Origin of the sequence: Sphingomonas sanxanigenens DSM 19645 = NX02, assembly GCF_000512205.2 — a bacterium.
Taxonomy (GTDB): domain Bacteria; phylum Pseudomonadota; class Alphaproteobacteria; order Sphingomonadales; family Sphingomonadaceae; genus Sphingomonas_D; species Sphingomonas_D sanxanigenens.
On the sequence record NZ_CP006644.1, the window covers coordinates 6,103,638 to 6,155,968 of the forward strand.

Sequence of the window (52,331 nt, forward strand, 5' to 3'; positions counted from 1 at the left end):
AGCTGCGCCAACGCCTCATGGTAGGGGCGATGGACGGTGCGGATGCGCGCGGCGACTGCGTCCACGGACAGTTTGTGGCACCAGATGTCGCCATGGGGGTGCAACCGTCGGGGCACGAGGCCAAGCCCGCCGCGCACCTTCGCCGACGCGATCAGCGCGGTGCCGCGCAGCGGCGGATCCGTCATTTCGGGGTCGATTTCCTGCTCGGCGCGGTTGAGGTCGATCCACAGCCGCGGCACGCGCGCTACCAACCCCGCGACGCCGCCCGATGCGGCGGCCTGCCGCGCGAGGAGGTCGGCATGCCGGTCTTCCAGCGATTCGGCCGCCTGCATCGGGATTCGCAGCATCGCCGCCAGATCCGCGGGATAGTCGCGGCCGGCATGCGGCACCGAGAGCACGACCGGCGAGGTCAGCAGGACGGGGCCGATGCGGCTGAATGGCTGGGGCTCGGCCATCGCGTCATGCTAGGCGGAGGTGGCCGATGGGGCAACGCAGGTGTGGAAAATCATGGCCATGCTCCCCATAATTGCTCCGCGTCCGTTGGACGTTGCCGCAAGCGGCGCATCGCCCGGTGCGCGTTGGGGGTTGGATGATCCGGATTCTGCTCGCCGAGGATGATGCGGCGATGCGTCACTATCTCTCCCGCGCGCTCGAGACGTCCGGCTATCAGGTCACTGCGGTGGAATCCGGCACCGACGCGCTGCCGCTGCTCGACGCGCACGATTATGATCTGCTGCTGACCGACATCGTCATGCCCGAGATCGATGGCATCGAACTCGCCCGCCGCGCGACCGAGCGGATGCCGGCGTTGCAGGTGATGTTCATCACCGGTTTCGCCGCGGTCACGCTGGATGCGGGGCAGGCGATGCCGCAGGCGCGGTTGCTCTCCAAGCCGTTCCACCTGCGCGATCTGGTGATGCAGATCGACCGCCTTTTCGGGATCGGCACGACCCGCGATCCGCAATGACGATTCATGCTTGCACAGCACCGGAGGCGAGGCTAATAGCGCGCCTCCCCCGTGGGCGTGTAGCTCAGTGGTAGAGCACTGTGTTGACATCGCAGGGGTCGCAAGTTCAATCCTTGCCACGCCCACCATGAAAAGCCTCGCTAGGCCAAGTGCTTAGCGAGGCTTTTTTATGCCCGCAGCACCGTGACGTTTCCGTGCGCTTGGGTGAGCTTTGGGTGAATCGCCGGGCCGGCCTTCCGGGTGAGGTCGGCGACCACATCCTCAATGCCGGCGCGGATCGACGCCAGATAGTCCGGATCGAAGATGGCATAGCGCCCGGTCGTCTTGCTGAGCGGCCGGTGTCCAAGCGCTATTTCCAGTTCGACCAAGTCCACACGGCGGGCGGCGAGGATAGTCGCCATGGAATGGCGGATCAGCTTTGGTCCCCAGCCGTCGGGGATGCCGAGCGCCTCGCGGGCGGTATCCCATGCGGATCGCACGGACGCGACACGCAGTTGCTCGACGACATCGATTCGCTGATTCGGGTCGAACGATTTGCGCTCCTTGCAGACGAGCCATTCGGTCGTCTCGGTGAGCCATGCGTGAAGCAGGTCGACGACGGGCACGATCGGACGCACCTTCTTCGTCTGGAGGCGGCCCGCCGGGTTCAGGGCGAGGCGGCGCTCATCCTTCATCCACTGCTCGCGGCGGGGTTCGACGCTGATGTCGAGGATCGCATCGGGGCGCGCGAGCGTGCAGACCGCCCCGATCAGGTACCGGCGCAGGGGGATGAGCCGGTCGGCGTGACCGCCGTAGTTGCCAGACCCCCGCATCGTGAAGTCCAGCAGCTCGGCGATGCCGTCCACCGACAGGCGATAGCTTCGCTGCGCCGTCACCTGGTCGCGCGTCTTGTGCTTCAGCGGCGGCACGTAGCGCGTGCGGCGCGCATTGAAGGCATGGCTTAGCGCCGCCTTCAACTGGATGACGCTTTCCTCAACGGTCGATGCCGATCGCGGCCGGCTGGTGCCGTCGATCCAGTTGCCACTGTCGTCCTTCTTCCGTGCGACGATCGGGTCGGCAATCGCCCAACTCCGAAAACGCTCGAGGAAGCGGTCGTCGAGATGCTCGGGCAGGAACGGGTCAACTAGGCGCCCGGCCTCGGCCTCGCGGTCCATGAACCGGGTCATGAGCTTGAGGCGCGCGCGGATCGCGTCCGCGCTGGCCTGCGCCGATCCATGCTCAACCCAATAGTCCGTCATCGCCTCGGCAACGCTGTAGAGGCTTTGCTCGGCCGCGGTCGGCCGGTGCGTAGCAAGGTAATGGGCGTCGAGCGCGTCGCAGGCTAGCCGAACATCTTCCGTGCCCGTGCTCTTGCGGCGCTGGCGTCCTGCGGCGGCGTCGTACCACCAGATGTACCATTTGCTGCTGGCGGGTCGGCCGCCGGCGCCTCGGGCGAGGTCGAGCCAGAACCCTCCCCGCTGATAGACCCCGCCCTTATCTGTCGACACCGAGCTTGCTCCTTCAGAATTGTAGCCTTCGCGTCCGCCAGCCGCTCAATGAGCCCGATGCTGGCCAGCGCGTCCAGTTGATCTGCGCGCAGGCTGATGCCGCGGCCCATGGCCATCGCGCGGGAGACCTTGCGATCAAGGTCGATGATTGCCTCTGCGGTTGTGGTCATTGCGGCGTCTCGTGGGGCGGTAGATGCACCAGCCGCGGCGCCGGGCCGGGTTCCTCCACGATCGGCAGCCCCAGCTTGTTCGCGAGCTGTTGCGCGCGGGCCCTGGCATCCTCGATCGTCCCCGCAATGTCAGCCCCGCGGTAATCATCGCATGTGCCATCGCCGCGCACGATGCCGATCGAATAATCGACCCCGGTGATGATCTGACCTTTGTCGTCGCGGCACGTCGCATGCGCGATTCGGATAGTCCCCTCAGCCGGGTGCCAACCACTTTGCTTTGGCTGCGGGTTCGGAAGTGGCGCCCAGAGCGTCGGGTGAACCGCATAGCCGTCGCCATCATGCCATCCGTCATCGCAGCGGGTTGCAATCACCCAAGGCGCCGCCGCGAGGAACTCGTCGTCGGGCGCGTGGGCGAGGATCCAACGACCATCCACCGGCGCGGTATCGATCGGCTGCGGAAGAAAGCGCGATTCCAACTGGTCGATGTGCGCCAGCAATACACGCACAGCCTCGGTCTCGATCTCGACGCGCGCCACAATGCCCTGCGAACACAACTGGTCGCGCACATAGTTTCTCACAGCATCGGCCCAGGCCGTCACTTGCTCAGCGGTGTTGGATAGCGCTCCGGGTGAGGCAAGCCGGATCGTGCGGATGATAGCAAGATCGCCGTTCTCGAAGGCCTCCAACTCCGTTGGAATGGGGAACTCGGTCATGGTCGATCGTCTCCGTTTGCGGTGAGGGGGTGCACCCGGCAGGCGGGGGCTTTGCCCGCCGGGTGCGCACGCGCGGCCGGGGAGCCTCGCGCGTGATCTGAAGCATGCTCGCGGGGGCGCGAGGCGAAGCGGCTGGCCGCGTGGACCACTGTTCGCTCCGCCTGGGGCGCGCGCTCGCCGCCGTCTGGACCGGCCTCGTATCCCGTCCAGTCGCCACACACCCGGTCCTCGTGCGTCCGCGGCCAGCACCCAACGACTTCGCCGCCGATGTGGGTCAACTCCGGGGGATTGGCAGTGCATGCACCGAGGCAGGGGTCGTTCTTTCCAACGGGCATGGCCGTGGCAACCGCGATGGCAGGCATCTGACGCTGCCAGAAAAAGCAGTTACCGCATCGCTCTTGAGGTTGATCAGTCATCCTGTGCGTCCTCTCCGGGGACGGGGGTCTTGACCGCGGCGTTCCGGGCCTCGTTGAGCGCACGGCGTCGTACCGCGTCTTCCTGGAAGTGAGCGATCATTGCGCGCGCGTCGTCGAATTCAACGGGATCGGTTTCGCCGACGCCGGCAATCCGACCGCAAGGGAACTCGACGAAGATGTCGTTCCCGGCCGCCCTGCCGTCGTTGACGCCCGCCGCGGTGAGCGGTCGAACTTGGCCGTCAAGGCACAGAGCCCAGCCGGTCATAATCGACCGCCAAGGCACCGCCTTGGGCTCGCCGTCGTGATCTTCCACGTAGCAAACGATCGTCTTGAGCCCGCTCTCGCAAGGCATGATCTGAACCGGCCGGAGAAACAGGTCCGGCACCTCGCCGATGAGGCGAATGGGGGCGCCCTCACGGAGGTGCAGCATGCGAACGATCGCGCCATGACGGTTGACGCTGGACTCGCCTACCCGTTCGATGTCGTCGAGCCGAATAGCGCCGCCAGCGAGATAGTGATCAAAGAGTCCGAGCATCATGCATTCCCTGCGATGCCGACGAACGTCGCGCCGGCGTGTTGAAAGGTAATATCGTGGTGCAGCTCGTGGCGGAGATGATCGGCGCAGCGGTGGATCACGCGGCAGCGGACATCCCCGCAGGGCGCGCCACCCGCGAAGCATCGCGCGCCGTGGCAATCGAGCCGCCGTCCGCCGTCCTCAGCCAGGATGCGGCGCAGAGCGCTTTCTGCATCAACGCCGTTGCCGCTCATGCTACGCAGCTCCGCTGGCCGACGATGATATCGTCGAGACGGTCGAAGGCATCGAGAGCAGCCGGATCCGGTATCATCGCAACCCAACTGGTCTCACTGTCATCGGTCAGCGCTTCGTCGAGGCTGCGCGGGCCGAATTTGTTTTCGTAGGTTCGGAAGCCAGCGTTTACGAACCGCTTGATGTTCTTCGCCGCCTCCGCCTCGGAGATGGTGCCGGCGAGGATCGCGACATAGATTTCGCTGATGATGTCCTTGCGGGTCTGCTCGCTCGTCCAGTGCGGCACCATGGCCGAGATACGGGAATAGAGGGGGTCAGCCTCCGGCCGGATCGGAACGAACGGCACGGCGAGCGGCCTTGGCTTTCTGCTTGCCCTGAGGCTCGATCCTGCGCCCTTCGTCTTGGCCTGAATGCCGGCCTGGTCTCGCAGTCTCGCAATCTCTGTTCGCCCGCCGCCGAACGCGCGTTGCACCTCCATCACTGTCGCCCCGCTCCGCAGCATTTCCAGCCGGGGCGCTTGCCAGTCCTCCCTTTTTGTTGCGGCGCATCCCCCCGGATGGAATTTGAGCTTCCCGCAGGCGCAGAGCGGGGCGATGCCCTCCGCTTCCATCTCGCCCAGCATCTTGCGGATCACTGGCCCAACGCTGTTTCTGGACCTTCCCAGCTTCGCCACGATCGCATCGAAGTTCTCTTCGCTGGCGATCAGCGCTCGCAGTTCCTCCGGCTGGCACAGCCTCTTTAGCCGGCGTTCGAGTTCGCCGCCGTCCAGCCGGCGCACCCTTCCGCTCGTTCCGAGCTTCGTGCGCGTCACCATCGAGAAGGTGCAGCCGCCGTTGTGAAACTTGGGCTGTCCGCAGGGGCACGGCGGCAGGCTTTCGCCTGCGGCGTCCATTGCCTGCTGGATCTTCCGAACCTTCGGTGCGATCGTCCTGTGCGAGCGGCTGAGTTGGCGGCAGATTGCGGCGATGCTGGGCTCGCTGATCATCAAGGTGCGGATTTCCGCGTATCTGATCAACACGGGTGTCGGGCTCATCGCGCCAACGCCTTCGTCTCAAGGCTGTAGCGCCCGCCGCCGAGATCGGCACCGTTCAAAATCAGCCATGCCTTCATCTCTTCAGCGAACAGGGCGAGCCGCATCGAGTTGGTCCAGCGATGGACAAGGCTGCGCCTGGGGAAGCCGTCGTCGATCTCCCGGCCCAAAGTGGCCGCATCCGTCAGGACGGACATTTCGACATCGCCGTCGTTGATGATGAAAAGCCGACCGTCGAGCGCCAACACGGCGTCCGCAGCTTCGCTCGGGCTGCCAAAGCGTCTGCGATCCAAGAACATCCCGCGTGACAGCATGTAGTTAACCAGCGCTTCACCACGCTGAGGGGCGCCGCGCATATGCTCGATGATCGCGTCAAGCCGGGGCTTCCGGTGATGTTCCTGCCCGTCGAAGGGGATGCCGTACCAAGCGGCTGGCCCTGCATCGTCAATAAAGAGATCGACCGTGATGCCCGACGCCTTCGCCGCCTGCAGGATGCAGTAGGCATAAGTGTCGGGATCATTGCGGGTCAGATGGGTCTCGCACCCAGCGAGGACATCGCTGATCGGCGGCGCCTGCGTGAGATCAGGCTGCTCGTGACGTTCGGTCACTGGCGAACCTCCAAAGCATGAGTTGGGCGGTAGAGGCCGACGACGCGGCCAATGATCTTGTCGGTCAGGTGCCAGTCGTGGAATGGGCCATCGCCGCACTGGATCACTCCGCGCACGCGCGGACTGAGCGGGCGGATCCACCAGCGGCTCGGGTCTGACCGAGAGCGCTCGACGCGATAGATCCGCCTACGCACGTCCAGATACTGACATTCAAGCCGCCGATAGGTCTCCCACGACATGCCTGCGCGGGGCCGCTGCCACTCGATGACATAGAGCGCACCATTGACGATCTCGCCGCAGCAGCTTTCCGACGTGTCGAAAACGGCCACCTCGCCCGGCGCGAGCAGCGGACACTCGTCTCGCTCCTGCACCGTTATGACTTCGTACCCGTGCGGTACGGCATCGAAGATGCGTAGGTCGTCACTGAGTTCGCGGGGAGCCTCGATCACGGGCATGCCAGCCGGCGCGAACCGATGTGGATTAGATGCCATTGCGCATCTCCCGCACGTCGATCGGCACAGACGGGCCGAACTGGATGTGAAGGTGGAGGCCGAGCCATTCGAGGGTGAAGAAGCGGACGCCCTCCACCTCGCGGGTTCCGTCGAGGGACTCGACGAACATGACGCGTCCCCAATGATGCCAGGGCACGAGCGCGGCGCAGAGGCGGGCGATCAGCATGGTGCACCGCCAGTCTCATGGTTGAGAAACTTCTGCGCCTCGGCGAACAGCGCAGGGCCATCCGTGCGCGTATGCGCGCCAACGAAGCCACGCTTGGTCAAGCCGGATGCAATCAGCAGCTTGCGAATGACCTGTCGCGCGGAGGTCGCGGGCATCTCAATCAACTTGTCTTCGAGCGAGCATATCAAGTCGCTCGAAGCGTCAAAGTCTGCGGCGCCGCTGTCGAGAGCAGAGGTGGCGGCATCGAGCCGCAGCGCGAGTGTGTCGAATGCTTTCGCTTCCGCACTGATCGCCGCCGCTCTTTCCGGGTAGAGGAAATCGTCGCACAGCCGCGCAAAGCGCAGGGCATCGCGCATCAGTGCCGTCAAATCCTCGTCGGGAATGGCGCAGCAATCGCGATAGCGCTTCGTGAGAAGGTCGAACTTCAATTCCATCGCTTCGGCGTTCGGCGCCTCGGCCTGGATCAGCTCGTCCATGCGGGCGCACTTCGCTTTGTTCAGCACATCGCCGGCAGGATCTTGGAGCGGGTTATCATCCTCCGCATCACGCGCGATCTGGAAGGCTGAGCGAAGGCGGCGCCACTCAGACCAGCGCCACGCCTGACCCTGCGCAGCATCGGCTACGAACCGTTCGAGGGCGTGCTCCGGGGGCCATGCCTTCATGGCTGGAAGCGCGGCGCTCACGACCGCGGCCTCGACGTTTCGCGGTCGGCATTCTTCAGGTCGTCCTGTGCGATTGCGTAGGCGCAGAGGTCGATCGCGCCCTCAAGGATCAGCGATCCGCGGTCGGTCTGGTCGTGCTCGAAAGCCGCCCACAAGACTGCATGGATGGTGCGAAGCGCGGCCTTCAGGTTGCCCTGCTGCGTGATCATGTCCGTGTGGAAGCGCCGCTTGAACTCGGCGTCCTCGTCCGCATCGGCACCGGCGTTATCGACGGCGGCGGTTTTGCCATCGATCCAGCCGCGCGCCTCTCGGTGCAGAGCCCGGGTATCCAGACCTCGTCTCACGCCCTCATCGCCTTCACACGTCATGAGGCCGGTCAGAAGCTTCTGGATCATCTGCTCGGGCGTCTCGGCTGGGATAGCCAAGAGGGCATCCTCAGCGGCGCATTCAGCCTCCGAATAGGCGGTGGCGACCTCGTCCGTCTTCGCCGAATTGCAGGCGCTCCGTGCCGCGTCGATCGCGGCTATCGTGGCGTTCCACTGCAGATGGTTGGCGGGGCTGATGCGATGCGTGGCGGCGGCGAGGTTGTCATAGGCGCGGATGCGTGGCGCGCCCTTGTTGATCGTGTCGATGGCCATATCAGTTCTCCCCAGCGATGGAGCAGGGAGGCCAACGGAGGCTCGCCCCCGGCATCGCGGGGCTGACAGCGCGTCATTCTTCCTGCTTGCCGGGCCGACCAATTGTGCCGCTGTGCGAACACGTCAGTGCGACCCGGTGAAGGAAAGTTAGCCGCATAGGCTAAAAGCCGTCAACTCGTAAAATTAGCCTATCGGGCTAGGCGTCACATTTTTGTCGCTTGGAACACCACCCGGCCGATCACCGTGAAAGGCTCCCGACCGAACATAATTGGCTGATGCTCGGGGTTTGTGGACCGTGGAACTAGCCGCGGAGGGTCGGCGCGATATTGCTTGAGGGTCGTCTCGCCAGCGCCATTCATGACGGCAAAGATCTTGCCGTCGAGAAGGTCGGGTTGGGTGGGATCGATGACGACATATGCGTCATCGGCGAAAATCTCATTCATGCTGTCGCCCTCCGGCCGCAGGGCGAAACACGCTTCTCCGACGCCTGGCACCGGCATCATCTCGTCAGTATGGGCCACCGCCTCGCGCCAGTTGCCTGCGGCGATCTTTCCGACCACCGGCACCATGCGGACTGCTGGACGCCCTGGTTCCTCCAGTAGGTCGCCAATCGACACACCCAAGGCCTTCGACAGCTTCACCAGCCACTCAACCGATATCGCCCGCTGCGACCGCTCTAGCTTGGCGATCGTCGTGAAATGCGTCGTCGGTTCGATCATCGAAGCCAACTGCTCCATTGATAAACCCCGCGCGCGGCGCAGCTCGCGAATGCGGGCACCAACTGGGAGAGTGTCACTCATGTTGTTTCGGCTCCGTCTGTTCGCGGCCCCTTAGCCAAAATGGCCAAGTCATGCTAGACGGTAATTTGGCACAACCTCTTGCGGCTATTAGCCAGAGTGGCTAGTCTCGTCCCTATGACGACATGCGAGATTGCGGATCCGGCAAGCCGGACGGGCGCTGAAAAGCTTTCGGCATATCTGAAGCGCGAGAGCCTTAGCTATTCAGAGTTTGCTCGGCGGGCGGGAACGCCGCACGCGCGAACGATCGAGCGGATCGCCAAAGGGCAGCGCGAACCCGGCCGCAAAATGCTTCAAGGCATCTTCGCTGCCAGTAATGGCGAACTCACCGCGAATGACTGGCTAATCCCGTTGGTCTCGTACGCCGTGCCTGACGGTCAGGCGCTTTAGAATGCAGCGGGGGCGAAAAGCAGAAGACGACGACGCGTTCCGGCGTCGGGTCGATGCGGCGCGCGGACGCGTCGCGTTATCGGATGTAGTCGGTCGCTATACCAAGTTGTTGCGGGCCGGACGGGAGCTGGTCGGGCTCTGTCCATTCCACAAAGAGAAGTCACCGTCGTTTCGCGTCAACGACGCGAAGGCGACCTATTATTGCTTCGGCTGTGGGGCGTTTGGCGATGTCATCAAGTTCCTCGTCAAGAAAGCAGGGCTGTCGTTCATGGACGCGCTCCGCGACATCGAGGGCGGCACGTATCCCGAGGTCGACCCGGTGGAGCGGGCGCGCCGCGCGGAAGAGGACGCGGCCGAACGCGAGGCGGCCATTGCGGAGGCGCGCCGGATCTGGGACGGTGCGTCGCCGGCGGCTGGGTCGCCCGCCGAGGTCTACGCGCGCAGCCGCGGCATTATCATGCCGCTGCCGCCGTCGATCCGCTTCACACGGGTCTATGCCTGGATCGATCGGGAGAACGGCGAAGTCGGTCCAGATCTGCCGGCGCTGATCGGTGCCGTGACGGACGGCGCCGGCGAGGTCATCGGCCTGCAGCGCATCTTTCTTGCGAAGGGTGGGCGCGCGAAGGCCGGCATGAAGAAGCCCAAGAAGTCGCTGGGCCGCATACGCGGCGGGGCGCTGCGGCTCGATGCGACTCTTGTGGCGAACAGTGACCTCATTCTTGACGAGGTCATCATCACGGAAGGCCCCGAGGACGGCTTGTCGCTGGCGCAGGAGATGCCTGACCGTCGTGTCTGGGTCGCGCTCGGCACCGCCATGATGCCGGAGGTGCAGTTCCCGCCTGAGGTCCGCTCGATTGTCATTGCCGGTCAGAATGACAAGGCCGGGCACGATGCGGTGAAGAAGGCTGGCGAGGCCCTTGTAGAGCGCGGGTTCGCCGTGCGCACCATGTTCCCGGCGCCCGAGTTCAAGGACTGGAACGACCAGCTTCGGGGCATCCGCAAATGAGCGGAGCCTTTGATGAAGAGATGGGGGGCGCCCTGCCGATCGAGCCGCTGGCAACGTCGGCTATTCGCGCGCTGTGCAACCCCGAGGCCGAGCTCTACCTGATCGAGGAACTGATTGCCGACAACAAGCTGATCGAACAGGCGGCAGACGAGGTAAGAGCGGTGGACTTCTCAGCCGCGCTTCACGCCCGGATCTTCACGCGAATGATTGCGGAACATGCCTCCGGCCGCCGGGTCGAAGCGATCACGCTCGAACCCTTCTTTCGTGAGGATGAGGATTGGATCAGCGGCAAGATGTTCGGCCGGCTGTCTGGCGCCGATATCAACGCATCGCGGGATCGATCCCGGATCCGTGGCTATGTCGACCACCTCGTCGAACTGTCGAAGCGTCGGCGGCTGGTCGCTGGCCTCCAAGATGCCATCGCATCTGCGCGCACGATCGAAGTGCCGCTGCTCGAACTGGCGACCCACATCGACGAAGCAGTTGCCGTCATCACCGAGGCGGAGCAAACCGAGGAGCATGGCACGCTCGGCGAGTATGCCGCCCAGGTCATCGCTGATTGGGGTAAACCGATCCACGGCGTGCGCAGCGGCCTGATCAAGTCGCTCGACGATGTCACTGGAACACTGGAGACCAGCGACACTGTAGTCGTGGCCGGCGGGACCGGCATGGGCAAGACGGCGTTCGCCAGCAGCTACGCGATCGGCGTCGCGCAGGTCGGCCAAGGCGTGCTCATGATCAGTCAGGAGATGACCGGCGTGCAGCTCGCCCGGCGTGCCATCGCTGACGCCTCTACCCTGATCGGCCAGGCGGTCGATCATCGCGGGATCCGCAACCAGTCGCTCGATGGCGAGCACATGATGCGCATGACGCGCACCGCGGAGAAGCTGAGCGAACTGCCGATCGAGGTCGTTCCCGCCGCGGGTATGACCGTGGACAAGCTGCGCCGCGTGATCCGCCGGCAACGCCGCCGGTTCCAAGCGAAGGGCACAGAGTTGATGCTCGTCGTAGTCGACTATCTCCAGCTCATGCAGCCGTCGCGCGCGGGAATGTCAGCCTACGAATCCGCGACCGAGATCAGCAAGGGCCTAAAGCTGCTGGCAGGTTCAGAGAACGTCGTGATGATGGCGCTCTCGCAGTTGAACCGCAACATGCACAAGCGGGCATCGCACAAGCCGGAACTGGCGGATCTGCGCGACAGCGGCCAGATCGAGCAGGACGCATCGACCATCATCCTGCTGCATCGCGAAGAGCAATTCGTGAGGAACGAGGAGCCCAAGACGAAGCCTCGGGACAGCCTCGAATACACGGACTGGGAGACACAGTTGCGCGCCTGCCTCGGCCGCATCGAGTTCATCGTTCCGAAGTCGCGCCACGGCACGACCGGCAAGGCGCTGGGCTGGTTCTTCGGCAAATATCAGGCCGTCCGCGGCAACGAGCATGATCCTTCTGACTATGGTGGCTTCTATGTCTGACGCGGCGCTCCCCGACCCTCTCACGCCGCCGGACTGCGATCTGCGCGGGCTGGAGTATATGCCCCTGCTGGGCAATCACCTGTTCGGCAGCGAGTTCAACGCGCGCGCAACGGACAGCGAGTGGCGCGCGGCACTGACGCTATGGTGGGCTGCATGGGGACAGGTGCCGGCCGCTTCTTTGCCGGACGAGGATACGGCTCTGTGTCGCTTCGCGGATCTCGGAAAGGATGTGAAGTCGTGGCGCAAGCTTCGCGCTGGTGCGCTGCACGGATGGGTGAAGTGCGCTGACGGGCGGCTCTATCACCCGCTGCTGGCCAAGCAGGCTTTGATCGCCTGGGAAAAGCGGCAGCAGGATCGGCAGGCGCGGACGACCTCGGCAGAGCGGAAGGCACGGGAACGCGCGGATCGATCGCGCATGTTCGAGGATCTCGCTGCGGTTGGCGTCACGCCGGCATGGAACATTCCAACAGGTGACCTACGCGCTCTCGTCACCGAGCATGTCCGTGACCAGTCACGCGAAAAAGTCACACCTGTCACGCCTCCTGTCACACGAAATGTCACGGCTAAGACGGGACGGGACGGGACAGTATATTCCGATACTAACGTATCGGGCGCTGACGCGCCGCCGATCGATGTCGTGAAAGCGATGTTCGACGAGGGCGTCGCCTTGCTTGGCCAGTACGGCCGGAACGCCAGTTCCTCGCGAAGCATCATCGGGAAGTGGCGCAACGCTCGCGGACCCGATTGGGTGTTGAGGGCGATCCGCGCTGCCAAGGCCGAAGCGACGGGCGATCCTGTGGAATGGATCCAGGGCCGCCTTCGGCGCGAGAACTCCGACGAGGATGAGCGGGCGGCGTACAGGCGGCTCGCGGTTCAGGAATATCTGGAAGCCGACAAAGCGGCGGGGAGGGCGTGATGGGACATAGGACAATGATCGACGAAGTTGCCACCATCGATGCACCGTCATCGGCTTTTGACATCACTGCCGGGATTTCGGACGGAGCGTTCAGCGATCTGAACCCGCATCAGCGGCGGATGATCATCATCCTTGCCTCCCGCGCGGCTGAGCGGGCGTATCGGCGTGGGTTCCAGCAGGGCGCACATATCGCGACGGAACGCCCGGCCAACCTCCCAACTGACCTTCACGCCTGGCGTTATGGCGCCTCAGCGGATCTCGCGCCTTGGGCTGACTGCCCGGCAGTGGAGCCATCGATCGAGCGTCTGTATTCCGAGAACAAGCGACTCTACCGGATCGGGCTGGCGGAAGAGTGCTCCCAGGCCAGTCGTGAGCAGGTTGGGCAAATCGCTGGCATTCTTCGGGCGTGCGCTCAGGCGCTGATTGATGCGCGCTTGAACGACCCGGACGATGAGAACGAAAATGGCGCCCTTGCAAGCGATCTCGTCGACGCCGTCGATACGGTGGAAGCCGCGTGTCCCAACTTGCTAACCGAGGTGCTGACTGGGCGCCGCCACGAGATGTCCGCTGGAGTGGTGCGTGAGATTTTGCGGGCCATCGAGGCTGCCTGGGCGGGATCGTGATGAGCGACGACGATCAAGCGGGGCGGGCGCCCCCGCACCGCATCCGGGAGATCGCTGACCGGCTTCGGCGCCTGCGCCCCGATTGGTCAAACCCCGAACGCTATTTCGAGAACCGCTCCGACCTGGAGCATGATTTGCGCCGCTTGGCGAAGGAGATTGACGAGTGACCAAGCACCGCGCCCGAGACGTGATCGATGTCCGCCGGCCCAGCACGGCGATCGAGACCATGGCGGCGATGAGCCGCCGTGCGCACGTCCAGCCTGTCGGACGGGCGAAGCCGATGAAGCCGACTGCGGAGCAGATGCGCCACGGCTCGTTTGAGGAAGTCGATATCGTCGACAAGAAGGCTGGCGGCGCGTCGATCACCATCGGGCACGCCTATCGGCGCCAGCCCCGGTTCACGTCGATTAGCGGGCTCGGCACGGGCCAGATCAAGGCGCTTACCTTTTACCGGCGCGTGTTCGACGAATCCGAGCAGTCCGAAACGAAATGTGCGCTGGACATCGGAACGGGTTCCGGTGTCGGCGGATCACATGTCGCGATTGCGCGGATGGAAAGCCTTGCCTTCTCGAACATCACGCTGCGGACCATCGAAGGGGAGATCGGCGCCAATCTGGACACGCTGCGGGCTGTGGCCCTGCATGATCAGACGTTCAGCGAGGTGGCCATGGCGCGATATGGCAGCCGTGATGTGCAGCGCATCACACTCGGCAAAGGCAAGGCCCCCCCGTCCGTGGTCAACACGCTGCAGCCCCGATCGGGCAAGCACCGGACGATGGTGCGGGAGCAGTTCATGGCGGCTCTCGCGCGGCTGGTCGAAGCCGTGGAGCCGTACCTGCAAACGCAGGCAAAGCGGAGCTTGCGCGGGGGCACGCGATGAGGCATAACGCAAACCGTTGAGATTGCGCCTCGGGCCGGAAGCGGTGCCGAGGCGTTTCTGTATCTGGTGTGGCTGGTCACTATCCGAGCGATCTGTGACCCGCATCTTATAATCGTTTTATGATAGAGCGGCGACCGGCGTCGCATCGGCGCATCACTGGTATCCACTACCAGTGACGGGAGCGGAGGCCATATGCCGACAAAGCCGCCCGCGCTCCGCCCCAAGCCCGCCCGCAAACAGTCAAACTGGAACCGCCGCGCATCGCGCCAGTCGCGCGGATATGGCCGCGAGCATGAGCGGATCCGCGCTGAGCTGCTGCGGGATGAGCCGCTCTGTCGTGAGTGCAGGAAGCACGGCCGCGTCACCGCCGCGGTGATCGCTGACCATGTCGTGCCGTTGGCGCAGGGCGGTTCGGGCGAGCGGTCGAACTACCAGCCGCTATGTCGGCCATGCTCGGACGCGAAGACAGCGCGCGAGGCTGCTGCAGGAAGGACGAAGCCATGACGTTCGATGAGGTGGCCGAGGCCGCTATGCTGGTGGGCACGTACAAGCAGCTTGCCGATGCACGGGCGCGGGTGAACGAGACCGTGATCCAGATTGCCGGCGCGCTGCCCGCGGTACAGGACGCGATCAATAACACCGTGTCGTCTCAGGTGCAGTCGCAAGTCACCGCGGCGCTGGATGCCAGCATTGCGAGCACGGTTGATCGCCTCACCGCGATGGGCATTGAACTGCCGGTCGCGATCTGATGTTGCTGATCGAGATTCCGCGGGCCGCATCGATCGAAGAGGACGATCCCCGCTTCACGCCCGCGATCGTAGAGATCGGCCCATGGCTGAACATTGTGCTTGATGGTGTCGTGCAGCGCTTTGTCATCGGCTATGACATCGATGCCGGCACAGTCGATCGCCTCGTCGTTGATGAGAATGACCACGTCACGCTCAATGCGGCGAAGGATGCGGCGTTGACCGAGACGATCGCTGGCGTGGTTGAGGTGAGCTGGATTGGCGATGTCCCCGCGGCCGGCGGCAAGGTAGTCATCTCATGATCGACATGGATGCACTGGCACGTGCCGCCGAAGGTGATCCGAACGCAAAGGTGACGGTGAGCAAGAAGTGGCTGGCCGAAGTCCATCGGCTGCTCCAGCAGCGGGCGCGCGATAGACGGATGGACAGCGTGCTTGAAAAGGTGTTCAGCTACGGGCGCGGCGCTACACCCCCGGGGGGCGGGGCAAAAGTCTAGGGCGGCTCGTCTCAGGACCGCGCGGGAACCTCTTTTTTCGCGCGTGCAGATTAAACTTTGGGTGCGAGATAAATTCGGAGGTCGCCGATGAAGCGAGGCCCCAAGGCTGAGCCACCGTCGGTCAAGCTGGCGCGCGGGACTTTCCAGCCGGTGCGCGATGGCGTGAAAACGGAGACGATCGTGGCGGGTGATCCGCCACTCATGCCCGAGTATCTTTCAGCCGAGGCGGAAGAGGTGTGGCAAGAGGAGATCGGCCGCGTGATGGCGGTCGGGGTCACCGAGATCGATAGCAGCCTGTTCGCGCGGTACTGCGCGCTTGAGGCGCTGATCCGCAAGGCATTCGCCAACCCGGAGGGCGATCCGCCTCCGGCCGCTTACCTGACCACGCAGCGCCAGATGGCCGAGCTGCTAGGCATCGCCGGCCGGAAGAGCCGCGTCGGAAAGGTGGCTGATGACCCGACGAAGCGCGGCGGCAACCCGTTCGCCCGAAACGGAAACCGAGCACGCGCGTGATTATGCCGCCATCGGCCTCGCCTATGCGAAGGCCGCGGCGGCAGACAAGAAGCAGGTTAAGCACTGCAAGTTCGTCCGCCAGGCGGCGCAACGGCATCTCGACGACCTGAAGCGGTCGAAGTCGGCGGCGTTCGCATTCTACTTCGACCCTTGGCACGCCAACGACGTCTGCGACTTCATCGAGAAGCTGCCCCACGTTGAGGGCAACTGGTGCACCTGCCCCGGAGCGAAGAAGGGCGAGCATCACGAGCGCTGCGGCCTGATCGACCTTGAGCCGGCGCAGATCTTCATCCTGACCACGGTGTTCGGCTGGCGGCGCAAGGAGGACGGCCTCCGCCGGTTCACCGACGTCTACATCGAGATGGCGCGCAAGGGCGCGAAGTCGACGCTGACGGCGGGCGTGGTTCTCTACTGCAGTTGCTGCGAGGACGAGCGGGGGCCGTTGGCGCTGATCGGCGCCACTACCGGCGCCCAGGCGCTCAAGGTGTTCAAACCGTGTCGCCTGATGGCGGCGCGGACGCCCGACCTGCTCGACGCTTTCGACGTGGACGTCTGGGCGCGCGCGATCACGATCAAGAGCAACGGCGGAGAGATCCAGACGATCAATTCGAAGGGCGCGACGCAGGACGGCCACAACCCGCACGTGGCGGTGCTGGACGAGCTGCACGCGCACAAGACGCGCGACCTGTTCGACGTCATCCATTCCGCCGACGGCTCGCGGCGCAACCCGCTCTATTGGAAGATCACGACCGCCGGTTTCTCTCTCGAAGGCGTCTGCTACGAGCAGCGGGGCTATGCGGCGAAGGTGCTCGAGCGTTCGATAAAGGCGGACCACTTCTTCGCGATCATCTTCACGCTCGACAAGGCGACGGATTTCACGCCCGAGCGGAAGGTGGGCGACGACCCTTACGACGAACGCAACTGGATCAAGGCCAATCCGCTGATGCCGGTGACGCCGAGCATCGCCGCGATGCGCCGCCTGGCGATCGCGGCAAAGGCGTCGCCGGGGTCGGAGGGAGAGTTCTTCACCAAGCGCCTCAACCAGTGGATGGGCGCGGCGTCGGCATGGTTGAACGTCTCGCAATGGATCGCATGCAGTGATCCGGAGCTGACGCTCGACGACTTCAAGGGGCTGGACTGCTACCTCGGAGGAGACCTTTCGAACGTCGATGACATCTCGGCGCTAGCGCTGTGCGCGCTCGACGCGACGGGCCGCCTGCTGGTCATGACGTGGTTCTATGTGCCCGAGGCGATGCTGACACGGGAATCGCCGCAGGACCGCGAGCGGCTGGCGCTCTATCGGCAATGGCGGGACAGCGGTCACCTGATCGTGACGCCCGGCGACTTCATCGACCACCGCGCGATTGAGGATCAGATCCGGCTCCTGGCCGACACGCTGTCGATCCGGCGCGCGACGTTCGACCAGTGGAACAGCGCCGTTGCGATGGCCGCACGGCTTAACGAGGATTTCGGCGACGGCGAGGACGCTTTCGCCGCGCTGCTGCCTAAGCGGGCCGCGAACGTCACCGATCCGTCGAAGGCGATCGAGGCGCGCACGAAGGCGGGTCCGCACCAGCTTCGGCACGACGGCAACCCGGTGATGACATGGATGGTCGGCAATGCGGTCGTCGACCGCCGCGTCGATGGTTCGATGTTGCCGAAGAAGGTCGCGGCCAACAGCGGCAACAAGATCGACGGGGTAGACGCCATGATCAACGGAATCGCCCCGATGATGCTGCCGCCGGAGGTGGAAGGCCCGTCGGTCTATGAAACCCGCGGTGTGCTGACCTTCTGATGGCCGGCATCATCGATCGCATTTCGACGTGGCTCGGCGGTGAGATCGCGGCTCCGGCCGCTGGCACGCCCCCTGCCGTGGCGCCCGGCGTACAGGCATATGCGACGCTCGACCTGAACGACCCCAACCTGCCGGACTTCCTGCGCGACGGGCTGGGCAACGCGGCGGGGCGCACCGTCACCGAGCGCAGCGCGCTCCGCAATGCGACGTTCTCGCGCGCCGTCACGCTGATCTCGTCGGCGGTGGGCATGCTGCCGCTCCACCTGTTCGAGCGCGAGGCGGACGGCGATCACCGGAAGGCGCGCGAGCATCCTGTGTTCGGGCTGCTGCATGCGAAGCCGAACAGCTACCAGACGCCCCTTGAGTTCAAGAGCTTCATGCAGGCGAAGGCACTGCTGCACGGCGATGGGTACGCCTACAAGGTCCGGTCGCGTGGGCGCATCCTTGCGCTGATCCCGATGGATCCGCGCCGTGTCGAGGTCACCCTGTCTGACGACTGGCGCAAGACGTTCAAATGGACGCGGCCAAGCGGTCAGCGGGTTACACTGTCGCAGGACGAGGTTTTCCACCTCCGCGCGCCGCTGTCGATGAACGGGCTCAACGGCGAGGGCTTGCTGAAGGTCGCGGCTGAAGCGCTTGGACTGGCCGAGGCCGCGGACAGTGCGGCGTCACGCCTGATGCGCCACGGCGCCTACGTCGGCGGCGTGCTGAAGCACCCCAAGAAGCTCAGCGCCGAGGCGATCCAAAACCTCGCCGATCAGTTCGAACGGCGGCACGCTGGCCCGGAGAATGCCGGTAAGTGGATCGTCGCCGAAGAAGGCATGGAGCCGGCGCCGTTCGGGATGAGCGGCAAGGACGCTCAGGGGCTGGAGCAGCGCAAGTATCAGGCGGAGGAGGTCTCCCGCTTCACCGGAGTGCCGCGCCCGCTGCTGATGTTCGATGAGACGAGCTGGGGCAGCGGCATCGAGCAGCTTGGCCTCTTCCTGGTCACCTACTGCCTGCTTCCGTGGTTCGTTGCCTGGGAAGAGGCGGTTGCTCGCGACCTGCTGGCAGATTCGGAGCGCGATGTCTTTTTCGCCAAGTTCAACGAGGGCGCCCTGTTGCGCGGCTCGCTGAAGGAACAGGCCGAGTTCCTGTCCAAGGCGCTCGGTGGGCCGGGCTCGGCTGGCTTCATGGTCCCCAACGAGGCCCGCGAGAAAATGAACATGAACAAGATCCCCGGCGGCGATGAGCCCGCCTGGGGCCAGACGGCGGCCACCCCGCCGGCCGATGGAGAGTAACATGGCCAACCGCTTCCCGGTGTTTGCGAAGGAGCGCCCCGGCGCCATGCCGCTGCCGGGCGACCGCACCGTGTCCGCGCTGACCAAGCCGAACGTGCTGGAGCGCTGGTCCGAGGACGGCGCCGGCGTTCGGTCGCTGGCGATCGACGACAACGTCATCACCATGTTCGACATCATCGGCGAGGATTTCTGGTCGGGCGGCGGCATCACGGCGAAGAAGATCGGCGCGCAGCTCCGGGCGATCGGCGCCAAGCCGATAGAGGTGCATCTGAACTCGCCGGGCGGCGACATGTTCGAGGGCATCGCCATCTACAATGTCCTGCGCGAGCATCCGCAGCCGATCACCGTGAAGATCATGGGCATGGCCGCGAGCGCCGCCTCCATCATCGCGATGGCCGGCGACACGATCGAGATCGGCGCCGCCAGCTTCATGATGATCCATAATTGCTGGGTCATGGCGGTCGGCAATCGGCACGACATGGCGGAGACGGCCGAATGGCTGGCGCCGTTCGACCAAGCGATGGTCGATGTCTACACCGCTCGCACCGGCGCCGAGGGCAAACAGGTCGCGCGCTGGATGGATGCCGAGACCTACATGTCGGGGACCGTTGCGATCGAGCGCGGCTTCGCTGATGCGCTGCTGCCGTCCGACCAGATCAAGGTCGACGAGAACGCCAAGGCGGCCGACCGCGAGATCAACGAAATTCGCGCGATGGAGCTGACGCTCGTCGCCGGGGGCATGCCGCGCAGCGATGCGCGCGCCCGCATCAAGAACCTCAAGGGCACGCCAGGCGCTGCCACTGAGCCTGACGGCACGCCGGGCGCTGCCGATACCGACCTGATGGGCGCGCTCGCCCGTCTGGCAGCATCCACCCGCTCATAGGGAGCACCAGAATGAAGCATTATTCGACCGCCGCGCTTCTTGCGGCCGGTGCCGTCGTCGCTGTGCCGCGTGCCGTGGCGGCCGCACCCCGCGCCGACGCCTCCAATCCCGCCGCGCTGATCGCCCAGATCCAGGCGGGCTGGGAAGAGTTCAAGGGCACCATCGAGGCGAACCTCGGCAAGAAGGCCGATGACGTCGTCGTCAACGACAAGCTCGACAAGATCAACGGTTCGCTGGTCGAGCTGGAGAAGGCGCTGGACGAGCAGGCCACCCTCATCGCCGCGAACCGCCTCGGCGGCGCGCCCGGCGACATGGAGCCGACCAACCCGGAATATGTGGCCGCCTTCAAGGCGCACATGCGCCGCGGCGATGTCTCGGCGGCCATGTCGGTCGGCACCGCGGCGGACGGCGGTTATCTCGCGCCGGTCGAGTGGGATCGCACCGTCACCAACAAGCTCAAGCTGCTGTCGCCGATCCGCGCCAATGCGCAGGTCATCTCGATCAGCGGCAACGGCTTCTCGCGCGTCTACAACGACGGCGTGATCGGCTCCGGCTGGGTCGGGGAAACGGCGGCGCGGCCGGCGACCGCCACCCCGGGCCTGACCTCGCTGACGTTCAACACGGGCGAGCTTTACGCCAACCCGGCGATCACCCAGACCGCGCTCGACGACGTGGCGATCGACCTCGAGCAGTGGCTCTCGGACGAGGTCGACGGCGAGTTCTCCATTCAGGAGAACATCGCGTTCCTGTCGGGCAACGGCGTCAACAAGCCCGACGGCATCCTGACCTACGTCACCGGTGCGGCGAATGCGGCGAAGCACCCCTTCGGCGCGATCCAGCTCACCACTGCGGCTGCTGCGGCGGCGATCACGACCGACGAGATCATCGACCTCGTCTATTCGCTCCCGAGCGAGCGCAACGGCATGGCGAAGTTCTATCTGAACCGCTCGTCCCTCGGCCGCCTGCGTAAGCTCAAGGATGGGCAAGGAAATTATATCTGGCAGCCGACTTACGTTGCCGGCGAACCTTCCACCCTGGCCGGCTATCCGGTGATCGAGGTGCCGGGCATGCCGAACGTCGCGACCGGCTTGGTGCCGATCCTGTTCGGCGACATGGCCGCGACCTACCTGGTCATCGACCGCATCGGCATTCGCGTGCTGCGCGATCCCTTCACCAACAAGCCGTTCGTCCACTTCTACACCACGAAGCGGGTCGGCGGAGGCGTGCAGAACCCCGAGTACATGCGCGCCCTCAAGATGGCGTGATTGGCCACGGCGCCGCGTCGTGCGGCGCCGTCCCTTCCACAGGAGAAGAACCATGACGAAGACCGTCGACACCAGCGGCGTGAAGCTGTCTGACGTGCCGGGCAAGCCCGACACCGCCGGCATGGCGCCCGACAAGCTCAAGCCGGCCACCGAGGTCGCCGCTTCGGGCGCGCTCATCGAGCCGACCATCGTCGAGCGCATCGACACCAAGCACCCGGCCGTCGACGACGAGCCCCGCAAGGGCGCGCCGAAGGTCAGCAATCAGATCGATTTCAACGATCCGACGCTGACGCCGGAAGAGGCCGTCGAGCAGAACCTGAAGGGCTGACGCTCGTGCGGACGTTCGTCGTCACTCCTCCCGCGCCCGTCGTGACGTGGGAGGAGGCAGCCCAGCACTTGCGGCTTGAGGCCGACGACGAAGAACAGAAGCCGCTCGTCGAGGCGATGATCGCAGCAGCCTCGGCGCACATCGATGGGCCCGACGGCTGGCTCGGCCGCGCAATCGGCGTGCAGACGCTTGAAGCGCGCGGCGACGTCTTCCGAGACTGCATGTCCCTGCGGTACCCGCCGATCATCGACATCGTCAGCGTGAAGTATCTCGACGCCGCGGCGGCTGAGGTCACAATCCTGCCGACCGAGTATGAGGTGCGCGGCAGTCTGATCGGGTGCGCTTTCGGGAGGCGCTGGCCGTCCGTGCTGGCGCAACCCGAGTCCGTTCGCATCCGCTACCGCGCCGGCTTCGTCACCAACCCGACCGCCGATCCGCTGGTGCCCGCGCTGCCGGCGCCGATCCGCGCCGCCATCCTGCTGATGGTCGGAGACCTTTATCGCAATCGTGAGACGGTGAGCGCCCAGGCAGTGGCGATCCCGATGAGCACGACCGTCGAGAATCTGCTCGCGCCCTTCCGGCGCTTCTACTGACCGGAGATCCCCGATGCTGAACGCACGCGTCATTACCTCGCTCGTCGCCTCGCTGGCGGGCGTCAGCGACCTTGCCTCGCCGCAGGCGAAACTCGAACCCCGCTATGCGCGGACGTGGGAAGACGGCGCCGGCGCTGGTCAGGCATCGATCATCTGGGCAGATCAGCGCACCGTCGGCGCCAATGCCACGGACAGCATCGACCTGGCTGGCGCCCTATCGGGTCTGCTTGGCGGCGTCGTGGCTTTCGCCCGGATCAAGGAAATCCTGATCGTGCCGGCGGATGCCAACGTCACCAGCCTGCAGGTGGGTGAGGCGGTGGCCAATGCCTTCGTTGGCCCGTTCCAGGCGCTGGCCGTGGGCGTGACGATCGCGCCCGGTGGGCTGTTCCATGTCCGCAACCCGTCCGCGACTGGCTGGCCGGTAACGGCCGGCACCGCCTACATCCTCGCCATCGAGAACCTCGGCGCCACGCCGGCGGTCTATGACATCTACCTGATCGGCGCCTGATCCGTGCGCATCGCGGCGGGCGAGCTCGATCGCCGCATCACGATCCTGCGCGCCGAGTCCTATGACGATGGCACCGCCACCGTGCAGGGAGACCCCCGGCCGGTGGGCAAGCGCTGGGCGAAGAAGGTCGATGTCAGCGACGGCGAGCGGATGCGCGCCGAGCAGCTCGGGCAGGAGCTGACAACGCGCTTTCTCGTTCGCGTGGACAGCCTCACGCGGACGATCACTGGCAAGGATCAGATCCAGTTCCGCGCGCTCGGCGGCTCCACCCTCGTGTTTGAGGTGATCGGCACGAAGGACAGCCTTGAGCGCGAGGACGGCATCGAGATCACCGCGGTCGCGCGGCCGGATACGGGAGCATCGGCATGAAGGTGAAGATGCGCGTCCAGGTCGATGAGAGCATCGCCCGGCGTCTCCGCTCAATGCGCGGGGCGCTCAACAAGCGGGCCATGATGAAGATCATGCGCCCGCACCTTGAGCCGCTGGCGCAGGACATGAAGGCGCGGGTTCGGCGCCGCACTGGCGAGTTGTACGATAGCATCGGGGTGGGCACGCGCCTCAACCCTGCCCAGCAGGCGGCTCATGTTCCGATCGCGCGGGTCGAGATGTTCGTCGGTGCGGGGCCGTTGCCGCAGGCCATTCAGGAAGAATGGGGCAACTTCCACCAGCAGGCGCACCCCTTCGTTGCACCGGCCTTCGACGCCGGCGCACAGCGCGCTGTCGATGGCATCGCCATGGATGGCCTCGTGCGGCTCGAGCAGCTCGCGCGCAAGGGCTGACCATGGAAGAGCGGATCCGCGAGCGCCTGCTCGACAGCGCGGACCTGCGCGCGCTTGTCGGATCGCAGGTCGATTGGAACGCGCGGCCCCAGGGTGACGCGCTGAAAGCCTTCTCGGCGATCACATTGCAGGTCGTGAGCGACATCCCCGGGAGGGTCTACAGCCGCGCTTCGGACGGCTGGCGCACCGCCCGCGTGATGATTGAATGTTGGGGATCGACCCACAAGCGCAGCCGCGATGTCGCCATGTTGGTCGACCGGCTGCTGAACGGATACCGGGCGGGCCTGCCCGGCAACAAGGTTCGCGTCTTCACGGACGCGCGCACCGGGGACACGGACGAAGTGGCGGGCACCACCGTCCACCGCCAGATCCTCACCATCTTCGTCCACTACCAGCCCTAAGAGGAGGTTCCCGCCATGGCGGAGACTGTTGCCGAGACCGATATCGGTTTCCTGACCAAGCTGAAGAAGCTTGTTTCGCCCGGCGTCTATGTCGAGTTCGCCGAGATTAACGACATGACGCTGCCCGAGATGGCGCGCGATTCCGTCGAGTTCACCCACTACTCGAGCCCCGACGGCTATCGCGAGTATAAGCCGGGCCTCACCGATCCGGGCGAAGGCGAGTTCGTCTACAACCTGGTGCCGGGCAAGGAAGATGACGCGATCGTGCTCACGCATATCGCGGCGCGCCTCGTGGAGGGCTGGCGGATCGAGTATCCCGACGGCGCCACCTTCGACTTCCGCGGCTTCGTCACCAGCCACCAGCACGCGACGCCGCTGGAAGATCGCATGACCGGCGCCATGACGATCAAGATCAGCGGCAAGCCCGTCTTCGTGCCGGCGGCCTGATCATGCCGGTGCAACTGAAAGGCGAGGTCGCCGTCAATGCCGGCGGCGACCAGTTCACGCTGTTGCTCGATTTCAACGCGCTCTGCGCGGTGGAGACCGAGCTGGGCATCGACATGATGGAGATCGGCGAGAACATGCGTTCGCTGCCGACCATCCGCTCCCTGTTCCGGATCGCGCTGGAAGCGCGGCACGGCAAGATGACCGACCTTGAGGCCGGCAACATCATCCAGAAGATCGGGGTTGTGTCCGCCTCCGAACTGCTCGGTAAGGCGGTCGAAGCATCGTTTCCTGATGCCGCGGACGCGGGGGGAAACGTACGCGCGCCGGCGCCGCAAGCGACCGGCCGTGGAACGCGCAAGAAGCGCTGATTTCCTACGTGGAGTGTGGGGGGCGTCAGGTTGATTTCTGGAACCTGACCCCTCGGCTTCTCACCATTGAAATCGAGGCTTTGTGCCGCGCGGCGCAGCGCGAGGCGGAGCGGGATGTGACGCACGCCTGGCTCGTCGCCAAGCTGCAGCGTGCGGAGAAAATCCCCAACAACCCGAAGAAGCTGATGAAGCCGCGACCGGTCAACCGATCCGGCCGAAAGAAGAGCTGGCAGGAGATGCGGCAGGCGGCCGAGCGCTACTGCCGAACCTTCGGTGTCGTCGAAAAGCCGGGCACCGCAGCAATCGTCAAACAGCCGATCCACCCCGAAGCGAAAGGATAGCCGATGCCAAACGCTGTGCTCGGCGCTGCACGCGTCGTCTTCGGGGCGGACTCGACCGAGTTCGACCGGACGACAGCCCGCGTCCAGAACGTCATGGATGCGATCGTGGAGAAATTCCGCGAGGTGGAGCGCAAGATCACGGCTATCGGCGTCGGCCTGACCGCCGGCGTGACCTTGCCCTTCGTCGCGTCGGTGCGCTCGCTCGACAAGGCGGCCGGCGACTTCCAGAAGAAAATGAAGCTGGTCGAGGCGGCGCTGCCTAACGCCGCGCCGAAGACGATCAAGGCGCTGTCCGATGCGGCGCGCGAGCTTGGGCCCGCCATGGGCAAGAGCGCGGACGAAGCGGCAGAGGGCATTGACAGCCTGGCACGCGCCGGCCTGTCCGCCGAGCAGATCCTCGGGGGCGGGTTGAAGTCGACCCTGCAGTTGGCGGCGGCAGGGCAGACCGACGTCGGCAACGCTGCGGCTACCGCCACTGACATCATGGGTCAGTTCGGCATCACGGCGGAGCAGTTGCCTGCGGCGGTGACCAATGTTGTCGGCGCGCTCGACGCCTCGAAGTATGCCTTTGACGATTTTGCCGGCGCACTCGCCCAGGGCGGCGGCGTCGCCGCGTCCGCGGGCATCGGCTTTACCGACTTCTCAACTGCGATTGCCGCGGCAGCGGCCCAGTTTTCGAGCGGTTCCGACGCGGGCACCAGCTTCAAAACCTATATCCAGTCGCTTGTGCCAGCCTCGAAAGAAGCTGCGCAAGAGATGGAGCGGCTGGGGCTCGACTTCTTCGACACCAATAACAAGATGCTGCCGCTCTCCGAACAAGCGCAGATGTTGCGGGATCGACTGCGCGACCTCAACGACGCAGATAAGAGCGGGGGGCTGAAGAAGATCTTCGGCTCCGACGCCACGCGCTTCGCCATTGCCCTGATGGAGCAGGGCGCGGCCGGGTTCGAGCGACTGCGCGACGCTGTGCTCGGTGGCGACGTGGCGGCCAAGGTTCAGAAGTCTCTGGAGGGCTCGGCCGCCGCCAGCGTGCGCATCGAGAATGCGTGGAAGGCGATCAAGCTGAAATTCGGGCTGGATACCGGCTTTCTGGACGTGGTGACGCGCATCAAGAACCTGTTCGCGGGACTGCTGGAATCCATCTCTCGCATTCCGACGCCCGTCGCGAAGGCCGCGCTGGTATTCGGCGCCTTCGCCGCGACGCTCGGCCCGCTCTTTCTCGTGCTGAAGGGCGTCGTGATGCTGCTTGCTGCCCGGGTGGCAAGTGCGTTCGGCGTGATCGGCCAGATCATCGCGTTCATCATTTCGCCGCTGACAACGCTGTTCAACCTGTTCGTGCAATTTGCGTCGGCGCAGGGCATCCTCTTCGTGCTGCGAATGGCGGGCACATATGTGCTGCGACTGCTTGGCCCGGTTGGGCTCGCAATCTCGGCGTTCCTGGCCTTCAAGGATTACATTTTCCCGGTGATCGCGGCGTTCGGCCAACAGATGGCCGACACTTTCGGGCCGCGGCTTACCGCGCTGTGGGCGAAGGTCTCGGCGCTGTTCACCTCAGTGCAGAACGGCCCGATCGGCGCTGCCATCGAGTGGATCATCGGGGTGATCCCGGTGGTGGTCGACATCATCGGCACGGTGCTTGCCGGGGCGTTCAACATCGCCGGCCAGGTCATCATGCGGGTGTTCGATGCCGTCCTCACCACGATCGAGGGCTTCGTCGACATCGTGCAGGACGTGGTGGACGTCGTCAGCGCGCTGATGAAGGGCGATTTCAGCGGAGCGTTCGAAGCCGCCGGGCAGATCGTGGTCGACGTGGTCGACACGATCATCGGGGTGTTTGCAGCGCTGCATCCCGAAATCGGCGCTTCCGTCCGCGCGGCCTATGAAAGCGTGAAGGAGTGGCTGGGCCAGCGCCTGATGGTCGTCAGCAACTATGTGAGCGCGCTAGTCGAATGGCTCGTCGAGAGCGTTACGACCGCGTTCCCGGGCATCATCGATGCTGCCAAATCCGTCTACGAGGGCATCAAGGGCTGGTTGGTGACCGCGTTCAAGCCGGTCATGGACTGGGTCGGCCAGGCGGCGGATTTCATCGTTGAGAAGTGGCTGGCGGTAAAGAAGGCGCTGGGCCTCGGCGGCGGTGGCGGTGCGCCGAAGATTGAAGGTCCGAAGGAGCCGTCGTGGCTCGATAAGATGAAGGCGATGCTCGGTGGCAAGGGCGGTGGTACGCGCTCGGCACCGGCGCTAGCGGACAAGAAGAAGGGCGGAGGTGGCGGCGGCAAGTCGGGTCCGACGGCTGAGGAGCTGGCCGCCAAGCGCGAAGAGCTGAAGCTTGAGACCCAGTTGGAATTGGCGCGGGAGCGCGGCGACCATGCGAGCGTGCAGCGTCTGCAGGATCAGCTGGACCTGCGGCGCCAGATCGACGCCTATGTCGATGCCGGGCTGACCAAGGCTGAGGCGACGAAGGCGGCAGAGGCAGACCTCGCGGCCATTCAGGCGGCACGGCGCGACAACGCGGCCCGCGAGATCGCCGACGAACAGCGCATGGTCGACCTCGAAGCCGCGCGCATCACCGGCAATGAGCGCCTCGCCGAGACGATTCAGCGCGAGGCCGACCTGAAGGATCGCATCGAGTTCTTCGAGCGCCAGCTGCTCGGCATCACCGACGCCCGGCTGCGCAAAGAGGAAGCGATCCGGATGGCGAAGGAGGCGCAGGCGAAGATCGACGCTGCTGTCGCCGAGCAGCGCGCCACCTGGTTGCGCGAGGATCAGATGAAGCGCGATCTGGAGCTGGCGCGGCTGCGCGGTGCGACCGACGAGGAAATCCGGCAGCGCGAGCGGGTGCTGGCGATTGAGGAGCGCATCCGCGAACTGAAGTCCAACACCACCATGACCGACGCGGAGGCCCGTGCCCAGGCGACCGCCGAAGCGATGGAGAGCGAGCAGGCGCGGGTGCAGGGCTCTTTCCGCGACGCGTTCAAGGGCGGGATCTACGCCGCGATGGATGGCAACTTCGGTAGCTACATCAAGAACCTGTGGAAGGAGAATGTCCGCAAGGGGATGGAGCAGGCGCTGAACAACCTCGCGGATATGATCTTCAATCTGTTCAGCAATGTGAAGATCGGCGGCGCTGGCGGGTCGGGCGGTGGCGGCATCCTCGGCGCACTTGGCGGGCTGGTGACCAGCGTGGGCAAGGTGTTCGGGTTCGGGGGCCCTGACGTTCAGACGGGCACGCCGCCAATCGCCGGCCATGAGGCGGTGCATGCCGGCGCGTTCAAGACAGGCGGCACGATCCGAGTCGGCGGCATGAGCGGCATTGATCGCAACCTGATCGCGCTGCGCGCCAGCAAGGGTGAAGAGATCAGCGTGCGCCGAGCGGGCAGGGACATGGGCCCCATGTCGCGTGTGATCATCGAGCCGACGCCATATTTCGATGCCGTGGTCGACGGCCGCGCCGCTGGTGTCGCGGCGCCGCTGTCGATGCGCGCGGCGAATGCGGGCTCGACGGGCGCGCAGGTCGCCATGACCCGGCAGCGGGCGCGGCAGATCCCATGATCGATCTGCCGACCGATGTCTCACCGCTGGCGACCCCGCGCTATCTCGACTTCGGTGGCTTCCTCGAGCCGCCGACGGGCGCCGAGGTGCAGCGCCTCAACCGCCTGGGCAACCGTTTCGCAGTCGCCTTCAAGCTGCCGCCCCTCGGGTCTGACCGAGAGGGGCGCGTGTGGGTAAGCCGCCTGCTGCGCGGGATCGGCGAGGGCGCGCGGATCCCGTATCCGCTGGTCGACTATCAGCCCGGCACGCCCGGCGAGGTGGTGGTGAATGGCAACGGGCAGGCCGGGCGGCTGCTGAACGTCCGCGGGGCGACGCCCCGATACGCGTTCAAGGAAGGTGCTCCGTTTTCCATCGAGATGGCCGGCCAGCATTTCCTCCACTTCGTTGACGACCAGGTGATCGCCGACGCGGCGGGCAATGCGCAGATCCAGTTCAGCCCGATGCTGCGCAAGCAGCCGGCGGACGGCGATAAGGTCCACGTCGCCCGGCCGATGATCGAGGGCTTCGTGATGGGGAGCGAGCTGGCTTGGAATATCGCGCTTGATCGCAACATCTCGATCGAGTTCGAAATTCACGAGCGACGCTGATGTTTTCCTCGCCGTTCCTTTTGCTCACCGGCCTGATGGAGATCGCGCTGCCGGGCGGCCGGTTCATCAGGCTGTGCGATGGCGGATTCGTCGTCTGGGACGGCAATCGGTTCGAATGCATCGATCCCGACTTCGGGACGATCGAGGCGGCCGAGACGTTCGAAGAGAAGATCGGCGATGAGGCGCCTGGCGGGAAGATCACGATGCTGCCTGCGTCGACGGCCGCCGCGGTGGATCTGTCGAAGCCGGAATATCAGGGTGCGCGGATGCGCTTCTGGATCGCCGAGGTGAACCCGATGACGGGTACCATTGTCGGCGTCCCCGAGCAGACCGCCGACCTCGCGATCGACACGACGACGCTCAAGGTTCCGAAGGGTGGGCGCAAGCTGGATATCGAGTTCGTGTCGTCCGCCGAGCGTCTGTTCATGATCTACAAGGGTAACGCGTTGAACGACCGGTTTCACCAGGCCTGCTATCCGGGGGAGTTGGGCATGACGAACGCCACCGGGGTGCCTCGATCGACCGCCTGGGGCGTAGAGGCGGCGACGTGAACGATCTGCTGCGCCGGCAGGCGGCAACAGAAGCCACGCTTGCCCGGTTCCGGGATAAGCCACTGGTGTTCGGCCGCACAGATTGCGTCGCCATCGCTCGCTGGCATCTCGTGCAACTTGGCTATTTGCCGCCACCGCTGCCGAAGTACCGCACTGCGATCGGGGCGGCGCGCGCTGCGTCCAAGGTCGGTGGGATGGAGGCAATGCTCGACGCGCTGCTCGAGCGCATCACTCCGGCGGCGGCTCTGCTAGGCGATCTGGCGATGCTTGAGGGTGATAAGGGGTTGCCGGCGATCGTGATATGCGCCGGCGGAAAAATGATGGGTTGGCACGAGGACAGCGACCGGTTGGTCGCTATGACTCCGCTGGCAATCAAAGGAGCGTGGCGGGTCTAAGACAGGCAGGCGCCGAGTTCGTCCTGCAGCTTTTTGTTATCATCACCCTTGCCGGCAAAGACCGTCACGTCGCGACTGGCGCCCGTGTCCTCAACATCGATTGTCACCGCATTCACAGTGTCGCTGTAGACTTGGTAGGTCAGCGAGATCGATTTTCCTTTGTCGCGCGGAACGACGCTCGTCGTCCCCGAACGACGCGTCCACTGCTCGGCGACGCACGACACGATCTCATCGACCTGCTTCGAAGACGTAAAACGGTGCCGCGGCCCTTTATCGCGGAGATCCGCCGACGTCACGGCGCACCCGCTCAGTGAAAGTAGAACGAGAGAGGGGGCAAATCTCATGGCAAGCGCTCCAGCAAGGTTGGTTAGTGTCTAAGACCCTGCGAACCGTTGCGCTAGTCGCCGGTGTTGTTGCTCTTGCTGCCACAGGTGCCGGCGCCCTTGGCAGCGCCGGGCTGCTTTCGATGTCAGCAGCGACGGCCGCAACCGTGTCAACAATCGCGACCATCGCCTCTGCCGTCGCTACTGCCGCGTCAATCGCCGCGCAGCTCACAGCCAAGAAACCGGGCGCCCAGGGAACCACCACCAACATCACGATCAGCGCAAACGGCCCCATCCCCTACGGCATGGGCCGCAGCTTCTTCGCCGGATCGCAGCTGCACGATGTCGGCTATGGCGGGAAGGTGAACGGGGTGAAGAACCCCTATCGTGCGCTCGTGCTGCTCTGGTCGGCGACAACCGCGCAGGAGCTGGAGTCCTTCCTGCTCGACTGGCAGCCGGTGTCGTTCGCCGGCACGGCCGCGATCGGCTATTACGCATCGTTCCTCTACCTGTCGAAACAGGTTGGGCAGCGGCCGGAGCCGGCCGCGTTGACTGGGCAGTGGGGCGGGGTGCCCGGCTGGTCGGCGGCGCACAAGCTCTCGGGCTATGCCGCCGGCTTGGTCTCGATGCGCTTCGACAAGAAGGGCAAGCGCTGGGCGAGCGGCGTGCCGCCGATGGGCATGGTCGGCAAATGGGCGAAGGTCTACGACCCGCGGAAGGACGGCACGTTCCCGGGCGGCAGCGGCGCGCACCGCTGGGGCGACGAAGACACCTTCGAATATGACGACGATGTCGGGCTGAACGCGCTGACCTATGCTCGGGGGCGGTTCGCCCGCAACGGCAAGCAGGTGGTCGGCTGCGGCTTTCCGCAGGATGCGATCGACTGGCCGAGCTGGCTGGCGTGGATCAACGTTTGCCAGGCCAACGGCTGGAAGGTTGGCGGCACGGTGCTCGACGGGCCCGGTATGTCGCGGTGGGACAACCTCAAGCGCATCTGTCAGGCGGGCGCGGCGGTGCCGTGCTTCTCCGGCGGCAAGCTGGCGGTGCGTTTCCAGGCGCCAAAGGTCGCGCTGGACACGATCACCTCGGCGGATCTGGCGGATGGCGAGCCGATCGCCCCGGCGATGCGGACCTATCGTGATCGCATCAACACCATCGTGCCGAAGTATCGCAGCGAGCAGAACAAGTGGGAGCTGGTGCAGTCGAAGGCGATCACCGACGAGGGCTATATCGCGATCGACCAGGGCGAACCGAAAGAGGAAGAGGTCACCTATGAGCTGGTGACCGACAAGGATCAGGCTGCCCAGCTCGGCGCCTATGAACTGGTTGGCCGCCGCGAGATCTCGGGCATCACCCTGCCATGCAAGCCGCGGCTGTGGGAGTACAAGCTGGGCGAGGTTCTGCAGGCCGTCATCCCCGAGCTGGCGCTCAACCACCTCTGCACGATCGTCGCGCTTTCGAAGGACGTCGGCACCGGGATCGTGACGCTGACGCTGGAGACCGAGACGAACGCCAAGCATCCGTTTGCGCTTGGACAGACCGGCACCGCACCGCCCGCGCCGACGCTGACGCCCCACGGCGATAACGACGACGTGATCTGGAACAATGACGGGAACGAGGTCGACAACCCCATCGCAGGCGAGTGGAACGCAACCACAAGCGTGCAGGACATCAGCGGTTCACTGCGCCAGGTCGTGCGGGTCGAAGGCGAGCCGACCGACCCCAACGTCGCGGTGGTGACCTTCGAATATCGGCAGGCGGGCGCTGGCGCATGGACGATCGCCGCCACCCTGCCGGCCGGCGAGGACATGCGATACGACATCGGCGGGCTCGATCCGAACGTGACCTATGACGTGGCGGTTCGGTACCGCGGCAGCGGCAGCGGCGCTGAAGACACGCCGCGCTTCGTGATCGACGTCGTCACGTTCCCCACCGTTCTCACCAACGAAGCCGGCGCCACCCTGCTCGCCGATGACGATGCCGTGCTGGAGATCGATTGATGCCGAGCGTGAAATTCTCAGTCGAGTATCCGAAGCTCAACGCCATCGAGGGGCTCACCGCGGCTGCGGATCGGATCGTCTACTTCACCGGCCCGGGCGCCGTCGCTCTGGCGACGCTGACAGCCGCGGGCCGCGCCCTGATCGACGATGCGAATGCGGCGGCACAACGGGCGACGCTGGGGCTGGAAATCGGCGTCGACGTGCAGGCCCGCAGCGCCAAGCTGGACGCGATCTCTGGAGCAACGCCTATCGCAGACGGGCCGCATACCGTCGGCGGCATCACGATCACCACTGTCGGCGGCATCATCACCGCCATCGCCTGACCTACCACCATCGGAGAACGACATGGCGGCAATCGTCGAGCCGCTCGGAGCCGCGCGCAATCGCCGGTTCGGGGCGACGCTGTTGACTGACTATCTGGGCGACCCTCTGCCGATCGCCGGCGCCACCGCGATCATGGAGGTTCGCCTCTATCCCGGCGCCGCAGGCGCGGCGCTAGCCTCGGACGCCAGCGTCACGATGGTGGATGAAGGTCAGATTGGCACCATGGTCGATCCGGCTGACGGCGTGTCGAAGCCGCTGCGCCGGCTTCGGCTAGAGCCATCCATTCCCATGGAAGCCATCCGCGATCTGCCCGGCCAGAACGCGCCAGAGGCGGGTGATCCGCAGTCCTTTTCCTACGAAGTTCTTATCGAGTACGCCGACGGCCTCCGCGATCCGCTGTGGCTCGGCGATTTCATTGTCGAAGCGGGGGTCGTTGCACCATGAACCAGATCAAGCGTGGCATCGTCGGCGGTTTGCGCGGGCCGGGGCTGACCGATGCGGACCAGGTCAATCTGGACGCGAAGGTCGACGAAGCGGCCGGCTATGCTCAAGAGGCGGGGGAGCAGCTCGGGCTGGTCAACACGGCTCGTGCAGATGCGCTGACCCAGATCGACACCTCGCGCGACATGGCGGTCACGGACCTGAACGCTATCATTGCCGGCGCCAACACCGAGCTGGACACGAAGGTCAATTCCGCCAGCTCGTCGGTGGCCCTCGCGGCTGCGCAAGCCGAAGCCGCGCGCCAGGCGGCGGCCGAGATCAAGCCGGCCGGCGGCTCGATCCGCTTCCCCTACGACAATAACAGCCAGTTCCCGCTTCAGGAGTCGCGGCCGAACCTGTCGAACACGGGCGTTCGCGGATTGCTCACGCAGAGCTTCGGCAGCCGCACCACGCCGATCCTGCGCTATGGCGTCGACTGCTGCCATTATCGAGCGCTGGAGAAGGACGATCGCGTCTACCCGGCGGTCGAGATGTTGCTCGAAGGCGCGACCACGCTCACGCAGGGTACGGGTCAGGGCTGGTCGCTCGTCTATTTCACCGCGGGCTATGGCAGCAGCGATGCAACCCGCCGGCAGGCGCGCCGCTTCCGCTTCTACGCCAACGCGGGCGCGGGCGGCGGCGGGTCCATCACGGTCTGGAGCCGGCTGGTTCCGATGTCGTGGCGGCGTATCGGCGTCGCGGTGCACCGCGCTAGCGGTGTCTTCCGCATCGATGTCCACAACCTCGACACAGACGAGATCCTGACCGGCACCGGCACGGACAATGCGGCGTTCGCGGCCGAGTTGAGCGCGACCAACAATGCGCTGCTGATTAGCGCGATGGGGCCGAGCGGCAGTGTCCCGAGCAAGTTCGCAATCGGCGGCACCATCTTCAACGACGTGACCAGCGCCACGCTGTCCCAGCCGTTGACGCAGTCGTTCTCTATGATGGCGCACGGCCTGTCCTTCTATGCCGAGGAAGCCGTGACGAACGCCGATCTGCTGGCGATCCACCGCGGCGCGCATCCGACGACCGTGATCACGCCGTCGACCATCAAATGGCTGCGGCGCTTCACCAGCGACCCGACATCCTTCGTCCGCGATCCGCTCTGCGTCGGTGACACTTCGGCGCCGTGCGAAGGCGTGGGGCGGTGGGCTGCCGGCTCCGACCTGTTCCGCAAGGGAACGGGCACGGCGACGGTCGCGCCGGCACCCCGCAACCGGTACGTCTATGGGCTGCGGCCCGGTCAGCAGGCATTCCGCATCAAGCTGGCGGGGCGTTGCTGGCCGACCGAGGACAGCACCGTCAGCGTTCGCTTCCGCGACGCCTCGGGTGTCGTGGTGCGCGACTGGACCGCGGTTGCGACGGTGCAGGTCGCCGGAAGCTGGACCGGCTATTCGTCCAAGGTGAACGGCACCGGCGGCACGACCGGCACCTATGCCCTGATCATCACCGGCAACGGCACCGGCGCCGCGGGGCGATTCGTCGTCAATAGCGGCGGGGTGACGGCGATCTATGTCGACAATCCCGGCAGCGGCTACACGTCGATCAATCTCGACTTCTCCAATGCGCCCGGCCTGACCGGCGCAAGCGCGGTCGCCACGCTGGCACCTGCGGACACGTCGAACTGGTCGGGTGCGCTCGACTGCCCGAAACACAGCGACTGGCTGTTCCGCGAGGTCCGCCTGGTGGGCAAGTCGGGGGCGACCAGCGTTACCTATAGTGACTGCTCGCAGTTCGCGGTCGGCTATAAGTGGGCGCTGATCGGTCAGTCGCAGGTATCTAACGGCCTCAGCGCGGCGACGCTGGAAGTCCAGTATAAGGGCGTGCCGGCGAACTTCGTTCGCAATGGTGCGAATGCCTGGACGGCAAACATCCCGCCGTTTCCCGAGGTCGAGCCGCTCGGCCTTCGGATCGGCGCCGATCAATACAAGTCGCTGGCGCTTGAACTGAACCGCTGGGTTGACGCGCCTTTCGAGGTGGTCGTCGCAGCGCAGGGCGGCACCGGGCCCGCCGACCTGATGGAGAACCAATACATCCTGCAGAACGCCTCCGGCATGTGGGACCAGATGGTCGACCTGATCGAGCTCGGCGGCAAGGAAGACTATTCCGGCGTCCTGATGGGCTGGCATACCGATCTGACCGACGAGGGCGGGCGGTTCGGCCAGACCATGCTGGAAGGCTTCTGGCTGGGGCGCGGGCCTTATGCCTACGGGCCGGCCGATCACTTCTTCGGCCGCGCGACTTTCGCCGGCACGACGATGACAGTGGCCTCCGCGCGTCGCGGCACGCTCACGGTCGGCACGACCATCCGCATCATGTACGATGTCGTCGGCTCAAAGCAGACCGCGATCGACACGAAGATCACCGCGCTCGGCACAGGCGCGGGCGGGGTCGGTACCTACACGCTGTCTGCTGCGGTGCCGGGCGGCGATCCCGCGACCGAGGTGGGCATCATCGGTCTGCACGAGCAGGCGGGCACCGATGCGATCGTGATGGGCTACATCACCGCTGGGAACACCGACTATCTGCATATCACCTCGATCGTGTCGGGAACGCCCGGTCTGGGCGATCGTCCGCTGGTTACTGGCGGATCAACGCAGACCGACGGCACGACCTTCCTGAAACAGGTGAACACGTCCGGCATTCCGGCCGGCGTCATCGCCTCCTATATCGTCTCGGACGCGAGCGTCGCGATCGGCTCGTCTGCAACCCCTGTGCAGTTCAGGCTCGTGAAGGGCACGGCGCGGCCAATCCTCTCGATCATGGATGCCTTCGGTAAGGGGACGCCGATCTTCTACATGCCGCCGACGCGCCACAACATTCCGACGGTGGTCAGCACCGCGTTCGACTATGATGCCACGTCCACGATGCCTTACATCGAGGGCGTGCGTCAGGGCGGCGTCGGCGCCGCGCGCGACAGCGGCACGCTCTGGGCAAAGAGCCGCGGCTATCCGGTCGGCGTCCACTCGCTCGATTACACGCAGCCAGACGCCTACCACCCTGACAATACCGCCACGGGCAAGGTCCGCGTGGGTCGGCATTTCGCTCTCAGCCTCGCGAAGGGGCAGGGTCTGGCGCAGATCGGCCAGCCGGCAGTCATCGGCACGTCGGGCCGCTTCACCGATGGCACGCGGACCAGGTTCCGCTTTCAGATCGATTGCCCCAATTTCGGCCGGCTGCGGTCGGGCGACGGCCTCGGCAATGTCACGCCGTGCGTCGAGCTCTCGCGTGACAATGGCGCCACTTGGTCGCGCAGCAAACACACCGCGGCGGTGAACCCGACGACTGGCGGCACGCTGCCGGGCGACATGGTCGAGGTGACGATCTCGGATGCGCTCTATCGGGTCGCCGGCCTGCGCTTCCGCGTCCTCGCAGGCGGACCCTTTGCATGGGGCGTCGACAACTCGCCGAACACCGTTAGCACACCCGAGGCGGAAGCGAACGACGCTGCGATCAACAAGATGCTCTATGAAGAGATCGACGTGATCACGGACCTTCCCGGCCTGTGCGTTGCTCCTTCGCAAAGCGTCTACACGGTGGCCGACGCGTGACGACTCCCGCGCTGATCGCGCCAGCGGTGTCGTCCTATCCACCCAGCTTCGCCGGGGATCCGGTGACGTTCGGCTGGGCGCTGTTCAGCCTGATCACGATCACAAGCCTCAGCACCGCGATCATCCTCGAGGTGATTCGCCGGTGGTGGGGCAGCGGCGTGACGATCAACGAGCCGCTTGGGATTGTAATGGCCGGGCTGGTCAGCCTGCTCGCGACCATCTGGCTGGGCGCGATCGGCGATGTGGCGTTCTTGCTTGCGTGGGGCGAGGTCGCCCCCGACACCATGGCGCGGATCCTCGACTTTGATAGGATGTGCGACGCATCGACCTCGCCCGCGTTCGGCGTGTTCTGTTTCCTGCTGATTCGCGGCCAGTATCTGGTTCACTTCCAGCTCACGTCCCCGACTGCGCTGCAGGGCGACCTTTGGCCAACATGGCCGATGGTCCGCCGGCAGATGCTTTCGATCGCCGTGCTGCTGTTCATCGCGGTGGGGGTGACGCTGAGCAAATGAACAAGGCCGATCCCGTGATTGTGGCCGCGCCGGCGATCGGCCCCGCAGTCGTCACCCTCTTTGGCGAACAGATCCCGTTGATGGCGCTGTCGCTATCTCTCGCCGGCCTGGTGCTCGCCCGCATGGTCGCGCCGCAGCCGCGCGTAGCGACCACCCGCGCACGCGGCGTCGCGCTGACCGTGCTGCTGTGCGTGATCGACTTCGCGGCGGTGATCACGCTTCAACCTGGTGCCGGCATGGCGGTGGCGGCCGGCGTGGGGCTTGGCTTCTCCGGCATGCTCGCGGTGCAGTTCTTCGGCGATCGGATCCGCGACATCCTGCAGGCGGCGTTCGGCCGCGCGAGTTCTAAGGAATAGACCTAAAAAGTTGGCGGCTGAGGCAAGGCCCCAGCCGCCAAGTGAAAGTGGCGCAAGCCACTTCGGGTCGCCCTGTCGGAATAAACGACAATCAGGCGCCCGAATATGATCTCGATCACACTGCCGACACAGTCGAGCAACTTCGTCTGCCGCTGACCGATAGCGGGCGGCTCCTATGCCGCCTCGCGCCGCTGCTGCCCTAACCAATGGAGCGCTTGATGACGACGCCTGCCTACATGGACCCGAAGAAAATCCACTCGCTGACGATCCACTGCGCCGCGACGCCCGAGGGCCGCGACGTGAAGGCCGCGACCATTTCCCAATGGGATATCGCGAAGTTTGGCCAGGTCAGCTACCACATCGTCGTCGAGCTTGATGGCAGCGCGGTGCGCACGCTGGCCGACGATCGCCGCGGCGCGCACGTCGGCGGCAAGAACACCGGCAACATCGGTATCTGCTACGTCGGCGGCGTCGACGCCCAGAACAAGAAGCCGAAGGACACGCGCACCGAAGCGCAGAAAGCGACGTTGCGCCGCCTCGTCGCCGAATATCGCCAGCGCTACCCCGGTATCGTGCTGCGTGGTCATCGCGACTGGCCGGGCGTGGCGAAGGCCTGCCCCAGCTTCGACGTGGCGAGCGCGCTGTGATCGCCTTCCTCATGCGGCTGGGGCTTTCGCAGCGCCTGGCGGGCGTCGCTGTCTGGATCATCGCCGTGGCGCTGCTGCTCCTCGCCATTTGGTGGCTGCGCACCAGCGCCTACAGCGCGGGCGTCAGCGATACGGACGCCAAGTGGAAGGCGGCCAGCGAAGAGGTCGAGAAGCAGGCCGAGGTCGCCACCGCGGTGGCGGACAGCGCCGCCGAGGTGCGCGTGGTCGAACACGTCCAGCAGGTCGAGAAGGAAAAGGAGAAGATCGATGAAGCGGTTCGCGAAGGCAGCAGCCCTCTCGATGTGCTTTTCGGCGGCAACGGCATGTAGCGGCCGACCGGCATTCCAGCCGGTCAAGCCGCCGGCCGAGCGCCTGGTCTGCGAGACGCGCGGCGTGCGGCCGGCCCTGCCACCCGAATATGCAATTGACTGGTCGACGGTGACTACGGTCGAGCAGGCTCGGGCCGAGCATCAGCGCTACGTCGCCTCGATCCGCACGCGCGAGGGCGTGGTCGCGGGCTACGTGCTGAAGGTTGAGGATAAGCTGTTCATTTGCGCCAACAATGCGCAGTGGCTGCGCGAGTTCTTTGGAGCATTGCCGGATTGAAAGTGCCCAGCAGGCGCTGTTTAGATGAACCGTTCCTCGCATCGGGTGCACACAAGATAATCTCCCGGCCCGAGTTTTATCTCGCCGGTAACCCCTATGCGCACTGCATCGCCCGTGCGGTCGTTCACCTCAAACACGACCGAGCCACGAGCCCCGCAATCGTGAACCCGTTCAACGGGCAAAGTGCGCGTATCAGACTTCATTCGCAGCCAACCCCATCGCCGTCGCGATCAAGATGCGAGCCATAGCCTGGGTCGCCCCGTCGTACCGGCGCCGCGCCCGCGGCACGCGCTGCCGAGCAATTCGCAAACGCGCGCCCGCCGCTGGACCTTGCGCCGCTGCTGGCACCGAGCAGCGTCTGCGGCCGTGCCGATGCCCCACCGCCGCGATGACAGTGATAGCCGCCGTTCTTCCTGTCGTTGTGGCAGCCCTCGGCGTTGAGCCCGCCACCATGGGCCAGAGCCGGCGCGGCAATCGCCGCAGCCACGATGAACATCACGAATCGCATATGATCCCCCCCCGTATTCCCCACGCCGATCAGTATCCGCGAGGATAGGAGTGTCGACTCCTGATCAGTCCGTTTTGGCGGAGATCGGCGCGGCGTCGGGCTCCGGCTTCGGCTCCGCCGCCTTTTTTCATTTCGCTTCCGTGATGGCGGTCACGCGCGATCCCCGCTTGCGCAAGTAGGTCGCCGGCAGCCGCCTTCTTTGAGCAGAGGCGGTTAGGCTCGGCGGTGTTCCCACGGCGCCGCCGAGCCGCCCCCGGGCAGCGCTTGCAGTTAGCGCAGCGTTAATCTCCGATCCAATACAAGCATACCCATCCGGCGCCGGTTCTGGTCGGGCGTCGGATCGTGCTCAAGTGACTGGCGGCGGAGGTCCCCACACTCCGCCGCCGTTTTGGGCGGACGGTGGGGAATGCGGCAGGCTGCTGACACCACGCTCCACATATGGCAGATGCTCCACATCCGCCATGCGGACCCCCTGCATGGTCGGCTAGCCCCGGCGCGATGAACCCCAAGAACGCCGCGCCGGGGCGCTCCACCTAAAAGCTTGGATCCGAGCATAGCCGTTTCAGCCGATTTTCGGCGGAGGATTGGCGGAATTGCGCCGCTTTCCATCGGATCCGAAGAGGCGGCTGGGCGCAGGCTCGGCCGCCTTTTTGCTTTTCGGCTCCAGCGATGTAGCATATCTGCGAACGCCACGAGGCACGGATGGATCAGGGCTACACCTTTCGCATCAGCGACAGCTACACGCCTAGCACGATCCCTATGGATCGGCTGGCGCAGTACATCAGCGCGCTCGCCAGACTATTAGGCGAGAGCGGCAGCGTGCATCTGGGTCCGATTACAGAAGGCTCGGTGAAGGTTCGGGCGATGATCGACGAGCCGGCGCAGCCGAAGGTGCAAGAGCGCGTGCGAGGCGTTCGGATCGGTGCGCCCGCAGTTGATGCGCTGAAGGCCTACAACGACCTCGACGAAATGCTTCGCGAAGACAACGCATCCGGCACTCTTGCCGACGGCGACGACGAGGTGCCGCACAGCGCTATAATTATCGAGTTTCCGGGAAAGAACCGCCCCAAACCGGTTACTTATGGCCCTTTTAAACAGCGTGGGTCACTGGACGGCGTCGTCTATCGTATAGGCGGTGCGGACGATACGAAGCATGTTGCGATCAAAGACGGCGATCGAGATTATTCAAGGCTAGAAGCAGATGAAGCAACTGCGGTTCGGTTGAGCCGCCACCTGTTTCGGGAAACGGTTCGATTGCATGGTGAGGGCACGTGGCTGCGTCATGGCAATGGCACCTGGGAACTCAAAAAGTTTAAGATCCGCGATTTCGATGTTCTGAGCGACGAGCCTTTGGACGATGTGATTGCGAGATTGCGAGCGGTGGGCGGTTTTCCGGGGGAAGACATCGTTCAGCGGCTGCTTGAGGACCGCGCGGAAGGGGACGCGCATTGAAAGTTGCCATCGATGCGAGCGTCCTCGTCTATCTCTTAGATGAGGACGCGCCACCTCCCCGCGCGGAGGAAGGGCGGCAGCTGGTCGCTAGGTGCGCTGACCGAATGCGGTTCTTCATCGCTAGCCTTCAGCGGTCGCGGTCCACTATCATCGTGCCGACCCCGGCCCTCACTGAGATCTTAGCGCGAGCCACCGCCGATCGCTCGTCCGAGTGGCTGCGCATCATCGAAACCACGAAGTACATCCGCGTCAGTCCCTTCGATGAGCTCGCGGCCATCGAGTGCGCTCTTCTTGCACAGGCGCGAATCGTCGGCGTTTCGAAGGCACAGAAGGAGACGCGTCGGAAGGCGAAATTTGATGAGCAAATTCTCGCGATCAGCATCGTTGAGCGGGCCGACCTTCTACTGACGGATGACGGTGGCCTGCGGTCGCTGGCGAGCCAATACCTTGAGGTGAAAGGCATTGGCGACTTGGATCTTCCGCCGGTTGATCCGCAAACGAATTTCTTCGCCGATATCGAACGCAAGATCGACCTCGACGCACCCGATGACCTTTGACATGCCGCCGCAATAATCGATGCCGACCCCGGAAGACATCCGAGGAACGCTTGTGCAGATGATCGTCGGCGCGGCCGGCGGCGACGAAGCGGCTTGGCGCGCCGCGATCGGTGAGGTCGAAGCGCTGCCGTTGGTGTTCCACCCGACATGCAACTGGCGCGTCAATCCTCGCGGTACGAAGCGGGAGCGCGAGGTGATCGAGGCGGCGGTGAAGCTGCTGCGCGAGGCGCATCCCTACGTGAACTGACGCAGCCTAGACCGCTGGCGCGTCCCTGATCGCCCGCACTTTCATCGCAATGGCCCGCCAGGTCGCGACGCCGGGCGCATCCTCGATCAAGGCCAGCAGCCCCACGCGCTCGGCAATGAACTGGTCGCAGTCGCAGCGCTGAACCATCCGGCTGGCGACGGCGAGGATCTCCCAATCGGTGAGAGGCGTCGGCGGCAGCGGGTCTAGAGGATCCAGCATGCCGCCCTGCTATGACCGGCTTCCTGCAGTTTCCACATTATAATGTGCAACTTACGTCAAGCGCTCCGGAACCGGCTCCAGGCGCTGCTCTGCTCGATTGACATCGTGTTCGGTGATCTCGCGCTCGGTCGGCACCCGCCACCCGTCGGTGTCCCGGATCAGACGGGTGCCGCATCGGACGCAGCCAGTCCAGTAGTCCTGCCCATCATGACGCGCGCCGCCTCGGTCGGCCTTGTGGCCGAACAGCTTACATCTCAATGCCATGCTGCGATTCCCATCTCGACCAGAGGTCGACCTACGGCCCGCGCAAGCGATGTCACGTTAAAAATCTGCAACTTAGCTTGCGGGTAGGCGGCGCTTTTCATTACGCCGCCATCCCCTGACCTTCGCCGTCGTCGACCCGGCGGGGCTGCTGGAAATTTACATTGTCTGCGCTGATGCGCCAGATGATTCGAGCGCTTCGGCGATCGGGCGCCCGAAGTAGCGTTGCAGCGCAGCCAACTCGTCGGCCGGTAGCCGGTTCAGCGTGCCGCGGCGAGCGCGATCGGCGAGGTATCCATCCGGCCGCCCGAGCATGCGCGAGAGGCTGGCATAGGTCTCGCCTTCCGTCTCGATCAGTTCGGCGAGCGGCAGCGGGGCGATCAGTGCAGCCCGGCGGGCTCGTCCTCCAGCTTCTCGATATGCATCAGGCAATCGGCGATCGAGATCCAGAGGGCGACGTTCTCTTGCTGCCCGGCCTCGGAAGCCGCCTTGGCCATCGCAACGACGTGGCACGCCGTCCGCTCGCCGTTCAGTTCGAGCAACCCAGCCGCCATCTGCCAGATTTCCTCTCGGGAATAGCCGCTCTGCGCGACCATGTGGGGGTGCAACCCGTCCATCCAGATCCTCGTACATCATCAGTAGCAGAGCCATTCGATCTCGGCCGCGTCGAGCGCCTCGAACATGTCGGCCTCGGCGCCGACCTCGGATAGGCGCTTGCGCACGGCCTCGGGGTCGCCCGCCTTTGGGAATGCGCGATCCGCCTTCGCCGCTTTGGCGAGCCCGCCGATCCAATCATGGCGCTTTTCCTGCCGGAGTAGCCACGCGCCGAATGGCGTCGATGGCAGTGGCCTGGTGGGCGTCGCGACCGGCGGCGGGGCCGTCAGCAGTTCGCCGGTTTCGGGGTCGAAAGGCTCTGGCTCCGCCAAGCCGGAGGGGATGCCGTAGACCATCATCTGCAACTGATCGCGCTTGAATGTCTGGGCGTTCATGTCGTTCACCTATTGCCGACTCGATGACTGAACACATAACATGTTCTGGCTTTGTTCCAAACATGGTGAGTCGGAACGATGGGTTGCAATGACTTCAGCCTCCCGGCGGTCGGCGAGGTTTACGACAATGAGGATGGCACCAGCCGGCAGGACGAACTGCGCTTGCTGGTGCCTGGGGATGTGCTCGCGCTGGTCCGCGAGCCTGATAACCCGCACGATCGCATGGCTGTTGCGATCTTCACCGCTCGCGGCGTGAGGGTGGGCTACCTGCGGCGGGACCGGGCCGTATGGGTCGGCAGCAAGATCGACCGCGGTTACCCTATAAACGTCATCGTCGAGCGGGTGAAGGGCGCGCATTTGCAGGGCGCCAAGCTGGGTTTGGTCATGCGCGTCAACATGGACGGGGAAGAACCGGAGCTGGATGAGCAGCCCGTACGGCGCGCCGCCGCTTAGTCGGGCAAAGCCGTAAGCCGATACTCGTAATCGCCCATCTTTTCGCTCGATCCCGTGACGCTCAGGACGCGGTGCCTGTAGTCATATCGCATCAACTGATATCGTGGATTGAGCTCCAGGTGGAAGCGCTCGCCTTCCAGCCAGTCGTTAGGCTCGAAGGTGATGACCTGCTCCGTCGAAAAAAAGACGCGGGCCTCTCCTTCCTCTTCTCGACCTTGCCAAAGGATGTCGATGGAGCATCGTCCAACCATAGCGAGCATCATGCTTCGCCCAAATGTGGCATCCCGCCGCAACGATCTCACGGCCTCTCGGTTCTGCGCGTAATCATTCTCGGTCATGGAATCTCACGTCGGTCCCATACGCGCGCGAGCGGCGCGCGGTGCAAGGAACTGGATGGCAAATAGGTGGTGTATTCTCCTACCGCAATGTGCGCCGCGCGGCTTAGTAGCGCCCGCGCACCATGCGCAACCTTGGGTGAGGCTTGGGTGAAATTCACCCAAAATGCCGATTCGTTCGAATGCTGTTCCGGCGCTGGAACATCAAGAAACGGCGGAAATGCTTGCGTTTGTGGTGCGCGCACTTCGTTGACATCGCAGGGGTCGCAAGTTCAATCCTTGCCACGCCCACCATCGAAAACCCCGCCAGCCCGAGCGCTTGGCGGGGTTTTTGTTTTCCGGCAGCGGCAAGCCGCGGCGGATGTCTTTACGCCCGGGCATCCGGCACCGCCGCACGCCCGGGATCGATCGCCGGTTGCTTCTGCCAAGCCGTGCGGCAATAGCAGCGCCCTTGGCGGCTTGACCGGAGGATCGCCCATGCAGTTCGACACGCCCGAAGCGCTTGGTTTCGATCCCGGACGGCTCCGGCGGATCGATGGGCTGCTGGCGGATCGCTATGTCGGCGCGGGGCGGCTGCCGCATGCGCAGATCCTGGTGGGCCGCGACGACAAGGTCGCGCATTTCTCCAGCACCGGGCCCGCGCGCGCCGGCAGCGATTCGACGGTCGGCGAACGCTCGCTGTTCCGCATCGCCTCGATGACCAAGCCGATCACCTCGGTGGCGTTCATGATGCTGGTGGAAGAGGGCAAGGTTGCGCTCGACGATCCGGTGGAGCGCATCATCCCCGAATTCGCCGGGCTCGGTGTCTATGCCGGCGGCGGGGGCGGCGCGCCCTTCGTCAGCCGCCCGGTCGATGCGCCGATGCGCATGGTCGATCTGCTCCGCCATACGTCGGGGCTGACCTACGGCTTCCAGTACCGCACCAACGTCGATGCCTATATCCGCAAGGCGAAGGTGGAGAACTGGCGCACCGCGCATGACGATGACAGCTTCATCGCCGCGCTTGCGGAGGCGCCGCTCGAGTTTTCGCCGGGTGCCGCCTGGAACTATTCGCTCGCCACCGACGTGCTCGGCGTGATCGTCGCGCGCGTGTCGGGCGTGCCGTTCGACGCCTTCCTCGAAAGCCGCATCTTCGCGCCGCTCGGCATGGTCGATACCGGCTTCGTCGTGCCGGGGGACAAGCGCGACCGGCTGGTCGATGCCTGGGCGTGGACGCCGGGGCAGGGGATGACGGTGTTCGATCGCGGTGGCGACAGCCTGTGGTCGCAGCCGACGCGCTTCTGTTCGGGTGGCGGCGGGCTGGTCTCGTCCAGCGCGGACTATCACCGCTTCTGCGGGATGATGCTCAACGGCGGCGCGCTCGATGGCGTGCGCATCCTCGGCCGCAAGACGGTGGAACTGATGACGCTCAACCATCTGCCCGGCCGCGGCGACCTCGCCGCGCTGTCGACCTCGCTGTTCAGCGAGACGCAGAATGCCGGCGTCGGCTTCGGGCTGGGCTTCGCGGTGACGCAGGATCCGGCGCGGCTGATGATGCCCGGCTCGGCGGGCGAATATTATTGGGGCGGGATGTTCTCGACCGCCTTCTTCGTCGATCCGGTCGAACGGCTGACGATGGTGTTCATGACGCAGCTGAGCCCGTCGAGCCTGTGGCCGATCCGGCGGGAGCTCAAGACGTTGATCTATTCGGCGCTGGTCTGAGGAAAGCCCTCTCCCCGAGGGGAGAGGGAGGACGGCATCAGTCTTCCGCGGCTTCCGACTGAAGCTGGATATAGTTCTGGATGCCCATCTGCTTGATCATGTCGAGCTGGCGCTCGAGCGCGTCGACATGCTCTTCCTCGCTGTCGAGGATCTCGGTCAGCAGGTCGCGGCTCACATAGTCGCGCACGGATTCGCAATGCGCGATACCGTCCTTGAGCAGCGGCAGCGCCTCATATTCGAGCGCGAGGTCGGCCTTGATGACCTCTTCGACGGTCTCGCCGATCTTGAGGCGGCCGAGCATCTGGAAATTGGGCAAGCCGTCGAGGAACAGGACGCGCTCCGCCAGCTTGTCGGCATGCTTCATCTCGTCGATGGATTCATGCCGCTCGAACGCGGCCAGCTTGCGCACGCCCCAATGGTCGAGCAGGCGATAATGCAGCCAATACTGGTTGATCGCGGTCAACTCGTTCTTGAGCGCCTCGTTGAGATAGTCGATGACCTTGGGGTCGCCCTTCATAGGGTGCTTCTCCGTTGAAAGATTACCAACGGAGTATAGCTGCGCAGGCGCAGCAAATCATTCAAAAAATGGCAGTTTTCCGCGGGTTTGCGGTGCTGCGACCGCTAGGCAATAGCCCGCTCCTCGGCGATGATCTCGCGTGCGAATGGCACGCATTGCCCGCATTTCGGGCGCAATCCCATCGTGGCATAGGCCGCTTTCGGGCATGACGCGCCCTGTCGTGCAGCCGCTCGCACGTCCCGTTCACGAATAGCGTTGCAAATGCAAACGACCATCAGGCGATTCCTCCGCTCCGATGATCAGATAGCGTGTGTGAGACTAAGTCGCAATAGCCTGCTTTCGCACCAGCGGCTGGATCCGTCCCCGCGCCAGGCTGCGCCACAGCCACTCGAACGGCCCGAAAACGAATCGGTCGAGCCAAGGCCGCGACCACAACAACATCATGCCCCAGATCGCGGCAACCGCAAGATAGAGCGTGGCGCGGCCGAACGTGCCATAGAGCCCGAAGCCATAGAACAGCGCGGCGCACAGCAGGCTGGTGCCGAGATAGTTGGAAAGCGCCATCCGCCCGGCCGCCGCGATCCGGTCGACCAGCGCGCCGCCACGGCGGGTGAGGCGGATGATCAACGCCGCCCATGCGACCGTCATGATCGGATGCACCGCCACCGCCGCCACCGCAGCGGCCATGATCACCATGCGCGTGTCGAAACCGCTGGCGACGATGGCCCCGGCCAGCGCCAGCGACGGCGGCAGGCTGATCGCGAAGCCGATCGCGGCCCAGCGGCCGTAGCGGCCCGGCGTCCATGCGCCGGTCAGCAGTCCGCTGCGCAGCCCCGCCATGCCGAGCAGCATATAGCCCAGCGTCTCGGGGCCGAAGACGCCGAGCAACGCCAGCGGCGGCGTGATCTCGTTCAGCCGGCGATAGACGAGCAGGTCGGCGAGGGGCCCGCGATGCGCCGCCAGATCGCGCGCGATGAAGGCGGGATCGGGAATGCCGTAGATTTCCTCATAGGCCTGCCAGGCGCGACGCGCGGCATCCGATCCGTCGGGACCGAATGCCGCGGCGTGAAGCTCAAGCGCGCCGGTGCCGAGCAGCGCCGCCATCACCACCCCCAGCAGCAGGCAGAGCAGCCCGATCGCCACCAGCCCGCGCGTCGGCTGATGGCGGAACAGGAAGGCGACCAGCCCGACCAGCGCATAATGCGCCAATATGTCGCCGGGCCAGACCAGGTAGAGATGCGCGAGGCCCAGCAGCAGCAGCCAGGCCATGCGCAGCAGGTGGATCCGGGCGCCATTCTCGCCGCGCGCGTCCGCACGCTCGATCACCAGCAGCATCGATGCGCCGAACAGCATCGCGAACAGCCCGCGCATCTTGCCGTCGATCGCCACGAACATCACGCCCCACGCGGCGAGGTCCAGCCCCTGCGCGCCGCCATAGGCGGCCGGATTGAAATAGGCGGCCTGCGGCATCGCGAAGGAGACGATGTTCATCAGCAGGATGCCCATCACCGCCACGCCGCGGACGATATCCAGCGTCGCGATGCGGCCGGGGAGGGCGACGGGCGTGTCGGTGGGAGCAGGCGCGGCGGCGCCGGCTCCGGGCTGGCCATGGCTGTCGGTCATTGCGCCGCGCGCAATTCCTTGCGAATCACCAGCTTCAGCGCGGACCAGACGGCATCGACCGCGCAGACCTTCACGTCGACGAAGCCCATCGGCAGCGCCACCGCGCGCACGACATCCTCGGTGATGTCGGTCGCCACCTTCGCGGCCTGCTTGGGCCAGGAGACCCAGATCATCGCGGCCGGTTCGATCAGCAGCCGCAGCGCGGTCAACTCGCGCTCCATTTCCGCGCGCGCGGTAACGAAGATATGCGCCGCCTGAAGGCCGGCGGTCGCCACGTCATATTCCTCCACGCCGATGCCGTCGGGGTCGATCTCGGCGCGCACGCTGTCGGGCATGCCGCAGAACCACAGCCGCATGCCGCGCTTGTAGCCCAGCTTCGTCGCGAGCGGGGTGCCCGAATAACCCGCGGTCATGCGCCCTCCTGTGATCGCGGCGGAGCATGACGTGCGGCAGCGTATCCGACAAGCTTGCTGATGCCCCGAAGGCGGATTAGCCTTGCACCATGGCGCGAACGATCACCCGCTATGCGGATTTCTGGCTGCATTACCTGCGGGAGCATGCGCTGCCGCAGACGCGCGCGCTGCATTATGCCGGCACCGCGCTGACGCTGTTGTTCCTCGGCTTCGCCATCGTCCACGGCGGCTGGTGGTGGCTGGCGGTGCCGCTTGCCGGCTATGGCTTCGCGTGGATCGGCCATTTCGCGGTCGAGCATAACCGCCCGGCCACCTTCACCTATCCGCTCTGGTCGCTGGTCAGCGATTTCCGCATGTTCTTCCTGTGGGCGTCCGGCCGGCTCGCGCCGCACCTCGCCCGCGCCGGGGTGCGCTGATCCCGGCTCAGTCCGGGTTGATGCGGTGCGTCGTCACCGTCGTCTCATAATCCGCGACGATGCCCGGGCCGTTCACCCCGGTATCGTCGGCGGTCGCGGGCGGGTAGGTGTCGCGCAACGCCTGCGTCATCGCCTGGTCGATCGCCTCGCCCAGCCGGTTCAGGTCGCCCAGCGCCGCATCGACATCATCCTCGGCGCCCGCCCGCGCATTTTCCGGATAGAGTTCCCATAGCGTATCGACCAGCGTACCGCCGAAGGCCTCGCCCAGCGGACCGGTCTTGCTCAGCACCTGATCGGTCAGCAGGTCGGTGACGGTGCGGATCGTCTCCACCTTCTCCTCGGCGCTGGCGTGGCTGCTCTTCTCATAATCGGCCGCCGCGCCCTGCAGCGATCCGATCAAGGTGCCGAACTGCATCGCCGCCTCGGTGCGCTGCGCCTCGTTGGGGGCGCCTGCGCCATCCGGCGCGCCGACGATGGTGCCGAGACGCGTCAGTTCGTCGGCGATCGCCGTCCGGGTCGCCGGATTGTCGAAATCCTCGTTGAGCATCACGTTGCGCACGAAGCGCTCGGTCAGCGAGTGATAGACCGTCGGCGGCTGGGCATCCTCGCGGCTGTTGTCCCAGCCACCGGCATAGGTGGTTTCCTGGTTCAGCCGCTCGATATGGTCGGCATAATAATCGCCCAGGCTGTTGAGCCCGGCGGAGCGATCGAGCGCGGTGCTCTCACCGGCCATGTCGACCAGCTTGCCGAAGAGCTGGTCATATTCCGCCTGATTGGCGCTGTTGCTGGTGCCCGCCAGCGCCGATGCCACCGCATCGAATCCGCCGCGGCCCGGAGGTGCCACGCCATAGGCGTTCTGCGGCAGGCTATCGATCGTCTCCAGGACCTCCGGATGGGCGGCGATATAGCTGCTGACCTCGTTGGCGGCGCCGACGAAGCCTTGCTTCGCGGCCATGCCGGCGAGGTCGGCGGCGGCGATCAGCGAAAGCTGGCCCTGCGCGCCATTGGAGGAATCAAGGTCGATCCCCGCACGCACCGCCTCGTCGTGCAGGTCATAGGCGAGGTTCTGCAGCAGCGCCCCGTCGGTCACGGTGCTGAGCAACTGGCGCACGCCGTCCGAGGCGGGGTTTTGCGCCGGATCGAGCAGTTCGCCAAGCTGGTCGCGCGAGACGCGGCCCGAATCGACGATCCGGCCCATCGATGCCGTCACCTGATCGCGCAGTTGGGGCGTGGCGGGCCCGGTATAGGCGACGCCGATCTGCTCCACCGCGTCGATCAGTTCCTGCCGCGCACGATCGTCGAGCGTGCCCATGTCGGTGCGGTAGCCGCCGTCGCTGCCGCTCGCGAGGTCGATCACGCGCGCGAGATACTCATCCTTCTGCGCCTGGGTGAGGCCGGGGTCCGCCATCGTCTGTTCGATGACATAGGCGGGGTCGCCATGATAATGCTGGGCGAAGAGCGCGGTCTCCTCGACCTTCGCCTCGACGGCGGGATCGGGCGCCGACGTCTGCGCCGGCGCCGTCTGCTGGACCTGGCTGACGCTGCTGCCGCCACCGCCGCCATCGATCTGATGCACCATCTGTCCGGCCTTCCTCATCTGCGCTTGGGGTGGCGCGAGTTTCGCATCGGCGAGCGGACGGGGACATAATCGATTCGCGTAGATCGACGGGCGGTCGCCGTTGCCACGCAACGTTCTGCCCCGCCGAACCGTCGGGAATCGGGGGAGCAGCCCCGGCCTTGCCGCTACCCGCCGCGCGGCCTATCGCGCCCCTGATGCAGCCAGCCAGCCCCCTTCCATCCAGCGAGCCGCCGCACGATTGCCCGCGCTGCCCGCGGCTGGTCGCGTTGCGCGAGGCATGCCGTGCCGAGCATCCGGACTGGTGGAACGCGCCCGTGCCCGCCTTCGGCGATCCCGAGGGCTGGCTCGGCATCATCGGCCTTGCGCCCGGCAAGCATGGTGCCAACCGCACCGGTCGGCCCTTCACGGGCGATCATGCCGGGCACCTGATGTTCGATACGCTGGCAAAGTTCGGCCTCACCGCCGGCACCTATGATGCGCGCATCGACGATGGCTTCGCGCTCAGCGGCGCGATCATCATCAATTCGGTGAAATGCCTGCCGCCGGAGAACAGGCCGGTGCCCGCCGAGATCCACGCCTGCCGCCCCTTTCTCGATGAAGCGGTGACGCTGTTGCCCAACGCGCGCGTCTTCGTGGCGCTCGGCCAGATCGCGCACCAGAGCGCGGTGAAGGTGCTGGGCGGCCGCCTGCCCAAGGCGCGCTTCGCGCATCTGGCGGAGCATCGCATGCCCGACGGGCGGATGCTGATCGATAGCTATCATTGCTCGCGCTACAACCAGAACACCGGCCGGCTGACCCCGGAAATGTTCGAGGCGGTGTTCGCGCGCGCCGTCGCATTGCGTGATGCCTGAGCTGATCTGACGCAACGCCTGTCCGGATTCGGCACCTGGACGGTGCCCGCGCCGATCTCGCACCCAGCGATGTCCGGGGCGAACGGAACTGTGGGAGCCGGGGCGGAAATGCCCTAGCACTGTCCCCGCCGTGGATTCGTTGATCACCGCCGCCGCCCGCGCGCTTGCCGCCGGGGCGCCGCTCGACGCGCTCAACCGCGTCGCGCTGCGCGACGATGCACCCGCGCTGGCGCTGCGCGGCATTGCGATGGCGCAACTCGGCGATCTCGATCGCGCCCGAACGCTGTTGCGCGAGGCCAGCCGCGCCTTCGGCCCGAATGAGACGGTCGCGCGCGCGCGCTGCATCGTCGCGGAAGCCGAGATCGCTTTGGTCTCGCGCGATCTCCGCCGGCCGCCGGAGCAACTCGCCCGCGCGCGCGACCTGCTCGACCGCCATGGCGACGCCGCCAACGCCGCGCAGGCGCGACTGATCGACGCGCGACGGCTGTTGCTGATCGGCCGGCTCGATGCCGCCGAACAGGCACTCGGCGCGATCGACGCCGCGGCGCTCCGCCCCGCCGCGCGCACCGTCCATGCGCTGGCCGCCGCCGGCATCGCGCTCCGCCGCTTGCAGATCAACGCCGCGCGCGCCGCGCTGGCGGCTGCTGCTGCGGCTGCCGTGGAGGCGCGCATCCCGCCACTCGCCGCCGAGGTCGAGCAGGCGGCGGCGGCGCTGGCGCTGCCGGCGGCGCGGATCGTCGGGCCGGGGGGGGCGCGCGTGCTGCGGCTCGACGACGTCGCGGCGCTGCTCGCGTCCGACGCGCTGGTGATCGACGCCTGCCGCTATGCGATCCGCGCCGGCGGCCACCATGTCGCGCTCGCGGGCCGCCCGGTGCTGTTCGCGCTGGCCCGCGCGCTGGGCGAGGCATGGCCGGGCGAGGTGTCACGCGAGCTGCTGATCCAGCGCGGCTTCGGCGGGCGCGAGGCGGATGAGTCGCACCGCATGCGCCTGCGCGTCGAGATCGCGCGCTTGCGCGCGGTGCTGAAGCCGGTCGCGGGGATCGTCGCCACCCGCGCCGGCTTCGTCCTGAAGCCGCGGGCGGGCGGCGCCACCGTGCTGGCGCCGCCGGTCGACGAACCGCATGGCGCGGTGCTGGCGCTGCTGGCTGACGGTGAATCCTGGACCAGTTCGGGGCTCGCGCTGGCGCTCGGCACCAGCCAGCGCAGCGTGCAGCGCGCGCTGGATGCGCTGGCCGCGCCGGGCCGGGTGGAACCCGTGGGGCGGGGCCGCGCACGGCGCTGGCTGATCCCGGTGCCGCCGGCCTTCGCGACGAGCCTGCTGCTGCCCGGCGTATAGCGACGCGCTCGCGCACGCATGCGGG

At 65.6% G+C, this 52,331-nt stretch carries 72 protein-coding genes, 1 tRNA gene and 1 pseudogene (1 of these 74 only partly in view); 48 read left to right on the top strand and 26 right to left on the bottom strand.

Going from position 1 to position 52,331, the window contains the following annotated elements; all coding sequences use genetic code 11:
* Positions 1–455: the 5' portion of an N-formylglutamate amidohydrolase gene (locus NX02_RS28055; protein ID WP_025295486.1), read on the bottom strand. The gene continues 412 nt to the left of window position 1, outside the view; only the first 455 of its 867 coding nucleotides appear in the window; the start codon lies at positions 453–455; its stop codon lies off the left edge, out of view.
* A 134-nt stretch (positions 456–589) separates the two neighbouring features.
* Here NX02_RS28055 and cpdR point away from each other — a divergent pair, with 134 nt between their 5' ends.
* Positions 590–967 carry a cell cycle two-component system response regulator CpdR gene (gene cpdR, locus NX02_RS28060; RefSeq protein WP_025295487.1) on the top strand — a complete coding sequence of 126 codons (378 nt, stop codon included), beginning with the start codon at positions 590–592 and terminating at the stop codon, positions 965–967.
* A 53-nt stretch (positions 968–1,020) separates the two neighbouring features.
* Positions 1,021–1,095: transfer RNA gene (locus NX02_RS28065), tRNA-Val, on the top strand.
* Positions 1,096–1,134: 39 nt separating this feature from the next.
* On the opposite strand, the gene NX02_RS28070 is transcribed toward NX02_RS28065, so the two are convergent.
* From NX02_RS28070 to NX02_RS31065, 12 genes are all read right to left on the bottom strand, one after another.
* Positions 1,135–2,205, bottom strand: a complete 1,071-nt coding sequence (locus NX02_RS28070; protein ID WP_025295488.1) for a tyrosine-type recombinase/integrase — start codon at positions 2,203–2,205, stop codon at positions 1,135–1,137.
* A gap of 83 nt (positions 2,206–2,288) precedes the next feature.
* Entirely contained in the window at positions 2,289–2,624 is a 336-nt protein-coding gene (locus NX02_RS33400; RefSeq protein ID WP_025295489.1) for a hypothetical protein, read from the bottom strand.
* Positions 2,621–3,337: a hypothetical protein gene (locus NX02_RS28075; RefSeq protein ID WP_047099869.1), complete on the bottom strand. Its 717-nt coding sequence runs from the start codon at positions 3,335–3,337 to the stop codon at positions 2,621–2,623. The genes NX02_RS33400 and NX02_RS28075 overlap by 4 nt, the downstream gene beginning before the upstream one ends.
* A gap of 408 nt (positions 3,338–3,745) precedes the next feature.
* Complete coding sequence (locus NX02_RS28080) at positions 3,746–4,291, bottom strand: hypothetical protein (protein WP_025295491.1); 546 nt, start codon at positions 4,289–4,291, stop codon at positions 3,746–3,748.
* Entirely contained in the window at positions 4,288–4,521 is a 234-nt protein-coding gene (locus tag NX02_RS28085) for a hypothetical protein (protein WP_025295492.1), read from the bottom strand. Before NX02_RS28085 ends, NX02_RS28080 begins: the two co-directional genes overlap by 4 nt.
* Entirely contained in the window at positions 4,518–5,552 is a 1,035-nt protein-coding gene (locus NX02_RS28090; RefSeq protein WP_158014203.1) for a hypothetical protein, read from the bottom strand. Before NX02_RS28090 ends, NX02_RS28085 begins: the two co-directional genes overlap by 4 nt.
* On the bottom strand, positions 5,549–6,157 hold the full coding sequence (locus tag NX02_RS28095; protein WP_025295494.1) for a hypothetical protein: 609 nt from the start codon (positions 6,155–6,157) through the stop codon (positions 5,549–5,551). The genes NX02_RS28090 and NX02_RS28095 overlap by 4 nt, the downstream gene beginning before the upstream one ends.
* The gene (locus tag NX02_RS28100; protein ID WP_025295495.1) at positions 6,154–6,612 is read right to left on the bottom strand and encodes a hypothetical protein; all 459 of its coding nucleotides are present in this window, start codon (positions 6,610–6,612) and stop codon (positions 6,154–6,156) included. Before NX02_RS28100 ends, NX02_RS28095 begins: the two co-directional genes overlap by 4 nt.
* Positions 6,613–6,637: 25 nt before the next feature.
* The gene (locus NX02_RS28105) at positions 6,638–6,835 is read right to left on the bottom strand and encodes a hypothetical protein (protein ID WP_025295496.1); all 198 of its coding nucleotides are present in this window, start codon (positions 6,833–6,835) and stop codon (positions 6,638–6,640) included.
* A complete protein-coding gene (locus NX02_RS28110; RefSeq protein ID WP_162232728.1) occupies positions 6,829–7,518 on the bottom strand; it encodes a hypothetical protein in 690 nt (229 codons plus the stop codon). Before NX02_RS28110 ends, NX02_RS28105 begins: the two co-directional genes overlap by 7 nt.
* Entirely contained in the window at positions 7,515–8,135 is a 621-nt protein-coding gene (locus NX02_RS28115; protein ID WP_025295498.1) for a hypothetical protein, read from the bottom strand. Before NX02_RS28115 ends, NX02_RS28110 begins: the two co-directional genes overlap by 4 nt.
* A gap of 203 nt (positions 8,136–8,338) precedes the next feature.
* A complete protein-coding gene (locus NX02_RS31065; RefSeq protein WP_084718138.1) occupies positions 8,339–8,935 on the bottom strand; it encodes a LexA family protein in 597 nt (198 codons plus the stop codon).
* Positions 8,936–9,323: 388 nt separating this feature from the next.
* Here NX02_RS31065 and NX02_RS28130 point away from each other — a divergent pair, with 388 nt between their 5' ends.
* The 29 genes and pseudogenes from NX02_RS28130 to NX02_RS28255 all read left to right on the top strand — a co-directional run bounded on the left by NX02_RS28130 (position 9,324) and on the right by NX02_RS28255 (position 30,047).
* Positions 9,324–10,328, top strand: coding sequence for a DUF7146 domain-containing protein (locus tag NX02_RS28130; protein WP_025295501.1), 1,005 nt, complete (start codon positions 9,324–9,326; stop codon positions 10,326–10,328).
* Between the two features lie 20 nt (positions 10,329–10,348).
* Positions 10,349–10,597: pseudogene (locus NX02_RS34130) on the top strand (DnaB-like helicase N-terminal domain-containing protein); the annotation flags it as partial.
* A 24-nt stretch (positions 10,598–10,621) separates the two neighbouring features.
* Positions 10,622–11,803, top strand: coding sequence for a DnaB helicase C-terminal domain-containing protein (locus NX02_RS28135; RefSeq protein ID WP_245648639.1), 1,182 nt, complete (start codon positions 10,622–10,624; stop codon positions 11,801–11,803).
* Positions 11,769–12,719 carry a hypothetical protein gene (locus tag NX02_RS31070; protein ID WP_211258262.1) on the top strand — a complete coding sequence of 317 codons (951 nt, stop codon included), beginning with the start codon at positions 11,769–11,771 and terminating at the stop codon, positions 12,717–12,719. Before NX02_RS28135 ends, NX02_RS31070 begins: the two co-directional genes overlap by 35 nt.
* A 14-nt stretch (positions 12,720–12,733) precedes the next feature.
* On the top strand, positions 12,734–13,342 hold the full coding sequence (locus tag NX02_RS28145; protein ID WP_025295503.1) for a hypothetical protein: 609 nt from the start codon (positions 12,734–12,736) through the stop codon (positions 13,340–13,342).
* Positions 13,342–13,509 (top strand): hypothetical protein, encoded by a 168-nt coding sequence (locus NX02_RS32880; RefSeq protein ID WP_158014204.1) that lies wholly within the window; start codon positions 13,342–13,344, stop codon positions 13,507–13,509. Before NX02_RS28145 ends, NX02_RS32880 begins: the two co-directional genes overlap by 1 nt.
* Positions 13,506–14,222, top strand: coding sequence for a hypothetical protein (locus NX02_RS28150; RefSeq protein ID WP_047099870.1), 717 nt, complete (start codon positions 13,506–13,508; stop codon positions 14,220–14,222). The genes NX02_RS32880 and NX02_RS28150 overlap by 4 nt, the downstream gene beginning before the upstream one ends.
* Before the next feature lie 192 nt (positions 14,223–14,414).
* On the top strand, positions 14,415–14,726 hold the full coding sequence (locus tag NX02_RS31860; RefSeq protein WP_084718140.1) for an HNH endonuclease: 312 nt from the start codon (positions 14,415–14,417) through the stop codon (positions 14,724–14,726).
* On the top strand, positions 14,723–14,971 hold the full coding sequence (locus NX02_RS28155) for a hypothetical protein (protein ID WP_025290923.1): 249 nt from the start codon (positions 14,723–14,725) through the stop codon (positions 14,969–14,971). Before NX02_RS31860 ends, NX02_RS28155 begins: the two co-directional genes overlap by 4 nt.
* Positions 14,971–15,270, top strand: a complete 300-nt coding sequence (locus tag NX02_RS28160; protein WP_025290924.1) for a hypothetical protein — start codon at positions 14,971–14,973, stop codon at positions 15,268–15,270. The genes NX02_RS28155 and NX02_RS28160 overlap by 1 nt, the downstream gene beginning before the upstream one ends.
* Entirely contained in the window at positions 15,267–15,464 is a 198-nt protein-coding gene (locus NX02_RS28165; protein WP_025290925.1) for a hypothetical protein, read from the top strand. Before NX02_RS28160 ends, NX02_RS28165 begins: the two co-directional genes overlap by 4 nt.
* 87 nt (positions 15,465–15,551) lie before the next feature.
* Positions 15,552–15,977: a hypothetical protein gene (locus NX02_RS28170; protein ID WP_025295506.1), complete on the top strand. Its 426-nt coding sequence runs from the start codon at positions 15,552–15,554 to the stop codon at positions 15,975–15,977.
* Positions 15,916–17,772, top strand: a complete 1,857-nt coding sequence (locus tag NX02_RS28175) for a terminase large subunit (RefSeq protein WP_025295507.1) — start codon at positions 15,916–15,918, stop codon at positions 17,770–17,772. The genes NX02_RS28170 and NX02_RS28175 overlap by 62 nt, the downstream gene beginning before the upstream one ends.
* On the top strand, positions 17,772–19,052 hold the full coding sequence (locus NX02_RS28180; RefSeq protein WP_025295508.1) for a phage portal protein: 1,281 nt from the start codon (positions 17,772–17,774) through the stop codon (positions 19,050–19,052). The genes NX02_RS28175 and NX02_RS28180 overlap by 1 nt, the downstream gene beginning before the upstream one ends.
* Before the next feature lies 1 nt (position 19,053).
* Entirely contained in the window at positions 19,054–19,935 is an 882-nt protein-coding gene (locus NX02_RS28185) for a head maturation protease, ClpP-related (protein ID WP_025295509.1), read from the top strand.
* A gap of 11 nt (positions 19,936–19,946) precedes the next feature.
* Complete coding sequence (locus tag NX02_RS28190; protein ID WP_025295510.1) at positions 19,947–21,200, top strand: phage major capsid protein; 1,254 nt, start codon at positions 19,947–19,949, stop codon at positions 21,198–21,200.
* Between the two features lie 52 nt (positions 21,201–21,252).
* Positions 21,253–21,528, top strand: coding sequence for a hypothetical protein (locus NX02_RS28195; protein ID WP_025295511.1), 276 nt, complete (start codon positions 21,253–21,255; stop codon positions 21,526–21,528).
* A 5-nt stretch (positions 21,529–21,533) separates the two neighbouring features.
* Positions 21,534–22,121 (top strand): head-tail connector protein, encoded by a 588-nt coding sequence (locus tag NX02_RS31075; protein WP_158014205.1) that lies wholly within the window; start codon positions 21,534–21,536, stop codon positions 22,119–22,121.
* Positions 22,122–22,134: 13 nt separating this feature from the next.
* Positions 22,135–22,629 carry a hypothetical protein gene (locus NX02_RS28205; protein ID WP_025295513.1) on the top strand — a complete coding sequence of 165 codons (495 nt, stop codon included), beginning with the start codon at positions 22,135–22,137 and terminating at the stop codon, positions 22,627–22,629.
* Between the two features lie 3 nt (positions 22,630–22,632).
* Positions 22,633–22,998, top strand: coding sequence for a phage head completion protein (locus NX02_RS28210; RefSeq protein ID WP_039996894.1), 366 nt, complete (start codon positions 22,633–22,635; stop codon positions 22,996–22,998).
* On the top strand, positions 22,995–23,408 hold the full coding sequence (locus NX02_RS28215) for an HK97 gp10 family phage protein (RefSeq protein ID WP_025295515.1): 414 nt from the start codon (positions 22,995–22,997) through the stop codon (positions 23,406–23,408). The genes NX02_RS28210 and NX02_RS28215 overlap by 4 nt, the downstream gene beginning before the upstream one ends.
* A 2-nt stretch (positions 23,409–23,410) precedes the next feature.
* Positions 23,411–23,809, top strand: coding sequence for a tail completion protein gp17 (gene gp17 / locus NX02_RS28220; protein WP_025295516.1), 399 nt, complete (start codon positions 23,411–23,413; stop codon positions 23,807–23,809).
* Between the two features lie 15 nt (positions 23,810–23,824).
* The gene (locus NX02_RS28225; RefSeq protein WP_025295517.1) at positions 23,825–24,256 is read left to right on the top strand and encodes a phage tail tube protein; all 432 of its coding nucleotides are present in this window, start codon (positions 23,825–23,827) and stop codon (positions 24,254–24,256) included.
* Positions 24,257–24,258: 2 nt separating this feature from the next.
* Positions 24,259–24,624, top strand: a complete 366-nt coding sequence (locus tag NX02_RS28230; RefSeq protein ID WP_025295518.1) for a hypothetical protein — start codon at positions 24,259–24,261, stop codon at positions 24,622–24,624.
* Positions 24,625–24,740: 116 nt separating this feature from the next.
* A complete protein-coding gene (locus NX02_RS28235) occupies positions 24,741–24,965 on the top strand; it encodes a hypothetical protein (RefSeq protein WP_158014206.1) in 225 nt (74 codons plus the stop codon).
* Positions 24,966–24,980: 15 nt separating this feature from the next.
* Positions 24,981–28,514: a phage tail tape measure protein gene (locus NX02_RS28240; RefSeq protein WP_158014207.1), complete on the top strand. Its 3,534-nt coding sequence runs from the start codon at positions 24,981–24,983 to the stop codon at positions 28,512–28,514.
* Positions 28,511–29,101: a hypothetical protein gene (locus tag NX02_RS28245; RefSeq protein ID WP_025295521.1), complete on the top strand. Its 591-nt coding sequence runs from the start codon at positions 28,511–28,513 to the stop codon at positions 29,099–29,101. The genes NX02_RS28240 and NX02_RS28245 overlap by 4 nt, the downstream gene beginning before the upstream one ends.
* Positions 29,101–29,652, top strand: coding sequence for a hypothetical protein (locus tag NX02_RS28250; protein WP_025295522.1), 552 nt, complete (start codon positions 29,101–29,103; stop codon positions 29,650–29,652). Before NX02_RS28245 ends, NX02_RS28250 begins: the two co-directional genes overlap by 1 nt.
* Positions 29,649–30,047, top strand: a complete 399-nt coding sequence (locus tag NX02_RS28255) for a DUF6950 family protein (RefSeq protein ID WP_025295523.1) — start codon at positions 29,649–29,651, stop codon at positions 30,045–30,047. The genes NX02_RS28250 and NX02_RS28255 overlap by 4 nt, the downstream gene beginning before the upstream one ends.
* On the opposite strand, the gene NX02_RS28260 is transcribed toward NX02_RS28255, so the two are convergent.
* Positions 30,044–30,343, bottom strand: a complete 300-nt coding sequence (locus NX02_RS28260) for a hypothetical protein (RefSeq protein WP_025295524.1) — start codon at positions 30,341–30,343, stop codon at positions 30,044–30,046. The genes NX02_RS28255 and NX02_RS28260 overlap by 4 nt on opposite strands.
* Positions 30,344–30,537: 194 nt before the next feature.
* Here NX02_RS28260 and NX02_RS28265 point away from each other — a divergent pair, with 194 nt between their 5' ends.
* From NX02_RS28265 to NX02_RS28305, 9 genes are all read left to right on the top strand, one after another.
* Positions 30,538–32,370: a phage tail protein gene (locus NX02_RS28265; protein ID WP_025295525.1), complete on the top strand. Its 1,833-nt coding sequence runs from the start codon at positions 30,538–30,540 to the stop codon at positions 32,368–32,370.
* The gene (locus NX02_RS33405; protein ID WP_025295526.1) at positions 32,370–32,693 is read left to right on the top strand and encodes a hypothetical protein; all 324 of its coding nucleotides are present in this window, start codon (positions 32,370–32,372) and stop codon (positions 32,691–32,693) included. The genes NX02_RS28265 and NX02_RS33405 overlap by 1 nt, the downstream gene beginning before the upstream one ends.
* A 22-nt stretch (positions 32,694–32,715) precedes the next feature.
* A complete protein-coding gene (locus tag NX02_RS28275; RefSeq protein ID WP_025295527.1) occupies positions 32,716–33,138 on the top strand; it encodes a hypothetical protein in 423 nt (140 codons plus the stop codon).
* Positions 33,135–36,728 (top strand): hypothetical protein, encoded by a 3,594-nt coding sequence (locus NX02_RS28280; protein ID WP_025295528.1) that lies wholly within the window; start codon positions 33,135–33,137, stop codon positions 36,726–36,728. Before NX02_RS28275 ends, NX02_RS28280 begins: the two co-directional genes overlap by 4 nt.
* Positions 36,725–37,240 carry a hypothetical protein gene (locus tag NX02_RS28285; RefSeq protein WP_025293715.1) on the top strand — a complete coding sequence of 172 codons (516 nt, stop codon included), beginning with the start codon at positions 36,725–36,727 and terminating at the stop codon, positions 37,238–37,240. The genes NX02_RS28280 and NX02_RS28285 overlap by 4 nt, the downstream gene beginning before the upstream one ends.
* The gene (locus NX02_RS28290) at positions 37,237–37,596 is read left to right on the top strand and encodes a hypothetical protein (RefSeq protein WP_025293716.1); all 360 of its coding nucleotides are present in this window, start codon (positions 37,237–37,239) and stop codon (positions 37,594–37,596) included. The genes NX02_RS28285 and NX02_RS28290 overlap by 4 nt, the downstream gene beginning before the upstream one ends.
* 218 nt (positions 37,597–37,814) lie before the next feature.
* Positions 37,815–38,243, top strand: a complete 429-nt coding sequence (locus tag NX02_RS28295) for an N-acetylmuramoyl-L-alanine amidase (protein WP_025293717.1) — start codon at positions 37,815–37,817, stop codon at positions 38,241–38,243.
* Entirely contained in the window at positions 38,240–38,572 is a 333-nt protein-coding gene (locus NX02_RS28300) for a hypothetical protein (RefSeq protein ID WP_025293718.1), read from the top strand. The genes NX02_RS28295 and NX02_RS28300 overlap by 4 nt, the downstream gene beginning before the upstream one ends.
* Positions 38,511–38,849 carry a hypothetical protein gene (locus NX02_RS28305; protein ID WP_158014077.1) on the top strand — a complete coding sequence of 113 codons (339 nt, stop codon included), beginning with the start codon at positions 38,511–38,513 and terminating at the stop codon, positions 38,847–38,849. Before NX02_RS28300 ends, NX02_RS28305 begins: the two co-directional genes overlap by 62 nt.
* 199 nt (positions 38,850–39,048) lie before the next feature.
* On the opposite strand, the gene NX02_RS28310 is transcribed toward NX02_RS28305, so the two are convergent.
* The gene (locus tag NX02_RS28310) at positions 39,049–39,357 is read right to left on the bottom strand and encodes an excalibur calcium-binding domain-containing protein (RefSeq protein ID WP_158014078.1); all 309 of its coding nucleotides are present in this window, start codon (positions 39,355–39,357) and stop codon (positions 39,049–39,051) included.
* Positions 39,358–40,059: 702 nt separating this feature from the next.
* Between NX02_RS28310 and NX02_RS28315 the strand changes: the two genes are divergently transcribed.
* From NX02_RS28315 to NX02_RS28325, 3 genes are read left to right on the top strand one after another with little or no spacing between them, the layout of a single operon-like run.
* Complete coding sequence (locus NX02_RS28315; protein WP_025293721.1) at positions 40,060–40,809, top strand: hypothetical protein; 750 nt, start codon at positions 40,060–40,062, stop codon at positions 40,807–40,809.
* Positions 40,806–41,366: a type II toxin-antitoxin system VapC family toxin gene (locus NX02_RS28320; RefSeq protein WP_025293722.1), complete on the top strand. Its 561-nt coding sequence runs from the start codon at positions 40,806–40,808 to the stop codon at positions 41,364–41,366. Before NX02_RS28315 ends, NX02_RS28320 begins: the two co-directional genes overlap by 4 nt.
* A 58-nt stretch (positions 41,367–41,424) precedes the next feature.
* Positions 41,425–41,613, top strand: a complete 189-nt coding sequence (locus tag NX02_RS28325; RefSeq protein WP_053000676.1) for a hypothetical protein — start codon at positions 41,425–41,427, stop codon at positions 41,611–41,613.
* A 6-nt stretch (positions 41,614–41,619) separates the two neighbouring features.
* Here NX02_RS28325 and NX02_RS28330 read toward each other — a convergent pair whose 3' ends face one another.
* From NX02_RS28330 to NX02_RS34040, 5 genes are all read right to left on the bottom strand, one after another.
* Positions 41,620–41,832: a hypothetical protein gene (locus NX02_RS28330; RefSeq protein ID WP_025293724.1), complete on the bottom strand. Its 213-nt coding sequence runs from the start codon at positions 41,830–41,832 to the stop codon at positions 41,620–41,622.
* A 51-nt stretch (positions 41,833–41,883) separates the two neighbouring features.
* Positions 41,884–42,096, bottom strand: coding sequence for a DUF1660 family phage protein (locus NX02_RS28335; RefSeq protein ID WP_025293725.1), 213 nt, complete (start codon positions 42,094–42,096; stop codon positions 41,884–41,886).
* Between the two features lie 156 nt (positions 42,097–42,252).
* Complete coding sequence (locus NX02_RS33040) at positions 42,253–42,525, bottom strand: hypothetical protein (protein WP_162232729.1); 273 nt, start codon at positions 42,523–42,525, stop codon at positions 42,253–42,255.
* Positions 42,474–42,710, bottom strand: a complete 237-nt coding sequence (locus tag NX02_RS28340; protein WP_025295529.1) for a hypothetical protein — start codon at positions 42,708–42,710, stop codon at positions 42,474–42,476. The genes NX02_RS33040 and NX02_RS28340 overlap by 52 nt, the downstream gene beginning before the upstream one ends.
* A gap of 18 nt (positions 42,711–42,728) precedes the next feature.
* Positions 42,729–43,091, bottom strand: coding sequence for a hypothetical protein (locus tag NX02_RS34040; protein ID WP_342671290.1), 363 nt, complete (start codon positions 43,089–43,091; stop codon positions 42,729–42,731).
* 69 nt (positions 43,092–43,160) lie between these two features.
* Here NX02_RS34040 and NX02_RS28350 point away from each other — a divergent pair, with 69 nt between their 5' ends.
* The gene (locus tag NX02_RS28350; RefSeq protein ID WP_025295531.1) at positions 43,161–43,535 is read left to right on the top strand and encodes an HIRAN domain-containing protein; all 375 of its coding nucleotides are present in this window, start codon (positions 43,161–43,163) and stop codon (positions 43,533–43,535) included.
* Here the strand turns inward: NX02_RS28350 and NX02_RS28355 are convergent.
* Positions 43,532–43,873: a hypothetical protein gene (locus tag NX02_RS28355; protein WP_047099871.1), complete on the bottom strand. Its 342-nt coding sequence runs from the start codon at positions 43,871–43,873 to the stop codon at positions 43,532–43,534. The genes NX02_RS28350 and NX02_RS28355 overlap by 4 nt on opposite strands.
* Positions 43,874–44,347: 474 nt before the next feature.
* Here NX02_RS28355 and NX02_RS28365 point away from each other — a divergent pair, with 474 nt between their 5' ends.
* Positions 44,348–45,571, top strand: coding sequence for a serine hydrolase domain-containing protein (locus NX02_RS28365; RefSeq protein ID WP_025295533.1), 1,224 nt, complete (start codon positions 44,348–44,350; stop codon positions 45,569–45,571).
* Between the two features lie 37 nt (positions 45,572–45,608).
* Here the strand turns inward: NX02_RS28365 and bfr are convergent, their stop codons facing one another.
* From bfr to NX02_RS28380, 4 genes are all read right to left on the bottom strand, one after another.
* The gene (gene bfr, locus NX02_RS28370) at positions 45,609–46,088 is read right to left on the bottom strand and encodes a bacterioferritin (RefSeq protein ID WP_025295534.1); all 480 of its coding nucleotides are present in this window, start codon (positions 46,086–46,088) and stop codon (positions 45,609–45,611) included.
* Positions 46,089–46,192: 104 nt separating this feature from the next.
* A complete protein-coding gene (locus NX02_RS31865) occupies positions 46,193–46,363 on the bottom strand; it encodes a (2Fe-2S)-binding protein (protein ID WP_084718144.1) in 171 nt (56 codons plus the stop codon).
* Between the two features lie 43 nt (positions 46,364–46,406).
* The gene (locus NX02_RS28375) at positions 46,407–47,711 is read right to left on the bottom strand and encodes a DUF418 domain-containing protein (protein ID WP_025295535.1); all 1,305 of its coding nucleotides are present in this window, start codon (positions 47,709–47,711) and stop codon (positions 46,407–46,409) included.
* Entirely contained in the window at positions 47,708–48,124 is a 417-nt protein-coding gene (locus tag NX02_RS28380; protein WP_025295536.1) for a hypothetical protein, read from the bottom strand. The genes NX02_RS28375 and NX02_RS28380 overlap by 4 nt, the downstream gene beginning before the upstream one ends.
* Positions 48,125–48,213: 89 nt before the next feature.
* On the opposite strand from NX02_RS28380, the gene NX02_RS28385 reads away from it, so the two are divergent.
* Positions 48,214–48,540: an Mpo1-like protein gene (locus tag NX02_RS28385; protein ID WP_025295537.1), complete on the top strand. Its 327-nt coding sequence runs from the start codon at positions 48,214–48,216 to the stop codon at positions 48,538–48,540.
* Positions 48,541–48,547: 7 nt separating this feature from the next.
* Here NX02_RS28385 and NX02_RS28390 read toward each other — a convergent pair whose 3' ends face one another.
* Entirely contained in the window at positions 48,548–50,119 is a 1,572-nt protein-coding gene (locus NX02_RS28390) for a hypothetical protein (protein ID WP_025295538.1), read from the bottom strand.
* Positions 50,120–50,313: 194 nt separating this feature from the next.
* On the opposite strand from NX02_RS28390, the gene NX02_RS28395 reads away from it, so the two are divergent.
* A complete protein-coding gene (locus NX02_RS28395; RefSeq protein WP_025295539.1) occupies positions 50,314–50,970 on the top strand; it encodes a uracil-DNA glycosylase in 657 nt (218 codons plus the stop codon).
* Positions 50,971–51,100: 130 nt separating this feature from the next.
* Positions 51,101–52,306 carry a hypothetical protein gene (locus tag NX02_RS28400; protein ID WP_025295540.1) on the top strand — a complete coding sequence of 402 codons (1,206 nt, stop codon included), beginning with the start codon at positions 51,101–51,103 and terminating at the stop codon, positions 52,304–52,306.
* Positions 52,307–52,331 lie beyond the last annotated feature (25 nt).

Bases quoted from the DNA above. Each gene is read 5' to 3' on its own strand.
- cpdR (WP_025295487.1), top strand. From the start codon at position 590: ATGATCCGGATTCTGCTCGCCGAGGATGATGCGGCGATGCGTCACTAT.
- NX02_RS28070 (WP_025295488.1), bottom strand. From the start codon at position 2,205: ATGACGGACTATTGGGTTGAGCATGGATCGGCGCAGGCCAGCGCGGAC.
- NX02_RS33400 (WP_025295489.1), bottom strand. From the start codon at position 2,624: ATGACCACAACCGCAGAGGCAATCATCGACCTTGATCGCAAGGTCTCC.
- NX02_RS28075 (WP_047099869.1), bottom strand. From the start codon at position 3,337: ATGACCGAGTTCCCCATTCCAACGGAGTTGGAGGCCTTCGAGAACGGC.
- NX02_RS28080 (WP_025295491.1), bottom strand. From the start codon at position 4,291: ATGATGCTCGGACTCTTTGATCACTATCTCGCTGGCGGCGCTATTCGG.
- NX02_RS28085 (WP_025295492.1), bottom strand. From the start codon at position 4,521: ATGAGCGGCAACGGCGTTGATGCAGAAAGCGCTCTGCGCCGCATCCTG.
- NX02_RS28090 (WP_158014203.1), bottom strand. From the start codon at position 5,552: ATGAGCCCGACACCCGTGTTGATCAGATACGCGGAAATCCGCACCTTG.
- NX02_RS28100 (WP_025295495.1), bottom strand. From the start codon at position 6,612: ATGCCCGTGATCGAGGCTCCCCGCGAACTCAGTGACGACCTACGCATC.
- NX02_RS28105 (WP_025295496.1), bottom strand. From the start codon at position 6,835: ATGCTGATCGCCCGCCTCTGCGCCGCGCTCGTGCCCTGGCATCATTGG.
- NX02_RS28115 (WP_025295498.1), bottom strand. From the start codon at position 8,135: ATGGCCATCGACACGATCAACAAGGGCGCGCCACGCATCCGCGCCTAT.
- NX02_RS31065 (WP_084718138.1), bottom strand. From the start codon at position 8,935: ATGAGTGACACTCTCCCAGTTGGTGCCCGCATTCGCGAGCTGCGCCGC.
- NX02_RS28130 (WP_025295501.1), top strand. From the start codon at position 9,324: ATGCAGCGGGGGCGAAAAGCAGAAGACGACGACGCGTTCCGGCGTCGG.
- NX02_RS28135 (WP_245648639.1), top strand. From the start codon at position 10,622: ATGTTCGGCCGGCTGTCTGGCGCCGATATCAACGCATCGCGGGATCGA.
- NX02_RS31070 (WP_211258262.1), top strand. From the start codon at position 11,769: ATGATCCTTCTGACTATGGTGGCTTCTATGTCTGACGCGGCGCTCCCC.
- NX02_RS28145 (WP_025295503.1), top strand. From the start codon at position 12,734: ATGATCGACGAAGTTGCCACCATCGATGCACCGTCATCGGCTTTTGAC.
- NX02_RS32880 (WP_158014204.1), top strand. From the start codon at position 13,342: ATGAGCGACGACGATCAAGCGGGGCGGGCGCCCCCGCACCGCATCCGG.
- NX02_RS31860 (WP_084718140.1), top strand. From the start codon at position 14,415: ATGCCGACAAAGCCGCCCGCGCTCCGCCCCAAGCCCGCCCGCAAACAG.
- NX02_RS28155 (WP_025290923.1), top strand. From the start codon at position 14,723: ATGACGTTCGATGAGGTGGCCGAGGCCGCTATGCTGGTGGGCACGTAC.
- NX02_RS28160 (WP_025290924.1), top strand. From the start codon at position 14,971: ATGTTGCTGATCGAGATTCCGCGGGCCGCATCGATCGAAGAGGACGAT.
- NX02_RS28165 (WP_025290925.1), top strand. From the start codon at position 15,267: ATGATCGACATGGATGCACTGGCACGTGCCGCCGAAGGTGATCCGAAC.
- NX02_RS28170 (WP_025295506.1), top strand. From the start codon at position 15,552: ATGAAGCGAGGCCCCAAGGCTGAGCCACCGTCGGTCAAGCTGGCGCGC.
- NX02_RS28175 (WP_025295507.1), top strand. From the start codon at position 15,916: ATGACCCGACGAAGCGCGGCGGCAACCCGTTCGCCCGAAACGGAAACC.
- NX02_RS28180 (WP_025295508.1), top strand. From the start codon at position 17,772: ATGGCCGGCATCATCGATCGCATTTCGACGTGGCTCGGCGGTGAGATC.
- NX02_RS28185 (WP_025295509.1), top strand. From the start codon at position 19,054: ATGGCCAACCGCTTCCCGGTGTTTGCGAAGGAGCGCCCCGGCGCCATG.
- NX02_RS28190 (WP_025295510.1), top strand. From the start codon at position 19,947: ATGAAGCATTATTCGACCGCCGCGCTTCTTGCGGCCGGTGCCGTCGTC.
- NX02_RS28195 (WP_025295511.1), top strand. From the start codon at position 21,253: ATGACGAAGACCGTCGACACCAGCGGCGTGAAGCTGTCTGACGTGCCG.
- NX02_RS28205 (WP_025295513.1), top strand. From the start codon at position 22,135: ATGCTGAACGCACGCGTCATTACCTCGCTCGTCGCCTCGCTGGCGGGC.
- NX02_RS28215 (WP_025295515.1), top strand. From the start codon at position 22,995: ATGAAGGTGAAGATGCGCGTCCAGGTCGATGAGAGCATCGCCCGGCGT.
- gp17 (WP_025295516.1), top strand. From the start codon at position 23,411: ATGGAAGAGCGGATCCGCGAGCGCCTGCTCGACAGCGCGGACCTGCGC.
- NX02_RS28225 (WP_025295517.1), top strand. From the start codon at position 23,825: ATGGCGGAGACTGTTGCCGAGACCGATATCGGTTTCCTGACCAAGCTG.
- NX02_RS28230 (WP_025295518.1), top strand. From the start codon at position 24,259: ATGCCGGTGCAACTGAAAGGCGAGGTCGCCGTCAATGCCGGCGGCGAC.
- NX02_RS28245 (WP_025295521.1), top strand. From the start codon at position 28,511: ATGATCGATCTGCCGACCGATGTCTCACCGCTGGCGACCCCGCGCTAT.
- NX02_RS28250 (WP_025295522.1), top strand. From the start codon at position 29,101: ATGTTTTCCTCGCCGTTCCTTTTGCTCACCGGCCTGATGGAGATCGCG.
- NX02_RS33405 (WP_025295526.1), top strand. From the start codon at position 32,370: ATGCCGAGCGTGAAATTCTCAGTCGAGTATCCGAAGCTCAACGCCATC.
- NX02_RS28275 (WP_025295527.1), top strand. From the start codon at position 32,716: ATGGCGGCAATCGTCGAGCCGCTCGGAGCCGCGCGCAATCGCCGGTTC.
- NX02_RS28280 (WP_025295528.1), top strand. From the start codon at position 33,135: ATGAACCAGATCAAGCGTGGCATCGTCGGCGGTTTGCGCGGGCCGGGG.
- NX02_RS28290 (WP_025293716.1), top strand. From the start codon at position 37,237: ATGAACAAGGCCGATCCCGTGATTGTGGCCGCGCCGGCGATCGGCCCC.
- NX02_RS28295 (WP_025293717.1), top strand. From the start codon at position 37,815: ATGACGACGCCTGCCTACATGGACCCGAAGAAAATCCACTCGCTGACG.
- NX02_RS28305 (WP_158014077.1), top strand. From the start codon at position 38,511: ATGAAGCGGTTCGCGAAGGCAGCAGCCCTCTCGATGTGCTTTTCGGCG.
- NX02_RS28310 (WP_158014078.1), bottom strand. From the start codon at position 39,357: ATGCGATTCGTGATGTTCATCGTGGCTGCGGCGATTGCCGCGCCGGCT.
- NX02_RS28315 (WP_025293721.1), top strand. From the start codon at position 40,060: ATGGATCAGGGCTACACCTTTCGCATCAGCGACAGCTACACGCCTAGC.
- NX02_RS28325 (WP_053000676.1), top strand. From the start codon at position 41,425: ATGATCGTCGGCGCGGCCGGCGGCGACGAAGCGGCTTGGCGCGCCGCG.
- NX02_RS28330 (WP_025293724.1), bottom strand. From the start codon at position 41,832: ATGCTGGATCCTCTAGACCCGCTGCCGCCGACGCCTCTCACCGATTGG.
- NX02_RS28335 (WP_025293725.1), bottom strand. From the start codon at position 42,096: ATGGCATTGAGATGTAAGCTGTTCGGCCACAAGGCCGACCGAGGCGGC.
- NX02_RS28340 (WP_025295529.1), bottom strand. From the start codon at position 42,710: ATGGACGGGTTGCACCCCCACATGGTCGCGCAGAGCGGCTATTCCCGA.
- NX02_RS28350 (WP_025295531.1), top strand. From the start codon at position 43,161: ATGGGTTGCAATGACTTCAGCCTCCCGGCGGTCGGCGAGGTTTACGAC.
- NX02_RS28355 (WP_047099871.1), bottom strand. From the start codon at position 43,873: ATGACCGAGAATGATTACGCGCAGAACCGAGAGGCCGTGAGATCGTTG.
- NX02_RS28365 (WP_025295533.1), top strand. From the start codon at position 44,348: ATGCAGTTCGACACGCCCGAAGCGCTTGGTTTCGATCCCGGACGGCTC.
- bfr (WP_025295534.1), bottom strand. From the start codon at position 46,088: ATGAAGGGCGACCCCAAGGTCATCGACTATCTCAACGAGGCGCTCAAG.
- NX02_RS31865 (WP_084718144.1), bottom strand. From the start codon at position 46,363: ATGGTCGTTTGCATTTGCAACGCTATTCGTGAACGGGACGTGCGAGCG.
- NX02_RS28375 (WP_025295535.1), bottom strand. From the start codon at position 47,711: ATGACCGACAGCCATGGCCAGCCCGGAGCCGGCGCCGCCGCGCCTGCT.
- NX02_RS28380 (WP_025295536.1), bottom strand. From the start codon at position 48,124: ATGACCGCGGGTTATTCGGGCACCCCGCTCGCGACGAAGCTGGGCTAC.
- NX02_RS28385 (WP_025295537.1), top strand. From the start codon at position 48,214: ATGGCGCGAACGATCACCCGCTATGCGGATTTCTGGCTGCATTACCTG.
- NX02_RS28390 (WP_025295538.1), bottom strand. From the start codon at position 50,119: ATGGTGCATCAGATCGATGGCGGCGGTGGCGGCAGCAGCGTCAGCCAG.
- NX02_RS28395 (WP_025295539.1), top strand. From the start codon at position 50,314: ATGCAGCCAGCCAGCCCCCTTCCATCCAGCGAGCCGCCGCACGATTGC.